Origin of the sequence: Nostoc sp., from assembly GCF_036916975.1 — a bacterium.
Lineage (GTDB): Bacteria > Cyanobacteriota > Cyanobacteriia > Cyanobacteriales > Nostocaceae > Nostoc.
The window spans coordinates 57,672-104,411 of record NZ_JBALFF010000042.1 but is presented as its reverse complement, the minus strand read 5'-3'; the positions used below and the strand labels follow the sequence as shown (position 1 = coordinate 104,411).

Sequence of the window (46,740 nt, the reverse complement as noted above, 5' to 3'; positions counted from 1 at the left end):
TGGTTCAAAATTTCTACAAATCAATGATTTCAACCTTCTTTCTTTACAAAACTTTACAACGTGTCCCATTTTGCACGTATCCCGGCTGTACCCCTTTAACACCCATGCAAGTACAGGCAATTACCCAAGCCGTTGAAAACTTGATACTTCCTACAAACACTAAACCGATTCCTAAGCCCAAACCTGTTAAGCGCCAGAATCCTATAAGTTGAGTTGCGGGAGGGTTAGGGCATAGAGCAGAGGCAATACGGTTCGGTTAAGGGACTTCCAAGAAATAAATTACTCAAATAAACGAACCACAGAGGCACAGAGAAGCCAGTGCGCCCTTGCGGGTTCCCCGACTTGTTCGCGCAGCGTCTCCCCTTGGGAGAAGCAACTGGCGCGACACAGAGGAATGAGGAGAAGAAAGTTTTTTCGCCAGTTTTTTGGGTATTTTTTTATTTGGAAGTCCCTAACGTATTTATTCATCGAAGATACCCCCAATTTCCCGATAAATTGGGGGCTTTTTATTATTATTAGGGACTTCCAACAATTTATCGGGGGTCGCCACAGGCGGGGGGATCTTATCCGAACCGTACCGTATTGAGAGCAGAGGGGCTTTTACCGTCTGCCACCACCACGATGAGGCACTTCAGATACATCAGCGTCTTGTAGCTTTCTTTTTGGTGCAAAGACTTCTTGATGTTGTTGCGCCTGTTGCGGCTGAATTTTTTCCTGTGCAAACTTTACACGGGTACGAACTCCGAGATCAACATCTTTATCGAGCATTTGCTGAAGTTGATTTGTAATCCGCGACGCTTGATCGGGTAAAGTGACTGCTATGGCGATCGCTAGTGTTTCTAAACTCGTCACTGCTGCATAGCGCACTACCCACTCTGGATCTTGAGAAATTAGTAATAGCGCCTCTAATACCTGAGTTTGAATAGATTCTAGTTTTTCAGGCGGTACTTGCTGCCAGCGCAAAGTGCCTAATCCCCTGGCAGCTGCCCGCCGCACACTCAGAGAAAAATCGGTCTTTGCTGCCTCTAACAAAGTATCCAGCGCCCGGACATCGCCAATTCCCGCTAAGGCACGAATAGCCCAGGCTCTAGCACCATAGTTGTAGCCATCAATTAGTTGCAATAGTGGCTGCACTGCGGCTTCCCCGATCGCAATCAGCCCATCTACCGCCGCCACCGCCGCCCCTGGATTGTTGTAGCCTAAAGCTGCAATTAGTGTAGGAACAGCTTCTTCTATATCGGCTGCTGCTAACTCCTGAACTGCGTCTAATAACCGATCGGAGGAATCTGCTTCTTCTACAGCACGGATCAATATTTGGGCTAAATCGCTGTTATTCATAATCATTTTTCATGAGTAATTTGCCGTCAGCCAATTGTAGCTTAAGCTATCCGTAGTTGACATCATACATAAACCCCCTAGCCATGATTTTACAGTCAGCTAGGGGGTTTATGTGTGGTAAAAATTTGATTGTAACGTATTAATAAGAACTGATTATCTAGAATTTATGACTACAACAGCGAGTCCATCAAATTCATCACTTTAATCGCACCTTCTGAGAAAGTGCTTGATGTTATGTGATTTACTTGATGTTCTAGTAATCCTTTAAGAGAAATTAGCTTCAGGCTATTTTCAGCAAGAGTCTGTGCGATCGCATCTGCTGCGGGTAGATATCCAATCGCTCCCAAATCTGCCAACACTGCTCGACGCAATTGCAATTTCTCTCCCCCCAGAGCTTGTATTAACTTTTCTCCATAAACTGGTTCTTGGGTTAATTGATACATGGCTCGTGCGGCAGAATATTGCACCAATTCGATTGGATGCTCTAAGAATGCCTTTATCAAAGGGGCAAACTCATTCGCCCTCAAAGTTCCCAAGGCTTCTAAGATAGCGTCGTAGGGTTGAGATAAATCAGGCTGTGATATCAGCTGTCCCTGCAAACCTACTCCTAATAGCTTGATTAGCGCCGGAATACAAACCGGATCGCCTAGCATCTCCAAGGATTGGGCCGCCGCTTCCCGTACATAAAAATCTGAGCAGTCTAAACACCCAATTAAAGGTGATACTGCCTGGCGATCGCCAAGTTTCCCTAAAGCCCTAGCTGCGTTTCGTCGTAGAGGATATCCGCCTTCTGGTGTCCTGTCGGCTTCATCCTCTAAGGCTTTGATCAGCGCTGTAACCGCAGCTGGTTCATTTATGCGAAACCTTCCCAACCACCAGGCAGCATAAAATCGCAGACCTAAATCTGTACTTTCCAGATTAGCTAGAGCCTGCTCTACCGTTAAAGATCCACCGTCGGTATTGTCAACTGTCAGTGATAAATCTTTAATGTTCTCCAGACTGGGATTCATGGTTCTGTTCGCTATGTGTTGTCTCAGCGTTCAATGGCTGAATGCTGACTATTTTGCCACCCAAGCGAGTAATGCGCTGCATTTCCTGATTCATCCGGTTTTCAGGCACCGTGATAAATACACTGGCACTAGAACGAATGGGATAGTTTACTTTTTCTGTTTCTTCGCTTTGGCGCAGACCTACTACTTCATAGCGGAAGGAGCGGTTACTATTTGTACCATTAATTAATCCAAGCATAAATCAATTCCAAATTTATAAATTGAAGTTGTCATTAGTCCTTGGTCTGAAATTAATGACTAATGACTAATGACCAATAACACTAAAGTGGCTTCACACTGGCGATTTTACCACCTTGTTTTACCACTCTCTGGAAGTAAGCAGATAGTCCTTCATAGGGTACAATAACAGCTTGATTGACCCGGCGTGTGCTAGGATAACCAGCTCCAAAAACGCCTGCAACTTCAATGCGGTAGAGTCTGCCTTCTTGTCCGAAAGTTCCTGCACCACCGAAAGTACTGTTGGGGGTAACGCCTTTTTCAGGAGCAACGTAAGAAAAGCCAGAAGGCCCACCAGATGGAGGAACAACAACAGATGCACTATTGCGACCTAGTTCACCGGCAAGGCGAGGGGAATTACCTTTAAGTTGGGAGGTATCGCTACTGGCATAGCCGCGATAAAGTTGGAATATCCGGCTAAATCCGACAGTTTTCTGACCTGTTTGGGTTTCAAAGCCGCGATAGAAAGGCACAATATTTTCACCAAAGCTACTTTGATACTCTGCCGAATCAATATAAGAATCAATGTCGGCTTCATATCCCTTGGTTTGATATAAGTCTAAGTGATAAATCACCTCAGATTCATCATAGGGAGCGCGACCCAACAAATGTTTATAGTTGAGTTCAATGACGCGAGTTTGAAAACTGTTGTAGAAAAACTTGGATTTGTATAGCTCTGATTTAGCTACTTGACGCACAAACTCTTGTACTGTAGTTTTCCCATCGCGCAGAATAGATTCAGCACTTATGAGACGCTCAGATTTCATTAAGTAATCGTTGCCCAACAGCTGACGATAGACGGCAGCAATTACCTTCTCTATGTCTTCTTTAGTTGCATTTGGGCGCAATTCTACAGGAGCATTATCAGTAAAAGCTTCTGTTCCCAAACGGGATGCTGCTGTTGTAATAGCCATTGGTAATTTTCCTTTTGTAATTGGTAGGGAAAAGTGAGGAGTTAGTAGTTAAAAGTTCAAACTAGGGGTATTAGGAATTCAAAACTCCTCACTCCTAACTCCTAACTCTTCACTTAATTCCCGATTCCCTAATTTATACAGGTGTGATGCTAATCACCTTGCTGCCCTTACGATTAAGCTGCTGCAATTTGCTAGAAAGTTGTTCGTAGGGTACGACCAATTCCGCAGTACTTCGTCGCACTACAGATGAGTTTGGAGAAGCTGCTTGTAGTACCCTAATTCGGTATGTTTCTCCTCTGCCACCTGATGAGAGACCCGTTAAGGCTCCTGTAGAGACTGGGTAGATGGGTGAAGCCAGATTCTTAGCTATTTCCCAAGTTAGACGTCCTTGTTTTAGCCCTTGAGCGCGATCGCTATTGGCATAACCCCGATACAGTTGGAACAGTCGGCTATAGCCAACGTTTTTCTGCCCTACTGGGCTATTAAAGCCACGATAGTATGGTACTATGTTTTCCCCAAAGCTTTCTTGATATTCTAATGAGTCAATGTATGAATTAATCTCAGCTTCGTAACCTTGTGAGTTGTAAAGCTCAACATGGTACGAAATCTCTGACTCATCTTCTGGGGCGCGACCCAACAAATGCTTATAATTCAACTCGATAAAGCGAATTTGCGAGTTTGAATGGAAAAACTTTTCTCGATAGAGTTCCGACTGAGCAATGGCTAGCACAAAACCCCTAACTGAAATCGCACCTTGCTGTAACAGTGATTCAGCACTGACAAGACGCTCTGATTCCATTAGGTATTCATTACCCAAAATGTGACGGTAAGCTGCCCGGATGATCACTTCCACATCCGGTTCTGTTCTATCAAGACGTAGTTCTGCCAGTCCTGAGTTTTCAAAGGCTCCAATTCCTAGCCTTGCGGCTTGTCCCAATGCCATCTTTAAACCTCCTCAGTTTTAACTGGAAAACTGAAAACTTTTTAGAAAATTTTTTTCTAGTTTTTTAACAAGAAAGAATACATGCCTCAGTTGGCAGAATTCAGATTTTAATTCTATGGTGCTGATGAGCCACTGCGCCCTTGGAGTTAAGAGACTTGTTTGCTATTAGGGCTCTGGCAGGGGTAGCAACTGCCGTTAGCGTAGCGTCACCCGAAGGGTGGATAACGCAACACAAATTAAATCCAGAAACGTCTGAATCAACGGTGAAACACCACACTAAATATGCATTAGCGGACAAATTTAGTAGTGGCGGGTCTGCATCCCACACTCAAAGTTTTCTGAATTCTGTGCTTTTAATTCTGCATTCTTCTTTAACAGTCTTTTGAAAATAAAACTGCCCAGAAAGGTAAACCAACTCCTAGCAATTTGCTAACAGAGCTTGTTTTCCTTTCCGGGCTTAATGCACTCTTTAGCTTAGAGCGTTAATTGCGTAGTCGATGTAGGAATTAGCTTCTACAGCAGGGTCGCCACTTAGACCGTGGTTAGCCTTGATGTACTTGAGAGCTTCAACGTACCAGCTGGGAGATAGATCAAAGGTGCGGTTGATTTCAGCTAAACCAGAAATCAAGAAGTCATCCAAGGGGCCTGTACCACCCACAACTAAGGAATAGGTAACAATCCGCAGGTAGTAGCCGATGTCACGCGCACACTTTTCTTTACCAGTGTTGGTAGAAGCAAAGTTAGGGCCTTGTTGTTGAGTGGTGTAGGGGAACTTGTTGTACACCGCTTGAGCTGCGCCTTCTGTCAAACGTTGGGCATTACCACTCAAAGCTTTTGCTGCTTCTAAGCTAGCTGGAGCTTGGCGGAAACGACCAAAAGCGGTTTGAATTTCGGTGCTGGAAAGAAAGCGACCTTGAGAATCTGCGGCTGCAACTGCTTCGGTAAGAGGTGTTTTCATGGGTTTAGTATCTCCTTATTTACAATCTTGTTGAAATTTCTTTTCTCTAACTGACAATAGTCAGTCAATGAGTCTTAAAGCGGGTTTAGTTTAGCCTACTGCTGCGGCTGCACGATCAAAGTAGCTAGCAACTTCAGATAATATTGCGCTGCAATCGCCTCTGGTGATACCGTTGGTGTCGCCAGCAAGAGCAAGAGCTGCATCCTTCATTTTTTGCACGCCAACTGCTACTGAAGCACCAGGAGTTCCTAGCGCCAAATAGGTTTCGCGTAGACCGTTTAGACAACGGTCATCTAACACACTTGCATCACCAGCAAAGATTGCATAGGTGACATAGCGGAGGATGATTTCCATGTCGCGCAAGCAAGCAGCATTTCGGCGGCTAGTGTAAGCATTACCACCAGGAGCAATCAACTGAGGTTGTTCTGCGAACAAAGCGCGAGCTGCATTGGCAACAATTGCTGAGGAGTTGCTGGTAATCCGGTTTACGGTATCTGCACGCTTGTTGCCATCTTTAACGAGGGCGCTTAAAGCGTCCAACTGAGCAGCGCTGAGATATTCACCGCGTGCATCAGCTTGGGTGATTACTTTTGCAAATGCATCTAAAACCATTGCTTTTGTCTCCTAGTTGGCTTGGTTAAGGATAATTGGACTCAAAACTGAATAGTTCAGTTTATTTTTGATGTCAGCACTGCCTGACGAGTTACGAAAGGTTCAAAACAGACATCCACGCAATAAGTTTACAATCTCTAGGCTTTCAGATTAAAATTTTTGTTACAAAACTTCAAACTTCTGTGAACGACTGAAAAACCTGATTAAGATGTTGTTTTTTCCTTCTAAGTTATCTTTATACAATGCTGTTGCGTCATTATTTATTACAAATTATTGTTATGTTTGTTAATTCCGTTTACATAACTTTACACTTTTCTCAAACCCCAAAGATGGGATAATTCATCTCTGGGAAATCCGCTTAAAGGTGCTTCAGCGTAGCCCGCCGCAGTCATCGTACTACTGCCTTAAGGAGTATTATTTATTGCTTAAAATACGGTATAAAGCTAAGTAGGTAGGTATAATTAAATATAAAACCTCACCCTGCCTCCGGCTTCCCTCTCCGATACTTTGGAGAGGGATTGAGGGTGAGGTTTGATCTTAAATTTATAGGACTTACAAAAACTCTCTTTCCTCTTATTCCTCCGTGTCCTCAGCGTCCTCTGTGGTTCGATTTTCCGCTCCTTGTGCGTAAGTCCTGATTTAATTATGCCTACCTACTTAACAATGCTTGGATTAAATAACGAACCACAGAGAACACAGAAAGAAAGATTCTAAAATTTGGAATACTCTAAGCTAGGGCTTACGCATCACATAGCAAATGTAAGGGCAATTCGTGAATTGCCCCTACGGAAAATCAAGGATTTTACTGCCTTTTTGTGTAAGTCCTATAAGCATTGTTGACTTGACGGACACTTTCCTTAAGTCGGGAAACCCGCCGACGCTTTGCGGTTGGTTCCTTTAGCCTTCAAACTTCGCTTTACACAGTACTAGCCTCTGCCAAACACACTCCCAATGGCACGCGCCATATTTTGTGGCTGCATTGCATCCATTGCGGCGGTAGGTTCGTAGCCGCAGTGAACCATACAATCGGCACATTTGGGATTACCACTCTTCTGGCCGTATTGACTCCAGTCAGTTTGTGCTAGTAATTCCTTGAAGGTAGAGTAATAACCTTCGTTGAGCAGATAGCAAGGTTTTTGCCAGCCGAGAACGCTATAACTAGGGCTACCCCAAGGCGTACATTCGTAGTCCTTTTCACCAGTGAGAAAATCTAAGAACAGTGGATTGTGATTGAAGTTCCAATTTTTTTCACCAGCTTTGTATGGAGCGAGAATTTGCCGAAACAGGGTGCGTGTTTGTTCTCTGTGGAGAAAATGATCTTGATCTGGTGCCCACTCGTAACTGTAGCCGGGAGAAATCATCATCCCGTCAATATTAAGTGTGTCCAAAAAGTCGAAAAACTCTTGCATATCTTTAGGTTGAGTACCTTCAAAGATAGTAGTGTTAGTGGTAACACGGAAGCCTTTAGCTTTAGCGGCGCGAATCGCTTTGACAGCAGTATCAAAAACACCTTTGCGATCGACACACTGATCGTGCAACTCCCGCATCCCATCTAAATGCACACTAAAAGTTAGGTAAGGAGAAGGTTGAAACTTATCTAGGCTCTTTTCTAACAACAAGCCATTGGTACACAAGTAAATATATTTCTTGCGCTCAATTAATCCCTGAACAATCTGATCAATTTGGGGATGTAGAAGCGGTTCTCCCCCAGGAATTGAGACAACTGGTGCGCCACACTCTTCTACTGCGGCAAAGCACTGTTCTGGGGTGAGATTTTGCTTTAAAATTTCCTTTGGATGTTGTATCTTACCACAACCAGTACAGGCTAAATTACACCGAAAAAGAGGTTCCAACATCAATACTAATGGGAAGCGTTTACGTCCTTTTAAACGCTGGGTAACAAGATACTTCCCAATATCCATAGCTTGTTGTAGATTAACTGCCATTGTTGCGATCGCTCCTCTTTAGATATAAATACACCACTGGAAAAGGCTTGGCGAATAGAATTCGCGGCTACACAAACAAAGCCCACCTCCGTGGGCTAAGAGAAAATTAAGGTTTTTAACCCACGGAGGTGGGTTTTGCCTGTATAGATGTGGTTTCTAACCGCCCTGACTGCTATATTTCTCATTTAACATACCCATGAGCAACAAACCAATCTACAGCATCCTTGAGTGCCGCTTTTAAGGGAGATTGAGGTAGACCCAACTCTCGTACAGCCTTAGCGGCATTGTAATACATAGGTTGTTTCGCCATCCGAACGCCATCCAATGGCACTGAGGGCGATTTCCCCAAGGGTGCGAGAATCTTTTCATCAACCCAGGCAACACTAAGGGGTAACCAAGTCGGTACTGTTCGTTGAGGTGCGGTTAAACCTGTGATATCGGCGAGTTGTTCGAGTAGTTCCTTGAGGCTGAGGTTTTGATTACCTAAGATATAGCGATCGCCTGATTTACCCCGTTGCAAAGCCAGTAAATGTCCCCATGCCACATCCCGCACATCGATAAAATTCAAACCAGTATCTAAGTAAAAGGGCATTTGCCTTCGTAAAAACCGTACTATTATATCACCTGTTGGGGTAGGTTTGATATCCAACGACCCAATTGGGCTGCTGGGATTGACTATAACTACTTCTTGACCTTTAGCAACGGCTTGCATGGCTTCTTGTTCAGCCAAAAATTTAGACTTTTTGTAGTCACCAACCAACTTTTCTAAGGGACTCTGATGTGTTTCATCCACAACTTCCCCAGATGATCTTACCCCAATTGCCGCTACTGAACTAGTATAAACGGTGCGCTCAATGCCAGCTTGGCGGGCTGCTGCCAATACATTGCGCGTACCCAGGACATTGTTATGGTGAAGTAACTCCCGGTCTGTTTGCCAGAGGGAATAATGGGCTGCCACATGAAATAAATATTGACAACCTCTCATCTGTTGCCAGAGATTTGGTGAGTTCAAATCGCCTTTGACAATTTCCACCTCCAAACCTCGGAGATTCTCCAGATTGCTGCTTGAGCGGACTAGGGCTTTGACATCATATCCCTGTTGGAGTAACAACCGTACCAAGTGGGCACCAATAAAACCCGTACCCCCTGTGACAAAAACCTGCATTAAGCTTAATCCTTCTTCTTAAATCGAGGAAACCAATCATCCAAAATGGTGTATAATACCGGCACAACAATCAAACTGAGGATAGTTGAAGTTACGAGTCCACCTGCGATCGCAACAGCCATAGGCGATCGCAATTCTGAACCAGCGCCCAAACCCAAAGCGATCGGTAGCATCCCTAAAATAGTGGCGGCGGTGGTCATCATAATTGGTCTGAGGCGCACTTGTCCGGTGTTCAGGATTGCCTCGGTACGGTCTAAGCCAGCGTTGCGTAACTGATTGATGTAATCCACCAGCAAAATAGCATTTTTATTTGCCAGACCGAGCAAAAAGACGAAACCGATCAGTGAGATCATCCCAAAGTCACTCTTGGTAATTAGTAGTGCCAACATTGCCCCTACTAGTGCTAAAGGCAAAGAGAAACCAATCACCAGAGGGTCTACCCAGCTTTTGAACAGCAAAAATAGTACTATGACAATACACAGGGCAGATAGAGCTAAAGTACTGCCAAAACTGCTAAAAACCTCGCCTTGGCTAGCAGAGTCTCCTCCTAAATTTAAGGAAACATTAGGGGGTAACACCGCCTTAGCTTCAGCTAACACTTTGTCAGTAGCATCACCCAAGGATAGATTCTTGCCAAGATTAGCACTGATGTATGCCACACGCTGATTATTCAGATGCTCGATTTGAAAAACCGTACCCTGTGGATTTGTTTCACCTGTAACTGTGACATCGGCGAATCCGGGTATTCTCTGAATTTTTTCTTTAATTGTCTTGACTGCTTTGCTCAAGGCTTGGAGATCGTTACCGCGTAAAGCTATTTCAAGGGGTTTTTGACCGCCAGAATCGACAAATTGAATATCTTCGACACTGGTAGTTACTCCAGAAAGAGCAGGTAATGAGGAGCGGAATTGGTCTTGTAGTTCGGCAGTGGTGATTGAGCGATCGCGCTTTAATTTTATATATAGTATCCCTTTGTTCGGCTCACCTTCACGAGAACCAACAGTGGTAAATACCGTTTCAACTGTCGGTGATTTTCTCACAACCTCTTCTAGTTTCTTTGCAACCTCAAGAGAATCGGTTAAGGGATTGGGGATTGGGGAGGGGGATGTTACTTCCTCATCTCCCCTTACTTCCTCATCTCCCCCTACTTGCTCATCTCCCCTACTTTCTAAATCGGGGATACTCGGTAAAGGAGCGGTATAAGCAATATTAAATTCGCCGCGATCGAGTTTGGGAATAAAGCCTTTGGGAATTAGTGGAATTAGTGCTATACCTACAATGAAGCTGAGGACAGCTAACCCGATAACTATCTTGCGGTGATTCAAAGACCAACTTAGCAAGTTTCTGTAAGATTGGGTAAACGCTACCCAGATTTTTGCTTCCCGATGCTCTGAGAGTGAGGATTTAGGTTTGAGCCAGTAAATAGCCAGAACTGGAGATAAAGTCCGAGCAACTAGCATTGAAGCAAGCATTGCGGCTGAAACTGTAATGCCAAAAGGCTTGAAGAATTGACCGATTACCCCACCCATCAAACCTATTGGCAGAAAAACCGCTACTGCTGTCAAGGTGGCGGCGGTGACTGTCAACCCAATCTCATTTGTAGCTAAAAGCGCGGCTTGGCGAGGAGTTTCTCCATCTTCTACATGTCGCATGATGTTTTCCACATCTACGATCGCATCATCAACAATACTACCAATCACCAAGGCTAAAGCCAGCAGGGTAATTGTTTCCAGGTTAAAGCCGAAAATCGCCATAACGATAAATGTCGCCAACAATGACGTAGGAATCGCTAAGGCAGAGATTAGGGTGGCTCGCCAATTCCATAAAAAAGGAAAAATTACTATGATGGATAACAAGACTGCTTCCATCAGCGCATCGATAGTTGACTGTGTGGCTCGACGGATATATTCTGCTTGAGTGGCAGCTAAAGTGAGTTTGACATCCTTCAGACTAGAGCGCAGTCTTTGGACTTCTTTTTCAACTCGACTCACTACTTCTAAGGTGTTAGCAGTACCGCGTTTGATTACCTGAAATGCGAGTGCATCTTGCCCATTAAACCGGACTAATGTTGCCCCTCCTTCAGGGATAGCTGCACTTATATTAGATGGATTTAGGGGAGGAGTTGCAGTAGCACCACCTAACAGTGAGACTTTCAGGACACCTGGCAGTTTAGCGATCGCACTCACAATCTCGTCTTTCGCCAACTTTGTCAAATCTGTAAGATTCCGTGTCGAACTCTCTATGGCATAGCTAATGGCGGCTGACTCGTTTAAATTCAGGGGAATAATCTTAGAAGTCCCTCCCTGAGGTAGAGTCAACTGCTTAAGGGCAGTTTCGACTTGTTTAGTCGATGTTTCTAAATTCGTCCCAACGGCAAAAGCAAGGCTAACGGCTGTTTGACTAGGATAAGTGGATGAGCGGATTTTCTCCAGTCCTTTTAGGGAGTGGAGGCGTTCTTCTAAAGGTTTAGTAAGCTTCGCCTCGGTATCCAGAGCAGTTGTCAGGGGGGCTGTAGCATTCACAACCACTACTGGAAAGGTAATATCTGGAAACAAAGCATACTTGAGGGAACTGAAAGCCAGAACACCAGCTACCGTTACGGCAATCCAAAAACTCACCGTCAGCCACGAAAATTGAATCGCCAATTTGGAAATATTGAAGAGTTCTCGTGCGGATTTGGAGTTATGAAGCTTTACCATCTTGGAAAATTATCGTGTGGGTGACACAATTATTTAGTCATGCTACAGCAATCACCTTCGGTTTGCGAGTTTTGATGGTCACAAAACGGCAATATTAGTTATTGTGACCCAGATGTGGCAAAATTTTTAATACAGAATTGAAACTTGGTTCTGTCGAGCATCAGGAATTATTCTGTCGGAGTACAAACTGCGACAAGCTCAGTGACCATCGTAGACATCGCTCTTTAAGGTAGAGAAAATTTTGCCAAGCTCGCCTACTTCTACCCAAACGCAAACTTGAAACTGTCGAGAGGGCTAGTGCCTAATTTTTTGCCCATCAACACAATTCTGGTACCTCAGGGAGCAGAATATAAAGCTGTCTGTCGCGGATTACGTGGCGTTACTGGTTCGATCCCAACCATAGTAGCCATACCTGTTGGGATGAAGCCTTTACTTAAATACCTACAACAAGGACAATTTTTAGCTCCATCCAGGGTGCTGATTATGGGTATCTGTGGCAGCTTGAGCGATCGCTATACAGTTGGTGATATTGTCTTGTATCAAGATTGTATTTACCCTGGAAAACTGCAAGAATGCGATCGCCCTTTCACAACACAATTACACTCTGATATATCACAAAAAGCTTCATTAGTCAAGTGCCTAACAAGCGATCGCCTGATTTGGTCTGCTGCCGAAAAACGCCGTTTGGGTGAGACATTCAAGGCTGATGTTGTTGATATGGAAGGGTTTACTGCCCTAGAGTTTTTCAATGCAGCTGGGGTGGAGGTGGCAATGCTGCGAGTAGTCAGCGACGATTGTCAGCATAATATCCCCGATCTGACACCAGCAATTAATGATGGCTCATTAAAGCCTTTTGAGTTAGCGATCGCAATGCTTCGACAACCTCTTGCTGCGACGCGGCTGATTCGAGGTTCATTAACAGCATTAAAGGTTTTAGAGCAAGTTACAAATCGGCTCTTTTCTGGCAATAAACTCGAATAATCTGTTGCGTTTTTAATTGCACACTTACCCGTAGGGTAGTCAAAAGCCATTATGAGGATGTTTAGAAAGGATTAAATTGTGCCGCATTAGCCGCAGAAAAAGCTCCGCTAGCAATTACACCTACCCGGGAGCATCCCGTCAGGTGCAAAAACTTTGTGTTTGCCCTCATCTCATCCCCTAACCTATCCCCCATCATATGGGATTCGGGGAACTAGAATTATGTCTCCCCTCTCCCATCTGAAGGGAGAGGGGCTGGGGGTGAGGGAAAAGATTTAAGCACTCATTCGGATGCTCCCCACCTACTCTGACGGACCCGACTGTAAATGCGAGCGAAATGGATTAAAAAGTAGCCATTGCAACTAATTCAGATAATTTTTGAGTTTTAATCCCCAAAAACTTGAATTATTCCTTAAATAAACGAGATTTAACACCAGAAGCCACACCGAGAGCGGCAAGTCCCAGTAGACCGATTACCGCAGAAGATTCAGGGACGGGTGATACCTGAATGCTAGTAGTTGAACCTAAGAAAGTATAGATATCAGTATCTCTGTTATACAGAAAGAGGTTGTAATCAGTGCTACCTGCTGCAACAAAAGTACCACTGGGATCGACGTTATTCCCGATGAAGTAGTACGGATTCTGACTAGGCGACTCCGTGTTAATATTTAATGCTAGAAGGTTAGGAGTTAGAGAGTTATCGTAATCCAAACGCAAAAATGCATTAGTTGAGATGCCGTTTATAGCCTCACTACCACTTTGAAGAAGTGTATTGGTGGAGTCGAAAATTGATAGGGACGTAGATTGTAAAAATTGAGTTGTGAATGGAACTGATGGAAAATTAGGATTACTTTCTGAGAAAGAAGGCAAAGTACCACTTTTCGTCGTAAATGAGCCTTGGGCGGAATAGCCGTTAGTGAAACTCCCGTTGAATATGAAGTCTGCGGCCTGAGCTGATGAGACAGAAAACATCAACGGAATCGATGAAAAAGCCACCGTTGCCAGCAAGACAGAAAATTGTTGAACTTTCATGGAGAAAACCTTCGTTTTTTTGACTTAAGAAATTGCAAATAATCCTGGTTTGAGCAAAACTTCCACTAGTACAATACTGAAAATAGAAATTGTTTTATTTAAAGTTTTTATGAAGCAATACTCTTGGGTTAAGGCTAAACTGTACTCATTAATACATTGCATTTAGCCTTTTCCTACATTGACTGAACGACAACAGATACTTTATTACCAAGATCATTATTAAAGGCTAAACCCGTAACATACCCGACAAAAGAATTCCTTTATAAATAGTCTCTAATAACTACTGGCAGTGTAACAATCAATACAAGTCAGTTTTAATTATAAAATTGTTTGTAAAATAAGTTTTACAGAAACTTTATCGTTATAGATATTAAATAGAAAAAAAATTGGGAAGCATAATATATAACCTTATCAGGGTTGGGTTCCATAAGAGCTTATTCCACTAAATTGCGAACCAAAAATCCTTTTTTAGCAGAATAGCTCGGAACTAGTTAACCAACTATCAAACATCATTTATGAAACTCAATCAGAAGCTCTACCTCTACTCGTTCTTAGCTAATTTTGCATGGCTCAAGAAAAGTTACACCGCTAAAATCATGTTGGTGGCATTTTTGGGTACTCACGTACCACTTTTGACTTTACTACTGAGTTTCGTCATCTCAAACTCCTATTCTTTGGAGATGGCGGCGCGAGTTATGATAATTGCTCTGTTGGCGACGTTAGCGGGTACAGCCGTCACCCTCTATGCACTAAACCATCTCCTCAAACCGGTTATTTTGACATCTGCAACATTGCAAAATTATCTCAACAGCAAAACCTTACCTGAATTGCCCACAGAATTTGCTGATGAAGCGGGTACATTGATGGCAGATACCTCACAAACTCTTCATAAATTAGATGAGTTAATTCACTACATCAGTAATTATGATGACTTGACAGGATTGCCCAATCGTGATTTATTCTGCGATCGCCTCCATGAAATCCTATCCAAACCTGAAAACAACCAGCGCCTTGTAGCTGTCTTTTTGCTGAGTATTGATGATTTCACTGGTATAAGTCATGGATTGGAGCATGAGACAACAAATTTGTTGTTAAGAGCAGTTGCCCAGAGGTTATCAACCTGCATAGCCCAAACAGATATGCTTGCCCATTTGAGTGGAGATGAATTTGCCCTTGTCCGAATGGAGATTTATTCTATTGAAAGTTTGATTAAGCTATCTCAGCTGCTCTTAAGTACCCTGAGCAAACCTTTTTCTGTTGAGGATAACTTGATTCATATCACCGCCAGCATTGGGATGACAATCAATGGCATCAACAACCGCAATAGCGTAGATCAACTCTTGCAACAGGCTCACATAGCCCTTTACCAAGCAAAGCAGCAAGGGCGTAGCCAATACCAATTCTATTCGCCAGAAATTAATGCTCAGTTGCAGGAACGACTGACATTAGAAAATGAATTACATGGGGCGCTTGAGCGCAACGAAATGCTGGTTTATTATCAACCTCTAGTTGATTTACATAGCGGGCAAATTACAGGTGTGGAAGCGTTGATTCGCTGGCAGCATCCTACTTTAGGGATGATTTCTCCAGTAAAGTTTATTCCAATTGCAGAAGCCAATGGTGCGATCGTACCAATTGGCGAATGGGTTTTGAGAACTGCTTGCGCTCAAACCCGTGCTTGGCAGCTTGCTGGATTTACCCCAATTCGGATATCTGTGAATCTGTCAGCTCGACAGTTTGAACAACCGTATCTGGTTGAAGTTATCAACCAAATTCTTGAGGAGACTGAACTCCAACCATCTGATCTCGAACTAGAAGTAACAGAAAGCTTCTTGATGGGTAACATTGAGCGATCGATTAAAACCTTAAAAAAATTACGAGAACTGGGTATATTATTGGCTCTAGACGACTTCGGCACCGGTTATTCCTCCCTGAGCTACTTGAAGCGCTTTCCTGTAAATATACTGAAGATTGATCAGTCATTTGTGCATGATGTCATGTCCAATCCTGATAGCGCTGCCGTCACCAATGCCATTATTGCCCTCGCAAAGAGCCTCCGGTTAACTATCACGGCAGAGGGTGTAGAAACCCAAGAACAGCTTGACTACCTTAAAATGCAGGGATGTGAGGAAGGTCAGGGTTACTACTTTAGTCGTCCTGTCCCTGCTGATATAATTGCCCCGATGTTGCAGAAAATTTCTCAGCAGATTGAGACGATTGCAGCATAGGTAGATGTTTAAGCGAGAAAGTCATTTTAATTTTGATATAAAACGTCGTAAGAAAAAACCTCGCCCTGCCTCCGGCTTCCCTCTCCAAAGTATCGGAGAGGGATTGAGGGTGAGGTTTTATATTTAATTTGACCCACTTACTTATTTTTTTATTTGGAAGAACTCCAAAAAATAAACTATCCAATTTCTGGACTTCACCACAACTTTCCCTGCCCCCTAACCCCATTAGCTCCTCATTGCCAATAACCGCACCTTTACAGACGGACACCACTACCGCCATTAAGATTAAAACCTCTTAACCTTTCGTTACACTAAAGACATCGAGAAGGACAATAAGCAAACCTCTCGAAGCTGAAATCAAAGGTGAACGACATGAATGGCACAATTCGCGTTGGTAATCTCTTCGGAATTCCCTTCTATATCCATCCGTCATGGTTTTTAGTTCTGGGTTTAATAACTTGGAGCTATAGCAGTGGACTGGCGGCACAATTTCCCCAATTGTCTGCGGGATTAGCTTTGTTACTAGGATTGATGACTGCGCTGATGTTATTTGCCTCTGTCGTCGCCCATGAATTAGGCCACAGTTTTGTTGCGATTCGTCAGGGTATTGATGTCAAATCTATCACACTGTTTATATTTGGTGGTTTAGCTAGCTTAGAAAAAGAGTCGAAAACCCCAGGTGAAGCTTTTTGGGTAGCGATCGCAGGGCCTTTAGTTAGCCTACTACTATGTGGTATCGTTACAGCTATTGGTGTTACTACTGCTGCATCAGGGCCGTTAGCTGCAATTCTTGGTGTTTTAGCTTCTGTTAACTTGGCATTAGCCCTGTTTAACCTGATTCCTGGCTTGCCCTTAGATGGCGGAAATATACTGAAAGCCATCGTGTGGAAAATTACAGGCAATCCTTATAAAGGTGTGACCTTTGCTAGTCGAGTTGGGCAAATCTTTGGTTGGGTAGCAATTCTTTCAGGTGTACTTCCGCTAGTATTATTTGGCAGCGGCGGTAACTTCTGGAACTTGTTAATTGGCTTCTTCTTGTTGCGAAATGCTGGTAATGCGGCTCAATTTGCCAGAGTGCAAGAAAAACTCACAGGTTTGACAGCCGAAGATGCAGTAACCCATGATAGCCCGATTGTATCTGCTAATCTTACCCTGAGAGAGTTTGCCGATGAGCGAGTTATAAGTGGGCAGAGCTGGCATCGGTTCTTAGTGACTGATGATGATGGACAATTAGTAGGTGCGATCGCTATTGATAATTTACGAACCATCCCTACAGCACTGTGGTCAGAAACTCAAGTAAAACAAGTCATGCGACCAATTACCGAATCTACCACAGTTCAATCCGATCAACCTCTTTTGGAAGTCATGCAGCTACTCGAACAACAAAAGCTATCTGTGCTTCCCGTGATTCGTAAGAATGGTGTCCTAGTTGGAATCTTAGAAAAAGCTGCAATTATTCAGCTACTTCAAAGGCGAACCCAACCTAACCCTGCATAATAATTACTAATTTGTAATTCGTAATTCGTAATTAATAAGACTTACGCAAAATATCTCTCAAACTCTGATTTCTCTGTGTCCTCCGTGCCTCTGCGGTTCGTTATTCCATAACTCTTGCGTAAGTCCTAATTAAATAGGAGTTATGCAAAAGTACACGCGCTCTGGGGCAATTCATGAATTGCCCCTACTACGGTTAAAGGGAAAGGGATCATAAAACCTTTCCTTTTGCCGATTTTAGAATTAGATGGGGTTAAGAGCAACAGATAAATTCCAACTTCCTGCCTTCTTCACCATCTCTGCGGTGAGAACACGTTGCCAAGTTAATTCTTTTGTACTATCATTCCAATGCCAGCGTAATAAATTAGCGGGTTGACTCTTGACAATTCCTGGTAAACCAATTGCTTTTCTCGGTGCATTAGTAGCTAGTAAAATCGCACTTTCTACGTCACAAATTCCCCACTTAACCAAATTCTGTACTCCCACCAATAAGGGTAAAGTAGTCCCCGACAAAGTGCCATCTGGCAGTCGTGCCGTACCCTTTTTAACTTCAATTTGCCGAGTATCCCAAGGATACACCCCATCGGGTAGCCCCAGAGGTGCGAGGGCATCGCTGACGAGGAACAGCCCTTTTTCGTAATTACTAGCGCGAAGTAAAATTTGCAGCATCGTCGGCGAAACGTGTTCACCATCAGCAATAAAACCACACATCACATCAGGATAGGTAATTGCTGCCCCTAATAATCCTGGTTCGCGGTGATGTAATGCTGGCATGGCGTTGAAAGCATGAGTTACCATCGTTGCACCTTCCTCAAAGGCACGTTGCGCTTGGGCGGCTGTTGCTTGAGAATGTCCTAAACTGACAGTAATTCCTAGAGAACGCAAATATGGAATTACTTCACCAGTGGGATCTAATTCTGGTGCTAAGGTGATAACTTTCACGAGCATTGGATAATTACCCAAAACCCGCTTTACCCGATCAATTGTTAGGGGTAACAAATACTCTGCTGGGTGTGCGCCGCGCTTTTGGAAATTCAAAAATGGGCCTTCTAGATGTACTCCCAGAATCTTGGCACCAGCTTGTTGAGTGGCGATAACTTCAGCAATAATAGCAAGCGATCGCTGAATATTTTCGATTGAAGTTGTCACAAGTGTTGGTAAAAATCCATCTACCCCAACATTCCACAAAAATTGTGAGATTTTCTGAAGTATATGAGCATTTTGGGCCGTCAATTCGGGAAATGCCAAACCCAACGCACCGTTAATTTGCAAATCAACGCCGCCGAGAGAAATCCAGTCACCTGCTACATCTAGTAGAGACGTACATCTGTGCATCTCTACCGTACCCATTGGCAAGATTTGCTCAATTATGCCCTCTTGATTAACCAAGAGCATCTGCAAATCTTTGTAACCAGGCACTCTAGCATTGATAATATCTACAGGATTTTGTCTTGCTTGGCTCATCACACTGGCTAGGGAATAATTAAACCTGACCCGATTTTAGATGCAACAATCAGTAATTAATCCAAAATCCAAAATCCAAAATTCTATGACTCCCTTAGTTGGTATTATCATGGGCAGCGATTCCGATTTGCCTACCATGAAAGACGCGATCGCAGTTTGTGAAGAATTTGGCGTTGAAAGTGAAGTGGCGATCGTTTCTGCTCATCGTACCCCAGAACGGATGGTACAATATGCTCAATTTGCACACCAACGCGGTATTAAAGTAATTATTGCTGGTGCCGGTGGTGCTGCCCATCTGCCGGGAATGGTAGCGTCTTTAACTCCACTTCCGGTTATTGGTGTTCCTGTACCCACCCGTAACTTACAAGGTGTTGATTCTTTGTATTCTATTTTACAAATGCCTGCGGGGATTCCTGTAGCAACAGTGGCGATCGGTAATGCCAAAAATGCCGGACTTTTAGCAGTACAAATTCTCGCAACTCATCAATCAGAATTGCTAGAAAGAGTACAGCAATATCGCCAAACCTTATGTGAATCAGTAATTGCAAAGCAAGTAAAACTAGAAGAATTAGGCTACGAGCAATATTTACAGCAAATGTCTAAGTAATTCGTAATTCGTAATTCGTAATTCGTAATTCGTAATTCGTAATTCACGCCATCTGGGACTTATTCTTAAAACCCCGCTTTCATTCCTCTCCCTAAATCTCTCTCCCAAATGCTTGAGAGGGACTTTGAAATTCTGGCTCCCCTAATCCCAGATTTAGGATTCGGGGTTGGGGGATGAGGGCAAATCCTTTTCATCATGGAAGAACTATAGGTTTCAAGATAGACGTGGTTTAATTTAGGACTTACGCTTTCAAGGCACTGAAAGCCTTGATTACTGGTAGGGGCAATTCATGAATTGCCCCTACATTTCGTACTTTATGCCTAAGTCCTATAATTGTTGGGGATTATTGGGGATTATTTGGAATATCTCAGGCTTAAATTCTAAGATTGAAGCGATCGCTCCAGAATCAAGGCAGCATTCTGAAGTATCTTGATTTTGAGGCCGTAGTCAAAAATTGTAGAGCGACAACATCCATGTGTCAATTGCTCGGAATGAATTGCAATGTTCCAACGGATATTTGCTTTTCTTTTGAAGGGTTTTCTGCACGGGGAGGAAAAACGGACGATCATAGCGATGGTTGGGGCATTGCTTTCTTTGAAGGAAAGGGATGTCGAATGTTTTTAGATGCTCAACCTTCTGTTGCTTCTCCAGTAGCAGAGTTTGTGCGGAGTTATCCCATCCACTCAACCCATGTCATAGCCCATATCCGCAAAGCTACTCAGGGTGAAGTTGCCTTACACAACTGCCATCCTTTCCGTAGAGAATTGTGGGGTCAATATTGGGTGTTTGCCCACAACGGTAATTTGCCAGATTTTGAACCAGAAAATTTGGGCTTTTATCAAGCTGTAGGTGATACCGATAGCGAAAAAGCATTCTGTATGATGCTAGAAACATTGCGATCGCGCTTTCCTGGGGGTAAGCCTGACATCAAAAAACTGTATCCTGTACTGCAAGAAATTACTGCTGTAATTGCAAAATTGGGTATATTTAATTACTTATTATCAGATGGAGTCCACCTTTTTGCTTATTGTTCAACCAAACTCAGCTACATTGTCCGCCAAGCGCCCTTTGCAGCTGCCCATTTAATTGATCAAGACATGACGGTAGATTTTCGAGAGGTGACTACAGAACGCGATCGCGTCGCTGTCATTGCTACCACACCCCTCACTGACAACGAAGTTTGGACACAAATCCAACCGGGAGAATTACTTGTTTTTCAGGATGGACTGCCTCTGAAATATGCATTCAGTTAAAAATCTGATCCTGTTAAGGGATTTAAAAATTAACCAGAAATTTTCCCATTTAGATACTTTCTAAATGGGTTTTGTTTTTCATAGTTAAGCGATACAACATTACATCACCAGGTGTAGAATCGGTGTCAACAAAAGCCTATAAATAGCTTAAATGTTGGCTTCCTCACCCGCCCTGAACTAAAGTTCTTTGGCTTTTAACTAAAGTCTACTAAAGTGAACCAGGACTTACGCTTTCAAGGCAGTGAAAGCCCTGATTTACCGTAGGGGCAATTCATGAATTGCCCCTACATTTCGTATGTAATGCGTAAGTTTTATAGACTAAAGATTTTTGGTTATTATATTTAGTTTCCTGTTGATAACTTTGCGTCCAAGATCAATCCCACGTTTAAAAACGTGGGTTCCCTTCAGCATAGCTGCCTTCGTACTTCTGCCTTCTGAATTGATACATCAGGTAGCCAATTGCCATGCCTACGGCGGTCACTGAACGCAGCCGTTAGCAAAGCGTTTCCAAGAGTTGTGCGGGCTGTTCGGTGTCGCAACTTGATAGTTGAAAACAAAAACATTTCTAATTCCTCACAAAACTGGTAGAATCACCATATTCTTGATAAAGAATGTGAGGTTTTTTGGTGTTTGCAAGTAGATACATGGAATCATCCAGTATTATAAACACTATATAACTGTATTCCCATCAATTATCTGTAGATTTAGCGGAGAAAATAGGATGAGTTTGTGGCAACGCCCACTGAAAAGGTTAAAAGCGATCGCTGAACATAGAACGTATCGGTTCAGACTAAATTCGCTCAAAAGCTTTGTATCGCTCTTTTTAGCAGGGACTGTATTGAGTGTGGCGCTTGCCGCCTGCTCTGGTGGAACAGCGAATAATTCTTCCTCTCAAAGCCCTAGTGCTACTCCTATCGCTGCAACTAAGGATAATGTTGAACTAACTCTGGTTTCCTTTGCAGTTACCAAAGCGGCTCACGAAGCAATTATTCCTAAATTTGTCGAACAGTGGAAGAAAGATCATAACCAAACTGTCGTCTTCAAGCAAAGTTATGGCGGCTCTGGTTCCCAAACTCGCGCCGTTATCGATGGTTTGGAAGCAGATGTTGTCCACTTGGCACTAGCTGGAGACACTTCAAAGATTGAAAAGGCTGGATTAATTCAACCAGGATGGGAAAAAGAAGTTCCTAATAATGGTATTGTCTCGAAATCGGTGGCAGCATTAGTCACCCGTCCAGGAAATCCGAAAAACATCAAGACTTGGGAAGATTTATCTAAAGACGGTATCAAACTAATTACCGCCGATCCGAAAACATCAGGAGTCGCTCGCTGGAATTTCTTAGCTCTTTGGAATTCAGTGATTAAAACTGGTGGAGATGATGCGAAAGCGACTGAATTTGTTAGCAAAGTGTACAAAAACGTACCTTTATTAACTAAAGATGCTCGTGAAGCTACTGATGCCTTTTTCAAACAGGGTCAAGGTGATGCCCTGATTAACTATGAAAATGAGATTATCTTGGCAGAACAAAAGGGTGAAAAGTTGACTGCGATTATCCCTGATGTGAATATATCTATCGATAATCCGATCGCAGTGGTAGATAAAAATGTTGATAAGCACGGTACGCGTGAAGTTGCCGAAGGTTTTGTCAAATATCTATATACTCCAGAGGCTCAACAGGAGTTTGCAAGATTGGGATTCCGACCGGCGGATGATACTTTGACCTTAAGTAAAGAAGTTGCAGACAAATTTCCGAAAGTGAAAACTTTGGGTACAGTTGCAGACTTCGGTGGTTGGGATGGAATCAATAAGAAGTTCTTCGCTGATGGAGCGATTTTTGACCAGATTCAAGCCAAGAAAAAGTAATTCGTAAGTAAGTGGGTCAAATTAAATATAAAACCTCACCCTGCCTCCGGCTTCCCTCTCCGATATTTTGGAGAGGGATTGAGGGTGAGGTTTGATCTTATATTTAATTATGCCCACCTACTTAATTTGTAATTTTCTTTGTGTTCTTTGCGGACTTTGCGGTTCGTTTTTCTTTCTTGTAAGTAGGTAGGCAAGATAAAACCAAACTATGTAACGAAAAGTAAAATCTCTGTATTTGGCTCGTAGTTGCGCTTTAGCGCATCTTTATCCGGATGCGCTAAAGCGCAACTACGAACCAGTGATGATTATTTGCGCCCACTTACTTAAATATGGTTTAGCGCATCTTCATACAGAATTGGTATAACAAAAAACTTTTTTGAATGCGTGATTTTTGATTTTTGAATTCGGAGCGAAGCGACGTGACGACTGTATCTCCTTCTGTGGAAGTTGAACGCAAAATGCCATTCTGGAAGAAATTGGGGCAGGTTCCCTGGACTTGGCGAATCACCATAGGATACCTGACAGTGATGTTGTTTATCCCCATAGCTGCCATGTTCCTGAAAGCGAGTACGGAACCTCCGGCGAGATTTTGGGCGATCGCAACCAGTGATATCGCATTAGCCACTTATAATGTCACTTTTGTGACAGCAATACTTGCAGCCCTGCTCAATGGCGTATTTGGTACTCTAATTGCCTGGGTTCTAGTTCGCTACGACTTTCCCTTAAAACGCTTGATTGACGCCACAGTAGATTTACCCTTTGCACTACCAACTTCGGTAGCAGGGTTAACACTGGCAACAGTTTACAGCGATAAGGGCTGGATCGGTTCGCTACTAGCACCACTAGGAATTAAGGTATCTTTTACCCGGACGGGAGTAGCGGTAGCAATGATATTTATCTCACTGCCTTTTATCGTGAGAACTGTGCAACCCGTGCTTCAGGAAATGGAACATGAAATTGAAGAAGCCGCTTGGTGTCTGGGTGCTTCTGAATGGCAGACCTTCTGGAAAGTGATTTTGCCACCTTTATTTCCGACAATTTTAACTGGTGTTGCCTTGGGTTTCTCTCGTGCAGTTGGGGAATATGGTTCGACTGTGATTATTTCTTCCAATACGCCCTATAAAGATTTGATCGCACCTGTGTTGATTTTCCAACGGTTAGAGCAGTATGACTATTCTGGTGCAACAGTAATTGGCATAGTTTTACTATCCATTTCATTGGTACTACTATTAGCAATTAATTTCTTACAAGCATGGGCGAGGCGATATGACAGTAGATAAGCCAAGTTTTCACTCATCTGCATCTGATACACATACGCCCAAGGTTAAAGAGCAAAAGAGTTGGGTGCCAATAGTTTTAATAGGGATAGCGATCGCTTATTTAGCCCTAGTTCAATATATCCCAGCAATTAACGTTTTTGTCCAAGCCTTTAGCAAAGGAGTTGGGCCGTTTCTATCCAACCTGACGCGCCCAGCTTTTCTCCATGCAGCTTGGTTAACACTGTTATTAGCTGTGATTTCTCTACCATTAAATACAGTATTTGGTTTATGTGCAGCTTGGGCGATCGCTCGTCATAAATTTCCTGGACGCGCCGTAGTTTTGAGCATTATTGACCTACCCTTTTCCATCTCGCCCGTAGTCGCAGGATTGATGATTGTGCTACTTTACGGACGCAATGGCTGGTTTGGGCCTTGGCTCCAGGCTCATGATATCAAGATTGTCTTTGCCTTTCCAGGTATGGTGCTGGCTACAGCCTTCGTGAGTATGCCCTTTGTGGCGCGAGAAGTAATTCCTGTTTTAGAAGAGTTTGGTAAAGATCAAGAAGAAGCTGCTAGAACTCTAGGTGCAAAAGATTGGCAGATATTTTGGCGCGTCACTTTGCCTAGTATCCGTTGGGGTTTACTCTACGGTTTAATTTTGACCAATGCCAGAGCAATGGGTGAATTCGGCGCAGTTTCGGTGGTATCTGGCAACATTGCTGACCAAACCCAGAGTCTACCACTGTTTGTAGAAGACGCTTACAAACAATATGAAACTGAAGCTGCCTTCTCTGCGGCTGTACTGTTAGGTTTGCTAGCAGTAGTAACCTTAGTGCTGAAGGAGATTCTGGAACGGAAAACCCGCATTAAAGATGTTGAATAGAAAAATCAAAAGATTATAGTTATCCTTTGAATAGGATACAAGCAAATCATGGGACATGGTACGATCTACTTAGTACCTATCAGGAAATTACCGTTAGGGTTAAGAGTAGTTGTGTACCAATCCCGATCAGGGATTGAAATAATTCAGATATGGCTACTGACAATACACTTACCAACAAACGAATTCGACTAAGAATTCCTAAAGACTATCACCAGGAACCTGTAATTTCTCGCCTGGTATCTGACTACGGACTAACTGTGAATATCACCGCAGCGATTTTAGGAGCAAATGCTGTCGGTGATGGTTGGTTTGACCTGGAATTACAAGGAACAGATGCACAAATTCAAAGCGGGTTAACCTATCTCCGCAACTTGGAATTAGAAGTCTGGGATGACACTAAAGCAAGTGATTGGTAAGTAAGGGTAAGTACTTCAGTAGTTAATATCAGGACTAAAGTCTTTACTACCAACTTATTTATCCACCAAAGTTACCTTAATTTAAACTATGCTAATTCACTACCTCTATCTAAAAAAAATTATTGGATAGAGGTGATTGTGAATTTAGCTAAATTCATTACTAACGTTGATAGTGACCGCGAATCCATACCTTCCGATGATGTATTCTCTCCCAATGCCCAGGAATCCATCTTTGATGATGATGCCCACCAAGATTGATTACTAATGCTGATGCCTGTTTTGGCATAGCAGTAATGAACAGTGGTAAAGCAACTAATATACCTGCAAGCATCCGTTTCATAACTAGTTTTCCTTTGTTCAACTATCTGGGATTAAGTCAGTTAAATTCTTCGTGAGTTCATATTCTGTAATTTAACTGATTTATAAATTTAGACTGCTGCTTTTTCCAAAAGGTTTAATTTAGTTGATGTCAATCTGGTGTTATTGATATGTCTAATTTATGTACTACCGCTTTCACCTCAAGCTGCTCTACGTAAAGTGAGCAGCTTGAGGTGAATTTACCCATTGTTTTTTCTGATTTTTGTGGTAAAATATTTTACATAACAATTAAATCTATTAAATCGATAGAGTTACCGTAGTTAAATAAAAGCCAAAAAGATGAAAATCTCTATGGGGCCGACATCCAACCAGGCAGGGCATCAGCAAGATTCTCTGTCGAACCCAAGGATTGCGTAGGCACAGCCCACCGTAGGTATCGCTATTGGGAATTAATCTGATGTCTCAGAGTAAATCTGTAGAAGCGGCTTCAGTCCACAGTCGAATTCTCGTGCCTCAGAGGTATCACAGGCAACCTGTAATTTCACGGCTGGTGTCTCGTTATGGTTTAACCGTCAATATCAAAGCTGCATCCTTGACATCCGACAGTGACAGCGATGGGTGGTTTGACTTGGAACTTTCGGGAAATCCCCAAAAACTGACAAATAGCCTATCTTACTTGCAAGGATTGGGAGTGAATTTGCTGGAATTAGCGTAGGCGTAGCCCGTCGTAGACATCGCTACCCAAATTCAACCCAACCAGCCCTCTTTAATTTTCCCACATCCAGCTAGCATGAGTCCTAAAGACTCTGCATGGCTGACAAATCAATGGCAAGAACAATTCCAGCAATGGATTTCTCTCGGTCAAACCAGTCGATTGCGCTTGCAACTGTGCGTCTTAAAATCTTATTACGAGGAACCGGTAATTTCCGAGTTAGTTTCTCGTTATGGACTAACAGTCAATATCACCAGTGCTAGACTTCAACCCGATACCGAAGATGACGGCTGGTTTGATTTGGATTTGTGGGGGAGAACAAAACAACTCTACTCTAGCCTGAGTTATTTAGAAAAACTGGGGCTATCAATTTGGTTGGATTTGTCTAGCGTTTAGGGACTGACAATAAATAATTCCTCAAATAAACGAACTACAAGAGACACAGAGAGAAGTTGCGGGCGCGGGTTAAGAGCGTTGAGCATTCCCTCACCCCCAGCCCCTCTCCCGTAATGTGGGAGAGGGGAGACATAATTCTAGTTCCCCGAATCCCAAAGATGGGAGAAGGGGTTAGGGGATGAGGGCTATCAAGGTTTTTGCACCTGACGGGATGCTCCCTAAGGAGGAGAGAGTTTTTTGCCCAGTTTTGTGGGTATTTTTTATTTGAAAGTTCTTTATAGCGATGTCTTCGACGGGCTATTCGGCGTCGCTAATTTATAAAATAGTCACTATCCAATGGCAGCATTAAATAACCATCAAACCAATTCCCAAACCAGATTATCACTGGTTTCTTCAGTTTCCACAAAAAGCCAAGTCACCCAAATTCGTCTGCGGATATATATTCCTAAATGCTATCTGCAAATACCTGTGATTTCGCAGTTAATTTCTCCTTACGGCTTGGTAGTTAATATTACTAAAGCTATGCTACAACCAAATACAGATCAAGAAGCATACTTTGACATTGAACTGCGGGGAACAGAGGCACAAATCTCTCGCGGTCTGGCTTACCTGGAATCCCTGAATCTAAGAATTGTGGGTAAGCCGAATGCTGACGGCGATGGCTGGTTTTGCTAAAATAATCTAAATTTCGTAGTACCAAATTTCTTCTTCTCGTAGCACAATTCGATGCAAGGAAAGACGAGCAATCAGTCCCTCTTGCTCAAACTGCCCAAGAATACGAGTGATAGTCACACGAGTTGAACCAAGCATTTCTGCCAGGTCTTCGTGAGTCAGACGCATATCTATTAAACGTCCTTTTTCAACTTCCGAACCAAACTTTTTAGATAACCATGCCAACAACTTGATCAGCATGGTTTCGACTTTTTTATGGCTACGAATAACCATCAATTCTTGAGCCTGGTGAATATGGGTAAGTAGAGTTTCTGTTAGTTGAGTCCATTCCTCTAGAGATAAAACCGTCGCCTCTACTTTAGTTAGGCATTCCATTTGGTAAGGATCTAATTTTGACAAAGCCTTACCAACGACATCTCCAGGTCCCCACAATCCCAGAGCGACGGTTGTACCATCTTCTAGATAGGTAAAAGTCCTGATAAAACCCGTTTCAATCTTCCAAAGTCCGTTTTGATGCTCTGGCAGAAATGACCTACGGGCAAAAACTTCTTTAGTATTATTACTTATTGAGCTAGATAAAGTTGTGTACAAAGCCACCATGCTATATAAAACTATTCTCCGATAAATTAACCGTAGTATTATATTTATATCAGGTTATGAGAGGCTATGAATATTTTAAAGAGGGGAGTTAGGAGTTAGGAGTTAGGAGTTAGGGGTTAGGAGTTAGGAGTTAGGAGTTAGGAGTTGGGAGTTAGGAGTTAGGAGTTAGGAGTTAGTATTTTTCCCCTGCCCCCTGCCCCATGCCCAAAATTAAATTCCTGCACCATCAAGAAAATCTTCAATCATTCCATCAGAATTTTTGCTCTTAGGGTTGTCGGTTGGTTGCTCGTCAAGCTGTGTTGGGGACAAACTTGATTTTTGCACTTCCTCAAACTGTTTTTCTAGTGCCTTGACGCGTTCAAATAAAGCGCGGATGACTTCAGCTTCTACGTCGCGGACTTTATCATGATCTAGAAGATTAGTAGACGAGTTATTCTGACGAGTTACGCGCCCTGGAATCCCCACTACGGTAGTGTTACTGGGGACATCTCGTAGCACTACAGAACCGGCTCCAATACGGACGCGATCGCCAATTTGAATATTTCCCAATACCTTTGCACCCGCTCCCACAACTACATCAGAGCCTAAAGTTGGATGGCGTTTGCCGGTTTCTTTCCCTGTCCCGCCAAGGGTGACACCTTGATAAATTAGGGCGCGATCGCCCACGATCGCTGTCTCGCCAATCACTACTCCCATCCCGTGGTCTATAAACACTCCTTGGCCAATTAATGCTCCAGGATGAATTTCAATTCCGGTTAAAAACCTACTAATATGAGAGATGAGCCTTGGTATAAAAGGAATTCCAATTTTATACAGCCAGTGGGCTAATCGATGAAACACTAAAGCTTGGAGTCCAGGGTAACAGAACAATACTTCTAGCCAGTTACGGGCTGCTGGATCACGCTCAAAAATGGTTCGCAAATCAGTTAGTAGCATACTCTATTAAGGTTTTCGTTGGTAAGTGAGGCTCTGAAAACAGAAACTCAGGATAATTCCCACTAAAAGATCAGGTTATTTATGGGAATTGTGTAGGATAATAATCTACGGTAAGCCGATAGGATAAAGTGTTTTTGCGGGTAGTTAAGTGGGATGCTATCACATTCCACACTTGAAAAAAATTAATTTCGCCTAAACTGCGATAAGTCCCCCAATTCACCGTAGTATGTTGAGTACAGTCTTGAATAGCCAAAACTACGCTCTCTTGGATTTGTCTTCCAAAGTGGAATACGCACTGCTAGCACTCTTAGAACTGGCAAGCCACCACGGAAAAAAGCTTCCTCTAACCATGAGCGAGATCACTGCCAAGCAACCCATACCTGAGCGCTATTTGGAACAAATTTTGACCAACCTCCGGCGTGCTGGTGTGGTGCAGAGTCAACGCGGCTCTAAAGGAGGTTTCGTTTTAGCTCGTGAACCTTGGCAGATTACAATACTTGAAATTGTCACTTTGGTAGAAGGCGAGCGCAAAGAGAAAGATACCTCTGACTCTTTGACTCTAGAAAAGACTCTGGTTTATGAAGTTTGGGAGCAAGCTAACGCTGCCTCAATTGAAGTTTTGGGTCGTTATACACTACAAGACTTGTGCCAGGAAAGAGAAACTCGCGCACAGCAAAGTCCGATGTATTATATTTAGACACGACGGAGTACCCAGATGCGGATAGCCAAAGATATCACAGAGTTAATCGGCCGAACTCCTTTAGTTCAATTAAATAAGATTCCCCAAGCTTCAGGAGCGGTTGCTCAGATTGTGGTGAAGCTAGAAAGCATGAATCCAGCATCTTCTGTCAAAGACAGGATTGGTGCGAGTATGGTGGAAGCGGCGGAGGAAGCAGGCTTAATTCACCCTGGAAAAACCGTTTTAGTAGAGCCGACTTCTGGAAATACAGGAATTGCGCTGGCGATGGTAGCAGCCGCTAAGGGTTACCATCTCATTCTAACGATGCCTGACACAATGAGCCACGAAAGACGATTGATGCTCAAAGCTTATGGCGCTCAACTAGAGTTAACGCCAGGGGTAGAAGGGATGCGAGGAGCGATCGCTCATGCAGAGGAGATTGTAGCTAAAACGCCCAACGCTTATATGTTGCAGCAGTTTCGCAACCCTGCTAACCCAAAAGTTCACGCCGAAACCACAGCCGAAGAAATTTGGAATGATACCGATGGAGAGGTAGATATTCTCGTAGCGGGAGTGGGTACTGGTGGGACGATTACTGGAGTTTCAGAAGTTATTAAAAAACGGAAGCCAAGTTTTCAAGCGATCGCAGTTGAACCAAGCAACAGCCCAGTATTAGCAGGCGGTAAATCAGGCCCTCACAAAATTCAAGGTATCGGCGCGGGATTTGTCCCAGCAATTTACCGTTCAGAACTGGTAGATGAAGTGATTCAGGTAGCAGATGAGGAGGCGATCGCTTATAGTCGTCGTCTCGCAAAAGAAGAAGGATTACTATCGGGGATTTCTACTGGTGCTGCGTTATATGCTGCTATTCAAGTAGCACAACGACCAGAAAATGCAGGTCGTCTAATCGTGATGATACAGCCCAGCTTCGGTGAACGCTATCTCAGTACTTCACTGTTTAAAGACCCAGAGGAGAATGAGTGGTTAAGTAAAGTTTAATTTTTAGATTTTAGGGATTTCTAAAAAATAAATTATCTAGTAGGGTGTATTAACGCGACAGCGTAACACACCTATTATCTGTTAAGTGGTGCATTACGGCGTTAAACCTAACGCACCCTACGATTATTAATTGAATATTTTTTTAATTGGAAATCCCTGATATTGTCATACCATTTCACTTTAATAATGATACAAATACCTTGGTAGTGGCTTGTCTTTGCCATGCCCTTACGATAAATCTATATATATCAGAATTTTCGTGAATTAATATCACTCACGGATCAATCCTTTTTCTGGAAACCGATTTTTTAGATTTAGATTTTTCATCTAAATTTAAAATTGACTTGATTATCTACTAGAATTTTCACCAATTTCATCTATAACTTCATTATTTTTTACTAAAATAACCAAACACAAACAACTAGCAGCTAGCTTTATAAAACTCAAAGCTTCACTTTTTAATACAATAAAAGCGCCTAATCCTATCAGAACAAAAGGCACAAGATTATTAACGTAGCGAGTCAATATATCAGCTATGACTTTGTTGTTAGTTAATTTGTATGCCACATAGCACCAAACTCCTAACAATAGAAAAAATAATCCGATAATTACCAAAAAACTCTTTAAGTTAGAGCTAGCAAATAAAGGCACATAGATACTAATATTATCACTACCATTGGCAATTGTAACGGCTGCCACACTATAAGCTTGGGGAGAAAAAAAACTATTAATTGTTGAGGCTTCAGCTTCTTGTGTTGCAGCTACAACTTCTTTTGATGAATCTGCTTCCCGATTCACTAAACTACTGATACCGATGGAAATTGGTACTAAACCAAGTAATCCAATCCAGTTTTTTGATAAAACTAACCCACCAAATAAACCAGGAAGACTAAGAATTAACAGAACCGTAAAACCGAGAAACTGACCAGCAACTATATGCCTGCGGCGAAAGGTAGCATTTATTTGAGAAAAAAACAATAATAAAATAACAATATCATCAATGTTAGTGGCAATGAATGCGATCGCCCCTGTAGTAATCGCAGTAAAAAACTCGTTCATATTTTCAGATAAACATAGATATGCTTTTATCTTGCAGGGAGCATCTCACCTTTGCAAATATACCTGGCGATTAGAAATCGCGGCTATACAGACAAAAGCTACCGATCCTGGGTTTCAAATTCTTTGAATAAGCGTAGGCGGACGAGAGTTTGTGTAGCCGCGTTCGCCCTACAGCCCTTTGGGCATCCTACGGCAGGCGTGCCGGAGGCTCTATTCCATTCACCAGGGCAAGCATGTCTTATAAACCACCAAAAAATATAATTTGGTGGGGGATTTAAACCGAATAATTACGAACTTGTGCCGAGCGACTTGTACTGAGCGTAGTCGAAGTAAGTCGAGGTATTGCGAACTTGTCAGGACTTACGCACAGGTAACGGAAAATCGAACCACAGAGACGCAGAGGACACGGAGGAATAAGAGTTTGAGAGGTTTTTTGCGTAAGTCCTACTTGTGCCAAGCGACCTGTACTGAGCGTAGTCGAAGTAAGTCGAGGTATTACGAATTAGTTAATTTGGTATGGTGGTAAATCGTAGGTTCTAAAAATTCAGCATGAGTAAGCTAGGGACGGTCTTCAGTGAAGGGATAATAGCCTTCATTGCCACTAACATTGATGACATGATTATCTTGTTAATATTTTTTTCACAAGTAGATGTTAATTTTCGACGGCGGCATATCTTGCTTGGTCAATATCTGGGTTTTACAGCCATTATCATCGCTAGCTTACCAAGTTTTTTTGGTGGATTGTCCGTACAGCGAGAATGGATAGGATTGCTAGGACTGCTACCAATAGCTATTGGAATTCAACAATTAGTATTTAGAAAGCAAGAAACTACAACAGTTCAGACAGTCAGTAGTGATTTTAACCAATCCACACCTAGTAACCCTGTATTGTCTTTTATTTTGAGTATTTTACACCCCCAAACCTATAAAGTAGCGGCAGTAACGATCGCTAATGGTGGTGACAATATTAGTATATATATTCCTTTATTCGCTGGTCAGGATCTTACCAGCTTGGGAGTGATTCTAAGTATATTTTTTGTCATGGTAGGGCTTTGGTGTGCGATCGCTTATTTTTTAAGCCGTCAACCTACCATTGCTAATATTTTAAATCGCTACGGTCAAGCTGTCGTACCTTTTGTGTTAATTGGCTTGGGTCTGTTCATTATGTATGAGCGAGGTACATTCACTCTACTACCTTGGGTAAGAAGTTAATCAATGTTGGACGTTGAATGCTGGATTTGGGATTGAAAATCTAAAATTGGTCACACCTGATGAACTAATTTCCAACTCACCATCATTAAGATAGTATAAATAATAAACCTTAGTGGACGTTGCGGAGCTACCTGGCAGATTTTAGCACCTACTAACACCCCTGGAACAGAGCCTAGCCAGATAGGTACTACCAGACTCCAATCAACTGTTCCCAGGCTTAGGTGGCCCAGAGCAGTAAACAGCAGTAAAATTGCTGCGTGTGAAATATCTGTACCCACTAACTTCCGTGCATCAAGCCGGAAAAAGCCAATCAGCACTAGGGCAAACATTGAACCTGATGAGACGCTAGTCAAACCAACCAAACAGCCTAAAATTGCTCCCAAACTGATTGTTAGGAAGCGGCCAACGTTAGTTTCTAAGTCTAATTTTGGCAGTTCGGGCAAATTAAATTTGGGGAAAAAAGTTAATAGCAGCAATTGCACTAGTGCTAATACTGTGACTAGCAAAATCATCACACCAAGCAAACGGAGCAAGATGTTATCCAGGTTATACTCACCTGTACGTTTAAGAAAGTGCAAAATCCCCACACCGAACAGTGAGCCTGGAACACTCCCTAAAGCCAACCATTTCATAACTTCTGTGTCAAGGGTTTTCTGTTCCCAATGCTTGACGCTACCAACAACTTTCATTAATGTGGCAGCCACAACATCAGAACTCACAGCGATGGAAGGCGGAACCTGAAACACAAAAATCAACATTGGGGTGATGAGAGAGGCTCCGCCAATTCCCGTTAAACCAACGATAATACCAACAAAAAAGCTTAAGAACGGTAGTAATAAATATTCCATACTCTTTGGGGATTTCAACAATCAGTTATTAGTTATCAAAATCCTGTTGAGTCTCCCACTTCTATTAAGTGAGCAACATAGGTTAAGGTTTAAATCCTCAAACGAAGCCTTGATAACTGTTCACTGACTTAACTACGAGCAGCTATAACTGAAAATCAGCTAAAGGTTCACTACTAGAAAGCAACAATTGCGCCAAACTATAGCCCAGTCATAGACAGAGCTAGTCATGCCAAGTTATTGTGTTTCTCAACGGATGAGTGACACAAAGGTTATCCAGCTAAAAGTTAGGGCAGAGGATTGATGGACAACTTAAAACCTGTCTGGAAGTTTTTGGTAGCATGACAACTGGCATTTAGCTGAAACAGGCTGTGATAACTGCTTATGGGCCAGTTGCTCTGCTAAACTCAACTTCTAACTGGTTTGTCTGTGGTTTTACATGTAAAAGCCGGTAAGGCGATGCACTTACCGTATTTTACTTGTAAGCGTGAGCAAACGTCCAGCGTATTCGCGTTGTATATCGCTAAATTATCTGGATAAAGATGTTAATTCTCAATTAATCGAGTATATTTTAACTATTTCAGTATAAGGAGTGGGGAGCAGGGGAGGCAGGAGAGGCAGGGAAGATAAGGGAGAATTTTCCTCTTTGCCCCCTGCACCGTGTCCCTCTGCGTCTTTTCAATGCCCAATGTCTATACAAATTATGTATTGACAAAAGGAATTAAAAGTGCATAAAAAGATGTGAAAAAACTAGCGATCGCTACTTACCAGAGGCATAAAAAACAGATAATTTATCTGTCTGTAAGCGTTTTAATCGATGGGGTTAGGACAGTGGCAAGTGTCCGGTAATGGCGGCTATTACCAAACAGTTCCTCTAAGAAATTTTGTGGTAGTAATTTTCTGGAGTCCCTTCCAAATTTAGATACACATAGGACTTACGCTTTCAAGGCAATGAAAGCCTTGATTTATCGTAGGGGCAATTCATGAATTGCCCCTACATTTCCTACTTGATGCCTAAGTTTTAACACAAAGATGATTGGGTAATAAAAAACTAATTTAAGGGAATTAAAAGTGAAAACTCTGTCCCTTGCCCTAGTTCTGATATTACACTTAGTCGTCCCTGATGTTTTTCCATAATAGAATAGCTAATCGATAATCCTAAGCCAGTTCCAGCACCAACAGCTTTTGTTGTAAAGAATGGGTCAAATAAACGCTGTTTAACCTGATCAGACATCCCAATGCCATTATCTAAAATATCAATGCTTACTGTATTAGAATTAACCATTTTAGTACAGATTTGAATTGTGGGAATTTTTGTTTGTTGAGCTTCATTAGTAATTGCTCTTTCATTTTTGGTAAATGACGAATCTAGAGCATCAATAGCATTGCTGATAATATTCATAAACACTTGATTGATCTGACTAGCGTAGCAATTGACTTCTGGTAGATTTGCATATTCTTTAATCACATTAATCGCTGAACGATATGGTTTTTGTTCTAGACGATGATGCAAAATTAGCAAAGTGCTGTCAAGTCCTTCGTGAAGGTTGACAGGTTTCATTTCTGCCTCATCTAAACGGGCAAAATTACGGAGAGAAAGGACAATCTGACGAATGCGAACTGCTCCTACTTTCATTGATTCCAGTAATTTTTGTAAGTCTGATTTGAGGAAGTCTAAATCTATTAATTCTAGTTGTTCTTCTATCTCAGGAAACGGTTGAGGATAGTAGTGATGATATAGCTCAACTATCTGCAACATCTGTTGAAAATACTCATTGGCATGGGTGAGGTTGCCATAGATAAAATTAATAGGGTTGTTAATTTCATGGGCAACACCTGCCACCATTTGTCCGAGTGAAGACATTTTTTCAGTTTGAATCAGTTGGGTTTGCGTTTGCTGAAGTTTTTCTAAAGTTTCCGACAGATGTTGATTTTTATCATTCAACTCTTGAGTTCTCTGCTGTACCTTATGCTCTAAGCTATGGCTATACTCTTCAACTTGGGATTTTGCCAAAGCTAGATTGTTATAAAGTATGGCATTTTGCAGCGAGATGGCAGCTTGTGCAGTGAGCAGATGCAAAACCTCAAGACGTTTTTGGGTGAAGGCTCCAGTTATTAAATTATTTTCCAGGTATAAGATGCCAATAAGCTTGCCACGATTGTGAATAGGTGTACATAGCAAGCTTTTCGGTTCCCATTGAATGATGTAGGGATCATTGGCAAAATGGATTTTTGTCCGGGCATCATCTAGTACAAGGGTTTCGCAGGTACGAGAGACATAGTTGATAACCGCTTTTGGAATATCTTGACTAGCAGAAAGAGGAAAAGAGTGTAAGTTGATTACATCAAGGTTTTTACCCAATTGCTCGTCTGGGTGGAGACTTTGATTTGCAATACCCATTTCTGTGGTTGTTTTACTGCTTTTCTGAGCCGCAACCACCCAATTCTCTTCTTGAAGTAGCAAGAGTACGGATTTTTCAGCCCCAGCATTTTCGATTACAACCTGCATTAAAGTCGCCAACAGCTTTTCTAATTCAATTTCTCCAGCCAGTGCATGAGAGGCTTTGATGACTGTTGCTAAATCTAAAGCTTCAGTCACACTAGAACTGCTGTGTGTCAATCCAATTGTCGTAGCTCCGTTGAGGGTTGAAGAATTAGTTTCCTGTTGCTGAAGAATCGCAGCCAATAATTGAGGATATTGGTGTTCCAAATGCTTGACTTTAGCTACTGCTCCCCAGTTGAGGTAACAGTAATAAGCATTTGCTAGATACATTTGAGCCAGCAGATCCTTGTTCCATTCTAGATAAAATCGAGCGGCCAGTTCATTGGCTAGGGCTTCTTCCTGAATGTAACCATTTAGTTTTGCTCCAGTAATTGCACGATCGTAAAGATCCACAGCCTGCCCCATTTGTCTCAAAACCCGACATTGTTCGGCTTCTACTAATTCAAATTTGTGCAAATAATTCATCGGTGCATGGTTCGCCCAAATCTGCATTTTGCTTTGATTTTCTGTGACTCGTTCCAGCAGCTTTTTGTGTTCAAAAACTGTAGCTTTAGAATACTCCGCTAAAGCTGTCAGTGAATCATAGAAATAAAATATCGGCACAGTGGCATAACCCGTGCCTGCAATTAGATATTCTCTAGCTTGAGCAGCTGTTTCTACTGCTTGAGAAAGGTTTTCAAATAGATAACAAAGAATCAACTTGTGCAACGAGAAATAGTGCAGCCCGGTAAACTCTTTGGCATTAATTAATTGAGTCACAAATTCTGCTTCGTTCACTGCCTCACCTGTAAGATTACAGACGTTTTCAGCTTTGCCAAGCAAATTCAAAACTGTTTGCCAGAAGATCCGACAGTAGTTGAGGGTTGTGCCTTGCTTAAAATTTTCCAAAACATGACCATAAGCCCGCATTTGTTGTTCTAACAAGTTCAACTCTCGACTCTGGAAATAGGAATACTGGCAGATGTCTTTTGTATTGAAGCCTACATAGTATAAGTTTCCGGTTTCCAAGGCAATCTTGTAACCTTCCAGCATCAACTGTAAGGATTTTTGCAGAGGAGATTTTAAATAGGTGATAAAAGCACCGACCACATAAAATACTGTGGGTTTGATGTCGCTAATATTAAATTTATCTGTTAGTGCCAAAGCAAGGTTGCCAACTTGATCGGCTGTTTCAATATCCTGAAGAATTCCGTTTAACAGAATGCCATAACAGGCATAACAAAAAGCAGAAAATGGAGCATTGCCATACTGAATTGATGCTTTGATTTGGGACAAGATGATTAAGGGAAACAGATTTGGCTCGGCAATGTAAACAGCTGGAGCCACGTTAGCTGCTATTCGGGTAACTGCTAGCTTGTCTTTTGCTGTCATAAAGGGTAAGTCTACCAATTGAGCAATATTATGTCCGGCAATCAAGACAGCAGTTTCCGTAAGGGCTTGCTGAATATCTTGGGTGGTGGCTATTTCTGGGAAAACCAAGCCGAACTGACTCATTCCTTGCCTAGCGATCGCAATTGCTCCTAGCACATCATTTTGGGCTGTATATGCCTGGATTTTGGTTTCGTAAATGCTAACTTGATCCAGTGGAGTTTTCGCTTGCTGCATTACTGTTTGAGCCAATTTTTCCATCTGTGCATACGCACCGCAAAGGTAAGCAGCATCAGCAGCTGATTCGTGCAATGCCAAAGCTAAATCATACTGGCTTTGCCAACAGTCGGCTCTCAATAAACTAATCGCGCTGATCAAATACTCAATTGCTACCGAGTAAGCTGTAGAAGACTTGGCTTTCCGTCCTGCCAGTAGGTTGAGTTGTGCCAAGCGATCGCGATCGCCTTGGTCTATGATTAGTTCTACCCCGATATTGAGTTGGTTGACAATTTCAAAAATGACTTCTTCTAGCTTAGTTTCTGGGGTATTGCTCAACAGTTGTTGACCAACTTTGAGGTGCGTTGCTGATTTCTGATTTGCCGGAATTAATGAATAAGCAGCTTGTTGGATGCGATCGTGGAGAAATTTGTAACTGATATTTATTGATTCTGTACCATTTGTGATTTGCAGATTGCTCTGACAGGATAAGGAACTAGTCTTGATGGCGGACTCATGCTGAAAAAACTTATAGCCTTCCCCGTTAGATAATATTAATTCATCCTTAAGGGCTGGCCAGAGAGCCAATGCAGTCTCTGCTGGAGATTTTTCATACACCACAGACAGGGTTTCTAAATCAAATTGATTCCCGACACACGCAGCCAATTTCAGAACATTCTGAGTCTGCGGTGGTAACTTTTGCAGTTGCAGTGTCACAAACTCCACAACATCTTCTGTAAAAGAAAGCACCCTAATTTGAGTAATATCACACTGCCAATTTCCTGTTTTAGTAGTAAACGTTATCAGCCCATCTTCATGCAGCGATTTGAGAAATTGGTTAGTAAAAAATGGGTTTCCTTTGGTTTTTTGATATACCAGATTGGTAATCGGCAATGCTTGTTCTGCTGAATATTTAAGTGTATCCGCAATCATCTCATTGAGTTGAGTGTGAGTAAGCAAAGAAAGAACAATGTGATTAACTACAATCGCCTCTTGGCGCATTTCCTCAATGGTCAACATTAGGGGATGTGCAGATGAAACCTCATTATCTCGATATGCTCCAATCACTAGTAAATAAGAGTTGTTTGCTTCACTCATCAACAGATACATCAGTTTGAAAGAAGCGGAATCTGCCCACTGTAAGTCATCAAGAAAAATTACCAGGGGATGCTCTTGAGTTGTAAATACTTGAATGAATTTCTGAAATAAGAGATTGAAGCGGCTTTGAACAGCACTGCCGGATAACTCCGGGACAGAAGGCTGTTTACCAATAATGCGTTCGAGTTCTGGAATCACCTCGATAATTACTTGACCATTCTCACCCAATGTGGTTAAAATTTTGGTCTTCCACTGTTCAATTTGAGCATCACTTTCTGTCAGCAATTGGGTCATTAAGTCTCGAAATGCTTGAACTAAAGCTAAAAAAGGAATATTACGATTAAATTGCTCAAATTTGCCCTTAATAAAATATCCCCTCTGACGGGTAATGGGTTTGTGAACTTCGTTGACAATTGCCGTTTTACCAATGCCAGAGGTACCTGCTATCAGCATCAATTCAGAAGTTCCCTGGCGCACTCGCTCAAAACTTGCTAGCAGTTTTGCGACTTCTACTTCACGACCATAAAGTTTTTCAGGAATTACAAAGCGATCGCAAACATCTTTTTGACCTAGTTTGAACTCTAGAATATTGCCACTTTCTTTTAATTGACACAAACAATTTTCTAGATCGTGCTTTAGCCCTAATGCGCTCTGATAGCGATCTTCAGCATTCTTCGCCATCAATTTATTGATAATTTCTGACAGTTGGTGAGGAATAGCAGGATTGAGATGATCAACAGCGATTGGTTGTTTTGCTATATGGCAATGCACTAATTCCATCAAATCATTAGATTGAAATGGCAATTGCCCCGTCAATAGTTCATAAAAGGTGATTCCCAGGGAATAGAAGTCAGTGCGGTAATCAATCCCTCGATTCATTCGCCCGGTTTGTTCGGGGGAGAGATAGGCAAGAGTTCCTTCTAAGACATTCGGGCTGGTTGAAAGTTGGGTTTCTCTGGTTAGTAGCGAAGCAATGCTAAAGTCAATGAGTTTGACTTGCTTTGTAGTGGGATTAATCAGGATATTAGCAGACTTGATGTCCTTGTGGATGATTTGATGATGGTAGAGATCCCCCAGGATATCGGCAAGTGCGATCGCTATCTCTAAAAACTCAGTCAAGAAATCAGGATCTACAGATAAGGAATTTTCTTGATTATCTGTTTGATTGAGTGCTTTCCTTCTAAAAGCAGTGTACTCCTTCAAAGAAATTCCCCCAAAGTCCTCCAAAATCAAAGCAAGCCGATTTTGAAAAGTCTCTAGGCTATATATCCGAACCACACCGGAGACATTTAAAATATTTGTAATTGCGTACTGATTCCTGAATTCAGCCAATTCAATAGGGCTGGGATAGACACTTTTAAGGAGTTTAATCACAATTGGGGTTTGATCCGATTCTCGCCAACCTCGGTAAACCAGGGTGCGAGTACTAGTATAAATAATCTCACCAATTCGATACCCAGGAATCTCCACTCGATTCTTTACCATAAAAGTTGTGACTAGATAAATAATCTGAGTGTAGTTTTCCCTAATTCATCAGCTGGATCACAATTTATCCAATATTTCTGGCAAAAAATTTGTTGAATTATGTATCGGAGTCTGATTGAAAGTAGCTAATAATTAAGCCATAGTCACATTGTAATGTTCGCTATGATACCAAATCTATGTGAGCCTGCATAGATGGAGTTGACATTTTTTTTATTATGTGCATATTCATAGAGAATTGGTATAAAAATATTAAAACTTACTTTTTGGCCTGTTACTTAAATGAATGAGTTCGATAATATTTTAAAAAACAAGAGCATGAGCTATGTGGGAATGATTACAAAATTTCCACTAGGTGTTCACGATCTTGAGTCTTTTATTACTCCTGAAAACCAATTATTCGTTCTCAGCCACATGGGAATTCCAAATATTGACATTAATCAATGGAGGTTGAAAATTTCGGGATTAGTAGAGCAAAGTCTTGAGTTGTCATATCAGAATTTACTAAGTTTGGAGTATCGTGAGTTAACCGTTTTTCACCAATGTTCCGGTAATCCCCTCCAACCTAAAGTTCCGGCAAGAACTATCAGTAATGTTATATGGGGAGGAGTTTCTTTTGGAGCAATTCTTAATCAATTACAAGTTAAATCTCTTGCACGTTATGTCTGGTTTATCGGGCCTGACTACGGTGTTTATGAGGGAGTTTTTAGTGATTCTTATATTAAAGATATTCCTATAGAAAAAGCATTAGAGAAGGATGTGCTACTGGCGTATAAGCTAAACGGGAAACCCCTATCGACAGAGAGAGGTTTCCCGTTGCGGCTTGTTGTTCCAGGTTACTATGGCACAAATTCGGTGAAATGGCTGTCGGATATTTATGTCACAGATAAGCGATCGCCAGGAACTTTTACAACAACCTTCTATAATGATCGAGTTGGAGAGGATGCTGCAACTTTAAAACCCGTTTGGGAAGTTGCACCAGAGTCTGTGATTGTTCATCCTCACCAAAATGAGGTACTAAATCTTCAACCTCAAACACTTTGGGGCTGGGCTTGGGCATCCAGTGGCATCTGCTCAGTTGATGTCAGTACAGATGGCGGCATTACTTGGCAAGCTGCCGAAGTTGAAGCCCGGTTGCAATATGCTTGGCAAAGATTCACATTTCAATGGACTCCACCAACCCCAGGAAAATATAACTTGATGAGTCGAGCCACTGACTGTAATAAAGCAATTCAACCCATTCAGGAAGAACGCAATGCTGTTTATACGGTAGCAATTACCGTTAAATAAGCAATGCTAAGTAAGTCGGCGCAAATAATCATCACTGGTTTGTAGTTGCGCTTTAGCGCTAAAGCGCAACTACGAGCCAAATACAGAGATTTTACTTTTGGTTACAGAGTTTTGTTTTTTATCGCCGACCTACTTAGACAGAACTTAGCAACTGCTCTGATTGATAAACTCTAGCAAAGGGTACTTGATAAGAATGGGTCATAATATACGCATGAAACTCATTGATCAAGTCTGTAAAATACTCAAACGCCACATCAATAAATTCCAGTATTTTTTGATGAATTTCCTCTGGCACTTCAATCTCTTTCATTATTTGCATAGAAGCAGGAGTATGAAGAGTGTGAGTATTTTCTATATGGTTATGCCGCATTCCATAATAACGGAACTCTGTATTAGTCATCTCTTGTAGTTGGAGTGCCGCAGACATAGTTGAACGGAAAAAGACATTCGCTGTCACTTCAGATACTTCAATGGCAACTAATCTGATAATTGGATGCGATCCACGAGTATACCGCTCGAACAGAGGTAACATGGAACGGGAAACCTTGGTATGGTCACTCCACAAAAATCTAACCGCATCACTGAAACGCATAGGATAGTCAATTCCCATCTTCTCCATATCTTCCAGTAACCATTGCCAGTGGAAATGTTCTTCGTGCGTATGTACATTGACCATCTCTTGAATGTAATTAGTCGTTGGCTCATCTCTAAGAATTCTTTTGCACAACTCACTGAACTCCATTGCAAGCGGAGCAATCACAGGGGAAAATGCCAACCTCTGCCGTGGGTCAATTGTCTCGTCTTCCATATACTTAAAGAACGGCAACTGTGCATATTCATGATTCTTTTTTTCGATCAACTCAAGAATCGACTTCATTTTAATGCTCCTAAAGATAGATAATGGATGAATAACCAGCTTGTTTATCCGGTTGGTATACCAACTCTCAGATAAAAGCGTCCGACAAATGGCAATTGGCCATTTAATGTTTTGGCTCTCCCTTATAAGAGAAGTAACCTGTGGCAAATATTTACTGAATAATTTCTCTTATTGTTCGCCCTTTTTGTTCAACATCTGTTCAATTGAGAATGGGAATTTTAGGGATGAATTCATCAATATCGATTGATAATTCCTATCCCCTTTTTGATGATTATCTAGCTTATGACTAACTAATTGATTTAGATAGTCATATATAATAATTACCTGCAACTATCTTATTCATTCTGTTTCTGGCTTGTAAATTAGTCAATTTACGGTTTTTCTATTTTTAATATTGTAATAATTTAAGTATTTTTTATTTTATTCCAGTCTGTTTTAATATATTAAGCTAAGTAAATCTTCTAGGATTTTTTGCTTTAACTTTACTACAAACTTTAATTTATAGCTTTTCCTAATCAAATTAGGTATATAGGACTCATATCTGATTTATGAACAAGATTTCAGATAAAACCCTGATAAAACAAGCTTTTCAGTCTCAGTATGTTTTCACAAATCAAATCGGAGTCTTATATCAGAGCAAGCTTTCAAAGAGCGGGATGGGGTTCTGTACCTACTCAACTGAAAACCGCTATATTTACATTTACGCCTAGCTACTTAAACAATGAGAGGCTATTTTCAAACAGAGTAATTTACTTAGCTTTAGTCAATATACTTTCGATATCTGCTAACTGCACCACTCCTGAAAAAGTTGGACTATTAATTACAAAAAAAGGTGTGCCAGAAACAGCCAATTTCTCAGCTAGTTGAATATCTTTTGTAATTGCGGGAGTAGCAAGAGTCAGGTCACGTTTAAATTTACCCAAATCTAGCTTCAGTTTTTTAGCAATATCTAAATATAACGCCTGACCAAGTTGCTTTTGATTAGTAAATAGTGCATCATGATATTCCCAAAATTTGCGCTGCTGATATGCTGCCCAAGCTGCTGTTGCAGCTGGCAATGCTTCAGCATGAATTGAAGTCAACGGTAAATTCTTGTAAACTAATCTTAGTTTATCAGGATATTTTGCTAACAATTCTTTCAATGTTTTATGCGCCTCAGCACAGTAGGGACATTGAAAATCGGAAAATTCTATTAGCACAGTTTTTGATTGAGTTGAACCTGTGGTGGGAGAGTCACCAATCACTGTTTTAGGATTCGCCTTTAAATCTTGTAAAAATGTTTGTTGTGCTTGCTTGACTTTCTGTTGTTGTTGCTGCTGATATGCTTGAACAGATTCGATAATTGCCTCTGGATGTTCGCGGATAATTTGTAATACTTGCTGTTCCAACTGCGGATCAATGCGGCTAGCAGCTTGTGCAGGAAATGACCAGGTAACAACAAAAATTAGCAGACCTATTGCTGTCCAAGTACGTAGATATTGAAATAAGGGACTAAACCAATCAAAGAATGTACGCATACAAAAACCCATAAATATTTAATATTTTTTATTTTATCTATAGAGGCGCATTCGCTTCGACTTAAAAGTAAACTTCAATTTAAAAAGATCCAGCAATCATCCCAGCAAGTAAAATAAAACCAATCCAGACGTTTTGCCGGAACATCTGACCATAAACAGGATTAGGTAAGTCTTGCTGTCTTAATCGCACAGACTGCCAAATCCATCCGATAGTAGCAACTGCAAGGCTAAGGAAGAAGGCTAAGTGTAGATGTATGAGTATACCTAACCAAGCCAATAAGAAGATTGTGCCAGCAAAGAAAATTGCAATAGCTACAGGGGCATAATTCCCAAAAAATAGAGCGCTAGAATTAATGCCAATGCGGCGATCGTCTTCCTTGTCGCTCATGGCGTAAACTGTATCAAATCCCAATGTCCACAATACAGTTGCGCCCCAAAGTAACCAAGTTGGTTGGGATATGGTTTGTGTGACTGCACTCCAACTAATCAAGACCCCGAAACCCCAAGCGATGGAAAGCACCAGTTGCGGCACAGGAAACACCCGCTTTGCACCTGGATAAAGCAAAATTACGGGTACTGCTGCGACGCATAACCAGAAACTCAGGGGGTTAAGATAAAATGCCAAAATAGCTGCACATGCTAGGGAGACGATCGCAACTACAATCCCAACTTTTACTGACAAGGCGCGAGAAGCGAGAGGGCGTGAGCGTGTTCTCTCAACTTGTGGATCAATATCCCGATCCCACAAATCATTGACAACACATCCGGCGGCACTTGTGGCTAAAGTACCTAATATAATTACACCAACCAGAGGTAAAGGCGGTTTCCCAGAAGCTGCCAAAAACACAGCCCAAAGGGCAGGAATCATTAAAATTAACCGTCCTTCTGGTTTATGCCAGCGCAAAAGCCGGATAATTACAAGCCAAACTGGTTGCTGGGGGCGTTCTGGCGTCCTTAACATAGGAGTGGGGAGTGGGGAGTGGGGATGGGGAGAGGGTATTGTATATTTAGGATTGCGTATTAATAGAACTTTTCTCTAGTTCCTATTCCCTAATTCACACATCTTTACATTTATAGAATAACGTTATTTGTTATTTGTAAAAGCATAACCTCAAGTGGCAACTTTAAAATATCTTTAAATAGTCAGTGCGGTTAGAAGGAGTAAGCCGAATATACTTAGCTCAGTTACCCTCGACCAAAGATGAAGAGTGCTGAGTATTTTTTAATTTCCTCAGTAGACCTCTTGCATAAATCAAAAACAAGAACCCCAAAGAGCCAAAGCTGTGCTTTGTCTCCCCTCCCGAAAAGCTATTAGGGGTTGGGGGTGGGGTGTTAGGGACTTTTGCAATCGGTCTAGTGCTGAGTACTCACTACTCAGTTTGAGTAAGTTGCAACAAATATCAGTGTCAGCTAGCCCGACATATCACCGTTTGCCATCATTTCTTATAAAGAGAGAATAACTAGATGCTGAATTTAGCTTCTAGCTGGGAGAGTGTTCCAACTCAACCACCTAAGCAACATCGGATTATTGCTGCCATTGACCTGGGAACAAATTCTCTACACATGGTAGTAGTCAAGATTGATCCCACATTACCAGCTTTTAGCATTATCGCTAGAGAAAAAGAAACTGTCAGACTAGGCGATCGCAATCTTAAGACTGGGGAACTTAAACCAGAGATAATTGAAAAGGCGATCGCTGCTTTAGGACGCTTCCAAGAAGTTGCCAAAACTATCAATGCTGAAACAATCATTGCTGTAGCAACTAGCGCTGTGCGAGAAGCCCCCAATGGTAAAGATTTTTTGCAAAGAGTAAAAACAGAGTTGGGTTTAAGCGTTGACTTGATTTCTGGTCAAGAAGAAGCGCGACGAATCTACCTTGGCGTGCTGTCGGGGATGGAATTTAACAACCAGCCCCATACCATTATTGATATTGGCGGTGGTTCCACAGAGTTAATTTTGGGTGATAGTCACGAACCGCGCACTCTCACTAGTACAAAAGTTGGTGCAGTGCGACTCACTAGCGAGTTAATTACCACCGATCCGATCAGTAACACTGAATTTCAATACCTGCAAGCTTATGCACGCGGGATGTTAGAACGTTCTGTGGATGAGATACTAGCAAACCTAGAGTTTGGGGAATCTCCGCGTTTGGTAGGTACTGCTGGCACAATTGAAACTCTGGCGATGATTCATGCACGAGAAAAGTCGGGTGTTATTCCTTCGATTCTCAATGGCTACGAGTTCAGTCTTAAAGACTTGCAAGAGTTGGTAAATCGTTTGCGGAAACTGAATAATTCAGAAACGGCTGCGATTCCCGGTATGCCAGAGAAGCGGGCTGAAGTTATACTCGCTGGTGCAGTAATATTACAGGAAGCAATGACGCTTTTGGGTAGTGAATCGGTTACAGTTTGTGAGCGTTCACTGCGGGAAGGCGTAATTGTAGACTGGATGCTAACCCACGGTTTAATTGAAGATAAGCTGCGCTACCAAAGTTCGGTTCGGGAACGCAATATACTCAAACTCGCTAATAAATACCACGTCAATTTAGAATATAGCGATCGCGTGGCAAAATTTGCCGAGAGTTTATTTGACCAAACTCAAGGTACTTTACACCACTGGGGA

General features: G+C 42.0%; 40 protein-coding genes and 1 pseudogene (1 of these 41 cut by a window edge). 19 read left to right on the top strand and 22 right to left on the bottom strand.

Annotated elements, in window-relative coordinates:
* The coding region (locus V7K73_RS09875; RefSeq protein WP_442936748.1) for a hypothetical protein at window positions 1-212 on the top strand (212 nt) is incomplete at its 5' end.
* A 388-nt stretch (window positions 213-600) separates the two neighbouring features.
* Here V7K73_RS09875 and V7K73_RS09870 read toward each other — a convergent pair.
* From V7K73_RS09870 to V7K73_RS09825, 10 genes and pseudogenes are all read right to left on the bottom strand, one after another.
* Window positions 601-1,338: a HEAT repeat domain-containing protein gene (locus tag V7K73_RS09870; protein ID WP_334879419.1), complete on the bottom strand. Its 738-nt coding sequence runs from the start codon at window positions 1,336-1,338 to the stop codon at window positions 601-603.
* Window positions 1,339-1,508: 170 nt separating this feature from the next.
* Window positions 1,509-2,348 carry a HEAT repeat domain-containing protein gene (locus V7K73_RS09865; protein WP_334879417.1) on the bottom strand — a complete coding sequence of 280 codons (840 nt, stop codon included), beginning with the start codon at window positions 2,346-2,348 and terminating at the stop codon, window positions 1,509-1,511.
* A gap of 25 nt (window positions 2,349-2,373) precedes the next feature.
* Window positions 2,374-2,586, bottom strand: a pseudogene (locus V7K73_RS09860) (phycobilisome linker polypeptide); the annotation flags it as partial.
* 82 nt (window positions 2,587-2,668) lie between these two features.
* Complete coding sequence (locus tag V7K73_RS09855) at window positions 2,669-3,538, bottom strand: phycobilisome linker polypeptide (protein ID WP_334879415.1); 870 nt, start codon at window positions 3,536-3,538, stop codon at window positions 2,669-2,671.
* A 133-nt stretch (window positions 3,539-3,671) separates the two neighbouring features.
* Window positions 3,672-4,481, bottom strand: coding sequence for a phycobilisome linker polypeptide (locus V7K73_RS09850; protein WP_334879413.1), 810 nt, complete (start codon window positions 4,479-4,481; stop codon window positions 3,672-3,674).
* 469 nt (window positions 4,482-4,950) lie between these two features.
* Complete coding sequence (gene cpcA, locus V7K73_RS09845) at window positions 4,951-5,439, bottom strand: phycocyanin subunit alpha (RefSeq protein ID WP_334879411.1); 489 nt, start codon at window positions 5,437-5,439, stop codon at window positions 4,951-4,953.
* A gap of 90 nt (window positions 5,440-5,529) precedes the next feature.
* A complete protein-coding gene (locus V7K73_RS09840) occupies window positions 5,530-6,051 on the bottom strand; it encodes a phycocyanin subunit beta (protein ID WP_334879409.1) in 522 nt (173 codons plus the stop codon).
* 926 nt (window positions 6,052-6,977) lie between these two features.
* Window positions 6,978-7,997, bottom strand: a complete 1,020-nt coding sequence (gene hpnH / locus V7K73_RS09835) for an adenosyl-hopene transferase HpnH (protein WP_334879408.1) — start codon at window positions 7,995-7,997, stop codon at window positions 6,978-6,980.
* A 181-nt stretch (window positions 7,998-8,178) separates the two neighbouring features.
* Window positions 8,179-9,162 carry a hopanoid-associated sugar epimerase gene (hpnA, locus tag V7K73_RS09830; protein ID WP_334879406.1) on the bottom strand — a complete coding sequence of 328 codons (984 nt, stop codon included), beginning with the start codon at window positions 9,160-9,162 and terminating at the stop codon, window positions 8,179-8,181.
* A gap of 5 nt (window positions 9,163-9,167) precedes the next feature.
* On the bottom strand, window positions 9,168-11,861 hold the full coding sequence (locus V7K73_RS09825) for an efflux RND transporter permease subunit (protein WP_334879404.1): 2,694 nt from the start codon (window positions 11,859-11,861) through the stop codon (window positions 9,168-9,170).
* On the opposite strand from V7K73_RS09825, the gene V7K73_RS09820 reads away from it, so the two are divergent.
* Together V7K73_RS09820 and V7K73_RS09815 are read left to right on the top strand one after the other, a co-directional pair.
* Window positions 11,831-11,959 (top strand): hypothetical protein, encoded by a 129-nt coding sequence (locus V7K73_RS09820; protein WP_334879432.1) that lies wholly within the window; start codon window positions 11,831-11,833, stop codon window positions 11,957-11,959. The two genes, V7K73_RS09825 and V7K73_RS09820, sit on opposite strands and share 31 nt — an antisense overlap.
* A gap of 199 nt (window positions 11,960-12,158) precedes the next feature.
* Window positions 12,159-12,842: a 5'-methylthioadenosine/S-adenosylhomocysteine nucleosidase family protein gene (locus V7K73_RS09815; RefSeq protein ID WP_334879402.1), complete on the top strand. Its 684-nt coding sequence runs from the start codon at window positions 12,159-12,161 to the stop codon at window positions 12,840-12,842.
* A 402-nt stretch (window positions 12,843-13,244) separates the two neighbouring features.
* On the opposite strand, the gene V7K73_RS09810 is transcribed toward V7K73_RS09815, so the two are convergent.
* Window positions 13,245-13,871 carry a hypothetical protein gene (locus tag V7K73_RS09810; protein ID WP_334879401.1) on the bottom strand — a complete coding sequence of 209 codons (627 nt, stop codon included), beginning with the start codon at window positions 13,869-13,871 and terminating at the stop codon, window positions 13,245-13,247.
* Between the two features lie 515 nt (window positions 13,872-14,386).
* Between V7K73_RS09810 and V7K73_RS09805 the strand changes: the two genes are divergently transcribed.
* The gene (locus V7K73_RS09805; RefSeq protein WP_334879399.1) at window positions 14,387-16,099 is read left to right on the top strand and encodes a putative bifunctional diguanylate cyclase/phosphodiesterase; all 1,713 of its coding nucleotides are present in this window, start codon (window positions 14,387-14,389) and stop codon (window positions 16,097-16,099) included.
* A 372-nt stretch (window positions 16,100-16,471) separates the two neighbouring features.
* Window positions 16,472-17,596, top strand: a complete 1,125-nt coding sequence (locus tag V7K73_RS09800; protein ID WP_334879397.1) for a site-2 protease family protein — start codon at window positions 16,472-16,474, stop codon at window positions 17,594-17,596.
* Window positions 17,597-17,836: 240 nt separating this feature from the next.
* On the opposite strand, the gene nagA is transcribed toward V7K73_RS09800, so the two are convergent.
* Complete coding sequence (gene nagA, locus V7K73_RS09795; protein WP_334879395.1) at window positions 17,837-19,057, bottom strand: N-acetylglucosamine-6-phosphate deacetylase; 1,221 nt, start codon at window positions 19,055-19,057, stop codon at window positions 17,837-17,839.
* Window positions 19,058-19,142: 85 nt separating this feature from the next.
* Between nagA and purE the strand changes: the two genes are divergently transcribed.
* Both purE and V7K73_RS09785 read left to right on the top strand, forming a co-directional pair.
* A complete protein-coding gene (gene purE, locus V7K73_RS09790; RefSeq protein ID WP_334879431.1) occupies window positions 19,143-19,664 on the top strand; it encodes a 5-(carboxyamino)imidazole ribonucleotide mutase in 522 nt (173 codons plus the stop codon).
* 473 nt (window positions 19,665-20,137) lie between these two features.
* Window positions 20,138-20,917, top strand: coding sequence for a class II glutamine amidotransferase (locus V7K73_RS09785; protein WP_334879393.1), 780 nt, complete (start codon window positions 20,138-20,140; stop codon window positions 20,915-20,917).
* Between the two features lie 404 nt (window positions 20,918-21,321).
* Here the strand turns inward: V7K73_RS09785 and V7K73_RS09780 are convergent, their stop codons facing one another.
* Window positions 21,322-21,480, bottom strand: a complete 159-nt coding sequence (locus V7K73_RS09780; RefSeq protein WP_334879391.1) for a hypothetical protein — start codon at window positions 21,478-21,480, stop codon at window positions 21,322-21,324.
* A gap of 158 nt (window positions 21,481-21,638) precedes the next feature.
* Here V7K73_RS09780 and V7K73_RS09775 point away from each other — a divergent pair, with 158 nt between their 5' ends.
* From V7K73_RS09775 to V7K73_RS09760, 4 genes are all read left to right on the top strand, one after another.
* Window positions 21,639-22,781 (top strand): sulfate ABC transporter substrate-binding protein, encoded by a 1,143-nt coding sequence (locus tag V7K73_RS09775; protein ID WP_334879389.1) that lies wholly within the window; start codon window positions 21,639-21,641, stop codon window positions 22,779-22,781.
* A gap of 458 nt (window positions 22,782-23,239) precedes the next feature.
* Complete coding sequence (gene cysT, locus V7K73_RS09770) at window positions 23,240-24,061, top strand: sulfate ABC transporter permease subunit CysT (protein ID WP_334879429.1); 822 nt, start codon at window positions 23,240-23,242, stop codon at window positions 24,059-24,061.
* The gene (gene cysW, locus V7K73_RS09765) at window positions 24,048-24,923 is read left to right on the top strand and encodes a sulfate ABC transporter permease subunit CysW (protein ID WP_334879387.1); all 876 of its coding nucleotides are present in this window, start codon (window positions 24,048-24,050) and stop codon (window positions 24,921-24,923) included. The genes cysT and cysW overlap by 14 nt, the downstream gene beginning before the upstream one ends.
* A gap of 149 nt (window positions 24,924-25,072) precedes the next feature.
* On the top strand, window positions 25,073-25,339 hold the full coding sequence (locus tag V7K73_RS09760; protein ID WP_322676627.1) for an NIL domain-containing protein: 267 nt from the start codon (window positions 25,073-25,075) through the stop codon (window positions 25,337-25,339).
* 160 nt (window positions 25,340-25,499) lie between these two features.
* Here the strand turns inward: V7K73_RS09760 and V7K73_RS09755 are convergent, their stop codons facing one another.
* A complete protein-coding gene (locus tag V7K73_RS09755) occupies window positions 25,500-25,679 on the bottom strand; it encodes a hypothetical protein (protein ID WP_334879383.1) in 180 nt (59 codons plus the stop codon).
* A 435-nt stretch (window positions 25,680-26,114) separates the two neighbouring features.
* Between V7K73_RS09755 and V7K73_RS09750 the strand changes: the two genes are divergently transcribed.
* From V7K73_RS09750 to V7K73_RS09740, 3 genes are all read left to right on the top strand, one after another.
* Window positions 26,115-26,372, top strand: a complete 258-nt coding sequence (locus V7K73_RS09750) for an NIL domain-containing protein (RefSeq protein ID WP_334879381.1) — start codon at window positions 26,115-26,117, stop codon at window positions 26,370-26,372.
* Window positions 26,373-26,447: 75 nt separating this feature from the next.
* Complete coding sequence (locus V7K73_RS09745; RefSeq protein ID WP_334879379.1) at window positions 26,448-26,765, top strand: NIL domain-containing protein; 318 nt, start codon at window positions 26,448-26,450, stop codon at window positions 26,763-26,765.
* A 336-nt stretch (window positions 26,766-27,101) separates the two neighbouring features.
* Window positions 27,102-27,440, top strand: coding sequence for an NIL domain-containing protein (locus V7K73_RS09740; RefSeq protein ID WP_334879377.1), 339 nt, complete (start codon window positions 27,102-27,104; stop codon window positions 27,438-27,440).
* A gap of 6 nt (window positions 27,441-27,446) precedes the next feature.
* Here the strand turns inward: V7K73_RS09740 and V7K73_RS09735 are convergent, their stop codons facing one another.
* Both V7K73_RS09735 and cysE read right to left on the bottom strand, forming a co-directional pair.
* On the bottom strand, window positions 27,447-28,037 hold the full coding sequence (locus V7K73_RS09735; RefSeq protein WP_334879375.1) for a Crp/Fnr family transcriptional regulator: 591 nt from the start codon (window positions 28,035-28,037) through the stop codon (window positions 27,447-27,449).
* Between the two features lie 210 nt (window positions 28,038-28,247).
* Window positions 28,248-28,973, bottom strand: coding sequence for a serine O-acetyltransferase (gene cysE / locus V7K73_RS09730; protein ID WP_334879373.1), 726 nt, complete (start codon window positions 28,971-28,973; stop codon window positions 28,248-28,250).
* Window positions 28,974-29,199: 226 nt separating this feature from the next.
* Between cysE and V7K73_RS09725 the strand changes: the two genes are divergently transcribed.
* Both V7K73_RS09725 and cysK read left to right on the top strand, forming a co-directional pair.
* On the top strand, window positions 29,200-29,670 hold the full coding sequence (locus tag V7K73_RS09725; RefSeq protein WP_196523857.1) for an RrF2 family transcriptional regulator: 471 nt from the start codon (window positions 29,200-29,202) through the stop codon (window positions 29,668-29,670).
* 18 nt (window positions 29,671-29,688) lie between these two features.
* The gene (gene cysK / locus V7K73_RS09720; RefSeq protein ID WP_334879368.1) at window positions 29,689-30,651 is read left to right on the top strand and encodes a cysteine synthase A; all 963 of its coding nucleotides are present in this window, start codon (window positions 29,689-29,691) and stop codon (window positions 30,649-30,651) included.
* Window positions 30,652-30,999: 348 nt separating this feature from the next.
* Here the strand turns inward: cysK and V7K73_RS09715 are convergent, their stop codons facing one another.
* The gene (locus V7K73_RS09715; protein WP_334879365.1) at window positions 31,000-31,710 is read right to left on the bottom strand and encodes a cadmium resistance transporter; all 711 of its coding nucleotides are present in this window, start codon (window positions 31,708-31,710) and stop codon (window positions 31,000-31,002) included.
* Window positions 31,711-32,259: 549 nt separating this feature from the next.
* Here V7K73_RS09715 and V7K73_RS09710 point away from each other — a divergent pair.
* On the top strand, window positions 32,260-32,922 hold the full coding sequence (locus tag V7K73_RS09710) for a cadmium resistance transporter (protein WP_334879363.1): 663 nt from the start codon (window positions 32,260-32,262) through the stop codon (window positions 32,920-32,922).
* A 50-nt stretch (window positions 32,923-32,972) separates the two neighbouring features.
* Here the strand turns inward: V7K73_RS09710 and V7K73_RS09705 are convergent, their stop codons facing one another.
* Together V7K73_RS09705 and V7K73_RS09700 are read right to left on the bottom strand one after the other, a co-directional pair.
* Complete coding sequence (locus V7K73_RS09705) at window positions 32,973-33,770, bottom strand: sulfite exporter TauE/SafE family protein (RefSeq protein ID WP_334879361.1); 798 nt, start codon at window positions 33,768-33,770, stop codon at window positions 32,973-32,975.
* A gap of 1,048 nt (window positions 33,771-34,818) precedes the next feature.
* Window positions 34,819-40,437 (bottom strand): trifunctional serine/threonine-protein kinase/ATP-binding protein/sensor histidine kinase, encoded by a 5,619-nt coding sequence (locus tag V7K73_RS09700; RefSeq protein ID WP_334879359.1) that lies wholly within the window; start codon window positions 40,435-40,437, stop codon window positions 34,819-34,821.
* Between the two features lie 330 nt (window positions 40,438-40,767).
* On the opposite strand from V7K73_RS09700, the gene V7K73_RS09695 reads away from it, so the two are divergent.
* Window positions 40,768-41,724 (top strand): molybdopterin-dependent oxidoreductase, encoded by a 957-nt coding sequence (locus V7K73_RS09695; RefSeq protein ID WP_334879357.1) that lies wholly within the window; start codon window positions 40,768-40,770, stop codon window positions 41,722-41,724.
* 133 nt (window positions 41,725-41,857) lie between these two features.
* Here V7K73_RS09695 and V7K73_RS09690 read toward each other — a convergent pair whose 3' ends face one another.
* From V7K73_RS09690 to V7K73_RS09680, 3 genes are all read right to left on the bottom strand, one after another.
* A complete protein-coding gene (locus tag V7K73_RS09690; protein ID WP_334879355.1) occupies window positions 41,858-42,532 on the bottom strand; it encodes a hypothetical protein in 675 nt (224 codons plus the stop codon).
* Between the two features lie 818 nt (window positions 42,533-43,350).
* Window positions 43,351-44,118 carry a DsbA family protein gene (locus V7K73_RS09685; RefSeq protein WP_334879353.1) on the bottom strand — a complete coding sequence of 256 codons (768 nt, stop codon included), beginning with the start codon at window positions 44,116-44,118 and terminating at the stop codon, window positions 43,351-43,353.
* A 79-nt stretch (window positions 44,119-44,197) separates the two neighbouring features.
* The gene (locus V7K73_RS09680) at window positions 44,198-45,079 is read right to left on the bottom strand and encodes a 4-hydroxybenzoate solanesyltransferase (protein WP_334879351.1); all 882 of its coding nucleotides are present in this window, start codon (window positions 45,077-45,079) and stop codon (window positions 44,198-44,200) included.
* 503 nt (window positions 45,080-45,582) lie between these two features.
* Between V7K73_RS09680 and V7K73_RS09675 the strand changes: the two genes are divergently transcribed.
* On the top strand, window positions 45,583-46,740 hold the 5' portion of the coding sequence (locus V7K73_RS09675) for a Ppx/GppA phosphatase family protein (RefSeq protein ID WP_334879349.1). The gene runs 492 nt beyond the window's last position; 1,158 of the gene's 1,650 nt are visible here — the first part of the coding sequence; the start codon lies at window positions 45,583-45,585; its stop codon lies beyond the right edge, outside the window.

Bases quoted from the DNA above. Each gene is read 5' to 3' on its own strand.
- V7K73_RS09870 (WP_334879419.1), bottom strand. From the start codon at position 1,338: ATGAATAACAGCGATTTAGCCCAAATATTGATCCGTGCTGTAGAAGAA.
- V7K73_RS09865 (WP_334879417.1), bottom strand. From the start codon at position 2,348: ATGAATCCCAGTCTGGAGAACATTAAAGATTTATCACTGACAGTTGAC.
- V7K73_RS09855 (WP_334879415.1), bottom strand. From the start codon at position 3,538: ATGGCTATTACAACAGCAGCATCCCGTTTGGGAACAGAAGCTTTTACT.
- V7K73_RS09850 (WP_334879413.1), bottom strand. From the start codon at position 4,481: ATGGCATTGGGACAAGCCGCAAGGCTAGGAATTGGAGCCTTTGAAAAC.
- cpcA (WP_334879411.1), bottom strand. From the start codon at position 5,439: ATGAAAACACCTCTTACCGAAGCAGTTGCAGCCGCAGATTCTCAAGGT.
- V7K73_RS09840 (WP_334879409.1), bottom strand. From the start codon at position 6,051: ATGGTTTTAGATGCATTTGCAAAAGTAATCACCCAAGCTGATGCACGC.
- hpnH (WP_334879408.1), bottom strand. From the start codon at position 7,997: ATGGCAGTTAATCTACAACAAGCTATGGATATTGGGAAGTATCTTGTT.
- hpnA (WP_334879406.1), bottom strand. From the start codon at position 9,162: ATGCAGGTTTTTGTCACAGGGGGTACGGGTTTTATTGGTGCCCACTTG.
- V7K73_RS09825 (WP_334879404.1), bottom strand. From the start codon at position 11,861: ATGGTAAAGCTTCATAACTCCAAATCCGCACGAGAACTCTTCAATATT.
- V7K73_RS09810 (WP_334879401.1), bottom strand. From the start codon at position 13,871: ATGAAAGTTCAACAATTTTCTGTCTTGCTGGCAACGGTGGCTTTTTCA.
- V7K73_RS09805 (WP_334879399.1), top strand. From the start codon at position 14,387: ATGAAACTCAATCAGAAGCTCTACCTCTACTCGTTCTTAGCTAATTTT.
- V7K73_RS09800 (WP_334879397.1), top strand. From the start codon at position 16,472: ATGAATGGCACAATTCGCGTTGGTAATCTCTTCGGAATTCCCTTCTAT.
- nagA (WP_334879395.1), bottom strand. From the start codon at position 19,057: ATGAGCCAAGCAAGACAAAATCCTGTAGATATTATCAATGCTAGAGTG.
- purE (WP_334879431.1), top strand. From the start codon at position 19,143: ATGACTCCCTTAGTTGGTATTATCATGGGCAGCGATTCCGATTTGCCT.
- V7K73_RS09785 (WP_334879393.1), top strand. From the start codon at position 20,138: ATGTGTCAATTGCTCGGAATGAATTGCAATGTTCCAACGGATATTTGC.
- V7K73_RS09780 (WP_334879391.1), bottom strand. From the start codon at position 21,480: ATGTTTTTGTTTTCAACTATCAAGTTGCGACACCGAACAGCCCGCACA.
- V7K73_RS09775 (WP_334879389.1), top strand. From the start codon at position 21,639: ATGAGTTTGTGGCAACGCCCACTGAAAAGGTTAAAAGCGATCGCTGAA.
- cysT (WP_334879429.1), top strand. From the start codon at position 23,240: ATGCCATTCTGGAAGAAATTGGGGCAGGTTCCCTGGACTTGGCGAATC.
- cysW (WP_334879387.1), top strand. From the start codon at position 24,048: ATGACAGTAGATAAGCCAAGTTTTCACTCATCTGCATCTGATACACAT.
- V7K73_RS09760 (WP_322676627.1), top strand. From the start codon at position 25,073: ATGGCTACTGACAATACACTTACCAACAAACGAATTCGACTAAGAATT.
- V7K73_RS09755 (WP_334879383.1), bottom strand. From the start codon at position 25,679: ATGAAACGGATGCTTGCAGGTATATTAGTTGCTTTACCACTGTTCATT.
- V7K73_RS09750 (WP_334879381.1), top strand. From the start codon at position 26,115: ATGTCTCAGAGTAAATCTGTAGAAGCGGCTTCAGTCCACAGTCGAATT.
- V7K73_RS09745 (WP_334879379.1), top strand. From the start codon at position 26,448: ATGAGTCCTAAAGACTCTGCATGGCTGACAAATCAATGGCAAGAACAA.
- V7K73_RS09740 (WP_334879377.1), top strand. From the start codon at position 27,102: ATGGCAGCATTAAATAACCATCAAACCAATTCCCAAACCAGATTATCA.
- V7K73_RS09735 (WP_334879375.1), bottom strand. From the start codon at position 28,037: ATGGTGGCTTTGTACACAACTTTATCTAGCTCAATAAGTAATAATACT.
- cysE (WP_334879373.1), bottom strand. From the start codon at position 28,973: ATGCTACTAACTGATTTGCGAACCATTTTTGAGCGTGATCCAGCAGCC.
- V7K73_RS09725 (WP_196523857.1), top strand. From the start codon at position 29,200: ATGTTGAGTACAGTCTTGAATAGCCAAAACTACGCTCTCTTGGATTTG.
- cysK (WP_334879368.1), top strand. From the start codon at position 29,689: ATGCGGATAGCCAAAGATATCACAGAGTTAATCGGCCGAACTCCTTTA.
- V7K73_RS09715 (WP_334879365.1), bottom strand. From the start codon at position 31,710: ATGAACGAGTTTTTTACTGCGATTACTACAGGGGCGATCGCATTCATT.
- V7K73_RS09710 (WP_334879363.1), top strand. From the start codon at position 32,260: ATGAGTAAGCTAGGGACGGTCTTCAGTGAAGGGATAATAGCCTTCATT.
- V7K73_RS09705 (WP_334879361.1), bottom strand. From the start codon at position 33,770: ATGGAATATTTATTACTACCGTTCTTAAGCTTTTTTGTTGGTATTATC.
- V7K73_RS09700 (WP_334879359.1), bottom strand. From the start codon at position 40,437: ATGGTAAAGAATCGAGTGGAGATTCCTGGGTATCGAATTGGTGAGATT.
- V7K73_RS09695 (WP_334879357.1), top strand. From the start codon at position 40,768: ATGATTACAAAATTTCCACTAGGTGTTCACGATCTTGAGTCTTTTATT.
- V7K73_RS09690 (WP_334879355.1), bottom strand. From the start codon at position 42,532: ATGGAAGACGAGACAATTGACCCACGGCAGAGGTTGGCATTTTCCCCT.
- V7K73_RS09685 (WP_334879353.1), bottom strand. From the start codon at position 44,118: ATGCGTACATTCTTTGATTGGTTTAGTCCCTTATTTCAATATCTACGT.
- V7K73_RS09680 (WP_334879351.1), bottom strand. From the start codon at position 45,079: ATGTTAAGGACGCCAGAACGCCCCCAGCAACCAGTTTGGCTTGTAATT.